The sequence below is a fragment of the Brenneria izadpanahii genome (assembly GCF_017569925.1).
Classification (GTDB): Bacteria; Pseudomonadota; Gammaproteobacteria; order Enterobacterales; family Enterobacteriaceae; genus Brenneria; species Brenneria izadpanahii.
In genome coordinates, this window is sequence record NZ_CP050854.1 from 1,840,056 (window position 1) to 1,897,726 (window position 57,671).

Below are 57,671 nucleotides of genomic sequence, written 5' to 3' on the forward strand. Positions count from 1 at the left end.
GCTTCTTCACTCAGGATCAGACGGACTTCCCACTGATATTCAATGCCGAGGTATTGACGCACCCAGTCGCGCAGTTCCCTCACCCATATGCCGCCAGGCATAAAACGCCGATAGGTTTCGAGATCCAGCGGCCCTAGCTCAATGCGAAATTTATGCTGCGCATCGCGTACCGAAACGCCCAGGAATGCGGATTTCCCCAATCGCGGCACACGCCGGCCTGTACCAAGGCGCGCCTGTTCACTGGTGGTGAGGGGCATCCACTGTGGGACATTTTCCACTAGCTTAACAGGCACCTGGAAATAGTAACGCAGGATTTTTTCCAGCCCTTCGGCATCACGTCCGTGACGTGAGAGATGCCCGGCAAGCATATAACGCGCATGGTGGCTGAGGCAGCTTTTCTCCATCTGGCCGGGTTGCCCCATCCCGATGAACGATGCGAGATACTGTTCGAAGCGTTTATCATCCTGCCTGTCGAGGGAAACCGTCGGTTGCGCGTCGGCCCAGGCGCGATAAAAAAGCAGCGTCAGACGATGGTGAAACAGATTTGCAAAAGCGCTCAGGCTATCGTCCTGATGATGATAGATGCGCTCGCGAACATATTCGGTCATATGCAGCGGCAGCGGACCATTGGGGCCGAAGAGGCCAAAACTAAAAATAGAAATATCGTGCAGCGGCGAGTTATCGCGTGAACTCACCTCGGCAATCGTTGATGGAGCGAATGCCATTGCCGGTTTCTGGCCGATGCGCAGCGGTTCAAAGCGGGGCAACGGGGCGCGCCCAAGCAGATAACGTTCGCCGCCTTGGGCATCGAGGCGGCGCAGAAGCTGGAACAGATCGTAGCGCCAAGGCGCGGCCATCACTGCATTCCAGAAGTTTTCCGGCAATAGCGTCATCCGGCGGATCGGCTCGCTGGCTTGCAGTGTCTCACTCATATCAACGCCCTTTTACCCATTCGGGGTTCCCAGTATCCAACTTCACCACGCTGCTGACTTATGAGGGTGAATTCGGTAAAACTGTTCATTGCCACCAGGCGGGCAAACATGCGTTCCAGTACGCTTCCCAGCAGCCAGGGGCTGGATCCGGAAAATGCCTGCTCATCCACGGTGAGCGTGATGCCCACGCCGCGAGCAAACACTATTGGACCCGGCTCCGGCACGCGACGGTGCACTGGCTCAAGCACACAGTGGCGAATTCCTTCGATCTGACGCGCTACCGGCGTTTCCGCAAGCTGGGCATAAAGACCGAGCAACTGACGCAACGCGGCTGCGCCTTCGCCGTCATCGCTATCCATCAGACTGAGATAGTTCATTTGCAACTGGCTGATAAGTCGCCAGGTGCTGAGCCCCTCCGCCAACGCTGGGCGAGGCGGCGTCGGGCCTTTACGCATCGTAAGCTCGCGTACCGGCAGGGAGTCCGGCATCACGAACTGACCGAGATCCTGTTGCAGCATCAGCGGTAAATCGCGGCTGGTGCACAAGACTTCGGCAGTGATATAGCGAAGTTCGTCATTCCACGGCGCATGATGTTCATCCACCAGCGAGACGAACGTTTCTGACCCGACATAGCCGGTGCGAGTACCGTAGCGTAGCGCATGTTCGGAAAGCGCACGCTGTTCGCGGCGCAGCGAAAAATAGGCGCCGTAGTTGTCGCCATCGCGGGCCCAGGTACTCCAGAACGGGCGAAAAACCTGCTCATCGTGCAGCCCATCTACGCTGGCGTACAGTTTTTGCACCGCGAAAACTTCGTAATCCAAAGGACGAATATTATCCACGACCAGATGATATTCATGATGGGCGTCGCTGATTTTCTGACGCTCGGCCACTTTGGGGAACAGGTTGATGACCGGGGTACAATGCATCGCCAGGTGGTCTTTATCCACGACTCGCTCAAGCTGCTCGTCGGCTTTATCCAGTAAGATGATGATATCAAATGCTTTAACCTCGCCGCTTTGCGCCAGTAACGGGCGCAGGCCGCGGATGCTGACAAACTGGAAACGGGCCGGAAACGCGAAGTATTCATGCAACAGCCGGTAGCCGTCGAAGTTCCGCAAGTCGTCCGGCAGCAGCGCCTGATCGGTGTCGAAACCCTCCTGGCGCAGCGCGTCTTCGCCAAGGATGATGCGCGCCGGATTCGGCTCCACGGTCTGGCAGATGATGCCTACCTGATGTTCCATCAGCAATTCCAGGAGTTTCAGCGCCTGAATATCGGGACCGCTCAGGAAAAAGTCGAGACGGTCAAAATCGAGATGCTGAATGTTGACCGCGCCGTCGCATGCCACGCGCACGCGTAGCGCGCTCACCGCGCCATGGTGGCCTAACCCAAGCTGGCCGAGCGGTATGTCGGCGGGTACGCCGCCAAGTTCCGCCAGATCGATGTGCAATGGCAGCAGCGTGACATCATGAGCCGTGGCGTAGCTACAGGTGACGCCGTTTTTCTTTAGCGTCTGGCTGTCCATCATGGTGCCGCGTGGCACGACGAAACCGTTGCTCAGATCGCCTTTGGCGCTGTCAGGGTGCAGCTCCGCAATTGCCATCGAGGGAGTAGGCGCCAGATAGTTGGGGGCGATCATTTCCAGTAAACGCTGGGAAAAACGTGGGAATTCCGCGTCCATTTTTAGCTGTACGCGTGAGGTAAGAAAGGCGAAACCCTCCATTAAGCGTTCGACATACGGGTCCGCCACATTGATACCGCGCATGCCGAGACGCCCCGCCACTTTTGGATAGCGTTCGGCAAACTCTGCTCCCATCTCGCGCAGATACGCCAGTTCACGGTTGTAATAGTCGAGCAGTTTACTTTCCATGTTCACCCCGCGTCTTTCAGTTCAAAGTAGCCGTTTTCAAGATCGACATCGGTACGAAACAGAAACTCCAGCGGATAGGGGACGCACCACAATCGGCCTTTGATTTCAATCGACAGTACGTTGTGCAGGTCAAGAGATTTCGGGTCGGAGATACAGCGTACCTGTAGCCCTTGCGGGAGGATGCGCGGTTCAAAGTGCAAAATCGCCTCAGTAAGTTTGCGTTGAATATCCTGCCATTCAATGTCAGACATTCGTTGACCGGCAAGCGGGGCGACACCAAAATTGAGCACTGAACGACGAATTTGATCCATACCGCTTAAATCGTGCTGCGCTTCATTGTTGATGGTGTTGAACAGCCATTGCAGATCGCGCAGCACATGGCGGCGCAGTGTGCTGTGAGAAACCAAGTTACTGTTGAGCGGCTCCTGACGTTTATCGGGCGCATCGTCCGTCAGGCGATCGAGCAGCGATGGCTGCATTTTATCGCGCGCGCCAATCGTCTCCTGCTCGCGGCGAAACCGCCAGCCGCCGCGCAGCAACGCATTTTCATCTTCGCGATACTGCTTAGTCATGCCTGTCTTCATCCACACTGAATATTAAGCTATCGAGCGAGAGCAATGGAAACTCATCGCTGTCGTTGAGCCATACCTTTTGACCGATCCCCAGGTACTGTTCTCCGCCGTTATTTATCGGTTCCCATTCAGTGGCGCGGGCCAGCAGAAAGCGGTCTTCGGTATCTTCCATCAGCGGATAACGCGCCGGAATCTGGCAAACCTGTTCGGTGCCGTCTACCAGTCTGACCGATGTATGTCGCCATACCAGATCGGTTACGCTCGAAGGGGCCTGAAAACGCATTTCTGCAATGGCGCTAAACGGCAGCCAGAAGTAGCGGCCGTTCACAATGACTTCACACACCGGTCCCAGGCGGGCGTCGCCGTCCATCAACCAGTCGAAACGATGAACACGTTCTTGTGACGTTAGTTCACCAGGGTTGATTTCGGCTTCTGCAAACGCGGCTTCGCGTTGGGTGCTGGCGGTATCAGCATTGCGGGCGCTTAGGGCGGCTAATAACGGGGTGAGCCATGGCCACTGGGTGTCTGGCATATTCGGACGGGCGCGCCCCTCCATGACTTCAATACGCCGTTGTTCGCCGGCAATCGCTTGTTCCAGCAGTGTGATGGTCGGTTTCGCCTGTGGTTTAAGCGCTAGCCAGCTTTTAAGTTGAATTAGCGCGCGTCCCCAATTTCCCGCCAGGCACAGCAACTGCACAAAGGCCGCGCGCAGGTCGGCGTTCGCGGGCTGGGTCTTGATGTCGTTTTCGAGTTGCGTCAGCGTATCGGCGAGCGACGTACTTGAAAGTTGTTGATAAAGAGTTTGCATCATGGCTCCTGAGGGAATTACTTCAGCGTGCGATACGCGCCGGCCGCCGGATCGCGAAGCTGCGGGTATAAGGCGTTGACCAACACAATGGTCAGGCTTGTGCCGGGCTCCAGCCAGGAAGACCAGACTTTACGCACTTCTTCCAGATGTAAACGCAGGTGCTCATCATTGATAGCCTGATCGAGCGGGACTTCCACCGCCACGGTGCCACTCGCCTGCCAACTGTTAAGGTCTGAGACGTAAGGCAGAATCATCCAGCTTTGCGCCAGACGCCCGTCGCTTATCACCATACGTTCATTGTTTGCACTGGTGACCGTCAGGTTTCTGACGTCGGCGTTTTTGTTAAGCCCGATCACCGGGAACCCGTGAACGAAAGTCATGGCGATTTTCTTTTCACCGTCGGTGCTTCGTTGAGTGACGTCGTAGCGGCCGTTCAGCCAGACGCCTGCATCACATTTACCCTCGCCAGCGGCCGGAATAAACAGCGCTGATGTATGGGAGCCTTCTTGCCAGAAGGTGCGCAGGTAGCAACCCTCTTTGAGGCTGAATTTCAGCCACGGAGTCTGATCGGCGATGGGAGATAGATCTTCGACGCGAATCTGCCGCGGCGCCTGTTGTTCCACCGGTTCCTTCGGAGGGATAACCGGAGTCCAGTCGTTGGCTTTGGCGGCATTTCCCTGGGCGATCGGCGTGCCGTCTGGTTTGTTAAACTGCCAATGAACTACGTTAAGCGTGGCGCACTGGCTTTCCAGCAACGAGCCCAGACGAGGCATAAAGGATTCCAATACGCTGATTTTTTTATCGCCGTTGGCCACAATGCGTAGCGATAGCTCTGCTGCGCACCAGCTTTTCGGCGTGTTGTCTTTGATGTTATCGATCCAGACATCCAGTTTCTGAGAGGCAGACTGAACGATCCGGTAATTTTCTGCCTGAGCGCCGGCGGATATCGCAAGCAGGGCTAAACCCGAAAGCCAAAGTTTCATAAAAATCCTTGTTAACCTTAATCAATCACGAAAGGGAAAATATTGTTCAGCGTCAGAAAGCGAATGTAACAGGGTGGTGTCCTGCGGTTCGCCAACCCAGACGGCCACTGCGCTGTAATTATCCTGTTTGCCTTGCGTCTGATGCTCATTTTTCAACAAAATCTGGTTCATCAGCGTCAGCCAATCCTGCGGAGTATTCACCATATGCAATGACTGCTTCATTTGCGCTTCGCTGACGCCGTGCCAGAAACCGTCGGTGCAGAGTAAAAAAGCATCGCCGTCTTCAATCGGCACAACGTCGCTATAGCTGGACTCGCGTCCCTCATCATCCATACCGAGGGCGAAATAGAGCAGGTTGTCGCTAACGCCATCGGTTTGGTGACCGGCGTCTTTCATTTGCTGGACCAGGCTATGATCGGTGGTGACATGGTAGAGCCAGCCGCGACGAAACAGATAAAGGCGGCTGTCGCCCGCGTGCACCCAGTAAGCGAGTTGGTAATCCCGGTCAATAAACAAACTCACCAACGTCGTACCCATACGGTGATAATCTTTCGTCGCTTGCTGCTCGGTACGGATAGTCCGATTCGCTTCGTTCACATATTCGCGAATGTACTGAGCATTCAGGTGATGATCGCCATCAAACTGTGAAAGGATGGTGTCGCGGGCAAGTTTCGCCGCCATATCACCTCCTGGTAGTCCTGCGATGCCATCGCAAACCACAAAGCAAGCTGAACGCTTACCGATGACCTCACCGACCTGATCCTGGTTACTGGCGCGAGCGCCCTGCCTGGAAAGTAAGGCCGTTTTGATATCCATTATTCCGACCCGCTTTGTGAGTCTTTGTACTGGTTCACTTCCATGTCATAGGCATGCAGGAAGGCTTCGCCAAACAAGGTATGGAAGTCGTCTTCAATTTCGCCCGCGGTGTCATTGTATTGACGAACAAAATAGTCCCACAGCGCCGCTTTGCGGCTAGCTGATAGCGACAGTCGCGAGGTGGCGCCATCACGTTTCGCCGCTTCCTCCAGCAAATCTGGATTAAACGATTGCAGCATGGCGGCAATAATGGCTCGAATTCCGGAAATCATTCCCAACTGGTGCGCCTGAAGGTCGATAAGCGCATCACGAACTGATTTTTTCGGCGGCATAAAACCCGGCATACGGGAGCCGAACATCTGCATCAGCACTGTCTTTCCTGAAGGCAACAGCTTGAAAGGGTTGTTGGCGTCATCCAGCACCATGGTCATATCGGCTTTTACGCCGCGTTTAAGAATAGAGCGCGAGGATAGGAGCGCCACGGTGCCCTGAGAAAACATGCTTAGCATTTGGCCGAGTTGATGCATGCTGTCCCGGTCAAACTGTGGAATCGGCTGCATATCGCCCAGTCCCATTCCTTCCAGTAATGCTTCCAGCAGTTCGCCTTGCAATACATCACCGCGCGCGGATGATGCCGCCGTGTGGCTCTGCGCATCGCTGGTGTTTACCGGGTCGATGCGCAGGCGGCCTGTGGGCGCCTGGCTGACTTTACGTTGTATGGTCTGTGGGGTAGGCAGGGTGATACGGGCGTAATCCTGCGGTTCCTGCTCTTGCTCCGGCATCTGCAGCGATCCCTTCTCCGGCTCATCGCTGAATAAAGATGAACTATCCGCCGGGGAATAGGTGAGTGGCGTACTTTCTTTCACCGAAGCGGGTATTTCATTATTCGCCGTTGTTGGTGCTTCAGGCTGCTGAACGCTTTGCGGTTCGGGTGAGATTTCCTCATCGCCAGGTTGCGCTAGCGGCAGCGCACCGCCCATCAGACCGAGTGGATCCTCGCTATTGGATTGAGATTTCCCGCTGCCCGCGCCGCCGAAGAATGCAAGTGGATCCAGCTCGTTTTCTTCATCGGTTGCCAGGGAAGACGGTGCATTGCCCGACGGCGTCAGCGTGGTTGGCGTGGAATCGTTGAAAATGCTGTCGGTCTTAAATAGTTCCTCGCTACTGAAAAGCTGGTCGGTTTCGACAGGTTTCTTGTCAAACAGCGGCTCTTGAGTATTGAAATGCGCCAGCGGATCTTCCGGGTTGCGCTCTGGTTCTTTCGGCGCGTTAAATGGATTAAGCAGCGGCTCTTGCGACGGCCTTGAACGTGTGTCGGAAATATTGTCGGAAATAGAAAACTCCTGCGTCAGGCTATCCCAGATCTCCGTTGGCACCGCGGTGGGGATGTTTTCTACCGGCGGCGTCTGTACTGGCCGTTGGACCGCAATATTATCGGGAGCCGGCTTAGCGTCCAGCGCCAGTTCGCTGACATGCAGACGATACTCATCGATGCCGAGGATATCGCCATCCTGCAGTTCAACCTGTCGGCCTCGTTCGAGGGGGAGGTCATTCAGCATCATTCGCGTCACATTGCCGCGATTGGTAATTCGGCACTCGCCATCGGCGGATATATGGACGATCGCTTGCAGCCGCGAAATGGCGCGGTCATTGTCCGGCAGAACGAGATTATTATCGGTGCCACGGCCAATAGTTCCCCCTGGCGGATTAAAATCGCAGCTACTCTGCGGTGGCTGATGGCCGGGTTTAGTGGTGATGATTGTGAATCGCATAGCGTATTCCTGCCTGGGTATGTTATTAGCGCTCAAACGGCGCGGGTCTCAACGAGGCCCGTGCTGATTGGGGGCTTTTAAGGGAATAAAGCGGTTATCGGGAAACACTCAGTTAAGCGGTTGGAGCTTATCAAGTTCAATATAACCTTGCGGATTACCGAGCAGGTCAGGTTTTTCCGCATCATATATTGCCGCCAGGATCCACTTATCGTTTATTGTTTTAATTTTTACTAATGGCGTATCAAGCGGGATTTCTGCACTTTTCTTCGCACTCTCTGACGGTGTTTCTTTAAAATAAAGAGAGCCAATACCTTCTTTGGCAGAATAAGTTACAATGTATGGGTAGGCTTCACAGCCAGCGCTCTCTTCAAGTTTTTGAATATTGAATTTGCGATCCTGCCCTGGCGTGAATGTCATTAGTTTGGCGTTATGATATATGTGATCGCATTCTTTTGTTTCAGAGAGATTCTCTACGACTATCCCACCCATACGTTCTATATGGCCTTCTTTATATGTAAGGAAATTATGTGGAATGTCTTTGAAGTAATCTTTCAATAAATTGTTTTTTTTCTTCTCTGTGTCCACATCGAGATTAATTATCTTATCGATGTGTGAGTTTTCGGTTAGTGAAAAATAGCGAAAATGCAAAACTGGGTTATTTTCGGTGGCCGAATCATTCCAGATTGGCAACCAGTATGCTTGTAATATACCATCACTTATTTTTTGAGTCGCAAGGCTTGATGGCGTAATGACAATAAAAAATAAGAGTAAAAGTGTTTTTCTGAACATGATACCTCTTTATTTATTGCAGTTTACGTAACATGATGTAATCATGATGGTAAAATTTTCGATACCTTCTTGAGAGATAAGTTCTTTTAACTCTTTTAGTTTAACAACACTTCCACCAATAAAATCATTTCCTTTTGTGCCTCCAATTAAAAGGCAACCATCTGTATTGCTTGGATAGTTTCCATTATGAATAAGAATATAACGAGATTGTGGTACGTTAGCATTATAAAGTAAAGGAACTGGGTTGTATGGTTTTACCGAAGGAATGTTGCTGTTATGCCATTTTATTTTATAGGATCCTTCAGGAATACGTTGTCTTAAGCCTGAAACGGTAGTGTCTGGCCCAGGTCGCTCAAGGATGTAGCCTTTTGTAGCGCTCCCTGAAATTTCATAAGTACTTATGGTTGAGTTATTTGTTTGCCAAAGTCTTCTTATTAAGATTACGCGATTTGCCATATCCTGTTCCCTATTTATTTGATATTCCCTAATTATCCGATTTACCCTTAAATTTACTCATAAGATCCCGCAATTTTTCACTATGATAAAAGTCAATACATTTCGCCGTTATCATAGGCTCGCCAGATTTACTGTCATATTGCTTAGCTAAAAACTCCCTGGCCAGATTTCTTGTCGCTGTATGGGCCTCAAGAGAATAATCTCCAAACTCCAGATAGCCACTAGCAACCGCCGCAGCATCATTCTTGACTTCTTCTGAATGATATCCCTGTGCCAGGCAAATACTTAATGCATAATTCTTAAGATACTCTTCCGGCGTGTAATCTACACGGCCAAAAGCAGGTGTTGATAATATAGCTAAAATGGCAAGAATATAATTTATTTTAGAAGCCATATTGATGTCTCCGTTGCTTGAGGAAAATTGATATTAAACTCACATTTCCACTAATTTTTTATCAACATAGGAAACAGGTATATTGATTTCTAAAAAACGCTATCATGCTTGTAGAAAATTGGGTCTTGTCACTTTTTGAGCTTTTATCAACAAGGAAGTGAGCCCATAGGGGCTCACCGTACCGATTAAGCTTCTTTATTTTCCTTGATATTCCAGCCAGCGCTGCTTTCCGCGCCTTTACCGCCAGAGATAGTCTGTTCCCAATACTGTTGTTTCACTTTCGCAGCCTGGAAGGCATAAGCAATACCAACCAGCTCGCCATCGTTAGAGCCTGTGTACTGAACGGAAGTGACTAATACGTCTTCCAGGGTAATACGTGCGTATTCCACCTGTTGTCCCCCGGCCTTGCAGACAGATACTTCAACTTTGGTCAGGTGTTTACCGCTGGAGCAGTGTTTCAGGATAGCGGTGGTGGATTTGTCAATCAACGCGTTGATATGCAAATCGTTAAAATTCACTTTACCGGCGCCGCCGCCGCCGCCCACGCTCATATTTCCCGGTTGGGAAGCACCCCAGGAGAAAGACGTGATGTCAGTCCAGCCGGTGTGATTGGAATCTTTTGATTCACCGGTTACACCGTCAACTTTCAGGAACATATCAATAGCCATAATAATATCTACTCTTCGTTAGTGACAATATATTGCTTTCGGGAAAGCACCTATATGGCAAACAGGAAAGCATGGGGCTGAATAAAACCGTCCATATTTTACCTCTGCCTCGTGACTGGATGGATAGAATATCCATCCAGTAATATCAGCCGCTTGCTTATGGGCAAGCAGCTAAAATTGATATAATTATTAAATTTATATCAATGGAATCTATAAATTTTTTATACGAAATTTTTTAATTCCCAGTACCAGACTTCTATGCAGTTAAAAACAAGCAAAGTGGCATTGATGCATATTGGCGCTCAGAGGCAAGGAGATTGATATGACTGTCTCCATAGCCAGTAATGACATTGAAAAAGATAATTCCTATTTTATTTCTCAATTCGCGGGGAGCCTGATTTGCATCTGTATATAATTCGGCTTTGCTAAAAATATTATCTTTATATAATTTGTCTGCTAATAATTTAGTACTGGATTCTATTTTTTCTCTTTATAGATCTTTTTAATCGGAATTTTCCCTTGGATGGAGATATTGCATTTCAATAATGCCAAACTCATCTTGGCTGTGCAAGTATTTTGATAACGCTGATTTTTTCTGATTAATTCATTGTAGTCATAACTTATTTTTGTGTATATATTTTTATACGCAACAAAATGGGCGTTATTATCCTTGGATAGATAGTGAATTTTTTATTTTTTCATATAATGATTTCATCACATTTCCCTCTCTTCTGCATTAGGGTTCCGTGTTTTATTAAGATTTAAATTATGATGTTTAATTATACCTATTCATACGTGATTTTTTAATTTATATCGATGTTGTTAATTTGACGTTTTTATTACGGATTATCCTGATACCAGGTATGGTCAGGATCGCCGTTAATAACCTCGCGAGATAATTTATCCAGCTCCGGGCTGTGATAAAGGCGAAGGCAGTTTAACGTGACGCCTTTGGTATCCGGGCCTACCTCGAGGTGTGCCGGATTATAGGTGGACTTGAATTTATCGATAAGCGCATTCACTTTCTGCTCGCCGTTTTCAGCATCAAAGGGCATCCATTCTTCCATCGCATTTGCTATTCTGGCCGCATCTAGAGAAAAGAGAGTGTCTTCTGTCGACACCTGTGAAATACACCGAGCTAAAGCCAGTTCTTTAACCACCTGTTGATAAGGCATTTTTTTTATAAAATCGACAGGATCAAAGGGTGTTTTACTAACGACCTGAAAAGATGCGCATAATAATCCAGATAACAGTAGTGAAAATGCGATTCGTCTTTTCATGGAAACTCCCCCAAAAATCGCCTTGTTTGTTGGATAATTAACATTGGTAACATTGAAGTAGCAATGATCGGAACAAAGGCTGTTATTCCATAACGTCGCATGCCATTGGCATCGCCCCAACCGGAAACTTCAAATAAGATCGTTCCATTCTGATTTTTAGCTGCTCAACAGGTAATTGCGAATTGCGTTTCACCATTCCGCTGATGGCGTTTTTCACTTTACCGATCGGAACGTTAGGATCATAGATCTGTTTTATTGCCGCCTACGCTGTAATAAAACCGGGTCTTATTCCCATCGTTTTTCGCGCCTACTTTATCTTGATCCAGGGGATAGGGTAGGAGCCGAATTAGTACAGCTCCGTAACCATTATTATATTACGCGTCTTTCGCCTTTAGTGATGGCAGCTTGGAAACCAGCCGCAAAGAAACGGTCAAGCCTTCCAACTGGTAATGCGGACGCAGGAAGAACTTGGCTGCATAGTAACCCGGACTGTCTTCAATTTCCTCCACCTGCACTTCGGCGGCGGCCAGCGGTTTACGGGATTTGGTTTCCTGAGAGGAGTTGGCTGGATCGCCGTCAACGTAGTTCATTACCCAGTCATTCAGCCAACGCTCCATTTCATCACGCTCACGGAAAGAACCAATCTTGTCGCGTACGATGCATTTGAGGTAGTGCGCAAAGCGACAGCAGGCGAACAAATAGGGTAGGCGTGCCGCCAGACGCGCGTTGGCTGTGGCGTCGGAGTCGAGGTATTCCGCCGGCTTCTGTAGTGACTGAGCGCCGATAAAGGCGGCAAAGTCCGAGTTTTTACGATGCACCAGCGGCATAAAGCCGTTCTTTGCCAGTTCCGCTTCACGACGATCGCTGATGGCGATTTCAGTCGGACATTTCATGTCTACGCCGCCGTCATCGCTTGGAAAAGTATGGCAGGGCAGGTTTTCCACCGAACCGCCTGATTCGACGCCGCGGATGGAAGTACACCAACCGAATTCTTTAAACGACCGGTTAATGTTGGCTGCCATCGCATAGGCGGCGTTAGTCCATGTGTAGTTGCTGTGGTTCGCGCTATCGGTTTCTTCTTCAAAATCGAAACTGTCAACAGGGTTGGTACGAACGCCATATGGCAGGCGCGCCAGAAAACGCGGCATCACCAGGCCAAGATATCGAGCGTCTTCGGACTCACGCAGGCTGCGCCAGGCTGCGTACTCGGTGTTTTGGAAAATTTTTGTCAGGTCACGCGGGTTCGCCAATTCCTGCCAGGATTCCATCTGCATGATGCTTGGGGCGGTACCGGCAATAAACGGGCAGTGACTCGCGGAACCAATACGCGCCATCTCGCCCAGTAATTCCACATCCTGCGGACTGTGGTCGAAATAGTAATCACCCACCAGGCAGCCAAATGGTTCGCCGCCGAACTGGCCGTATTCTTCTTCGTAGATTTTTTTGAAGATTGGGCTCTGATCCCAGCCTACGCCTTTGTGGCGTTTTAAGGTTCGGCCGAGTTCCTGCTTGGAGATGCTCATAAAGCGAATTTTTAACATCTCATCGGTTTCAGTATTACTGACCAGATAGTTCAGCCCCCGCCAGGCGCTTTCCAGTTTCTGGAACTCTTCGTGGTGGATAATCTGATTAACCTGTTGGGAAAGTTTCTCATCGATACCGGCAATCAGATTCTGAATAGTACGATAGACATCGGATGAAACGGTCACCGTATTTTCCAGCGCTTGTTGGGCCAGTGTTTTCACTGCGCTTTCTACTGCTGAACGTGCCTGATCTGTCTTCGGTCGAAACTCTTTATTAAGCAGTGTGCTGAACTCATCTTCACTGAATGTTTTCTGTGATGGCTGAGTCTGTGGTTGATAAGAATTGCTCATTGGTTACTCCTCATTACCTTTTTGCGTGTTATCACCGTTGGGCAACTGGCTCAGCGCTTTGAGCAGCGTCGGATCCTGAAGGACTTTGGTAATCAGTTCTTCCGCGCCGTTTTTGCCATCCATGTAGGTCAGTAGGTTGGAAAGCTGAGTACGAGCTTCGAGCAGTTTATTCAATGGCTCGACCTTGCGAGCTATGGCATCCGGCTGAAAATCCTCCATGCTTTCAAAGGTCAGTTCGACGTTAATCTTGCCATCTTCTGTCAACGTATTATCGACCTGGTAAGCGACGCGCGGTTTTAATGCCTTCATGCGTTCGTCAAAATTATCTATATCAATATCAAGGAACTTGCGTTCATCAATCGATGGCAGCGGGTCGACGGGCTTTCCTGCCAGATCGGCCATGACGCCCATGACAAACGGCAGTTGAATTTTGCGTTCCGCGCCGTAAATCTCTACGTCGTACTCAATTTGTACGCGTGGCGCGCGATTTCGGGCGATAAATTTTTGCCCACTGGATTTATTGATTGGCATGATGTTCTCCATTGGATATGCGCGTTGAAAGTCTGGCGGCAGGCGTCAACGCCTACCGCCATTACGGGCGGACGCAGCTATTCGCGGCGTCCAAAGATATTTTCCAGTTGATTGACACCGTCCGGCGCCAGGTCGCGAATAATGTCCATAAAGTTCATTTCAATTAGCCGCTGCACGCGCTCGATAATCTGCGGGGCAGGGTGGCTGGGTTCGTGCAGGACAAAGTACTGTTTCACTTTCTCCAGCATCAATTGCGCATCCTCTCGGGAGCGAACCTGCGCGGAACGCCAGTCTCCTTCTCCAAGCGGGACGGAAACGGTCGCGGCAGGTTGAGTTTCCTGTTTCATCTCCGGCCCCCTTGTAGGGATTAAGGTCGAGATATCGGTAGTCTGACAAGAAGCGGCGATAGTACTGACGAGTTTTCTCAATTGTTCCATCTCTGGGACTCCGGTCTCGCCCAAACGCTCGGTAAGTATCTCGCAAATGGTCTTAAGCCGTTCATCGATCAACTGGATGGCTTCGATGCCCGGCTGGTTGCTGCTGGCCAGCTCATCCAACAGGCGTGCCCGCCCACCAGGGTAGTCGGGGCATTCGGTTTTGCTACCGTCGAGCAATGACAGGGCGTCACGCAGGGTGATTTCATCCGCGGCGTTGCGCAGCAGCTTGGCCTGGCGCAGCGTGGCTGTTAATGCCGATTTGTCGCTAAGCGCGGCTAGCGCATTGATGCGGTAAAAAGGATCGCGTTCACCGTACTCTTCCAACTGCGGATAGAGCGTTTCCCAGTAGAGTAATAACGCCTTCTGGATAAGTAGTAATCCGTCGGCGTAACCGGGCAGACCGCGGCGTTTTGTCCAGGCATGGGTCAATGTGAGCATGACCCGTAAATCTTTAGTACGCGAGAGCAGAGAGATGGCGAGCTTCTCAACTTTAGTCCAGTCAGCGGGTTCTGCCGGGATAATAGTATCGCCGAATTGCTGCTCGGTTTTACCCTGACTAGCCTGTTCCATGGCTTGAAAGTCGGCATCGTATTCAAGATTTTCCCCACACGGTTTTTCCGCTGTCACCGGGGTGAGAAAAGTTTCAATATCCATTCGCACTCCTGCGGTTTATTCAAACATTGGTGGATAGAGTCCATGACGGCCGGGCCGGGCGCCGCCGGCGGGGTCGAATAATAGTGAAAAGAGTTGTCCGGTGAAGTTGCCGCTATGGACATGGGTATAGAGCGGATAGCCGTCGCTGCGGTTAGTCCACCAGAAACTGGTCTGGCGCTGCGGGTCAAAACAGTCGCTGGCCTGACACCAACTCAGATTGGCGGGGGGAGATTCATAGCCGATAACATCCAGAATCTCTGAACGAGACTCCTGTTTGGGGATGGTCGGTGCCGGGATGGCAAGCAGCGTTCGGTCAAGTTGTTCGGCTGAATAGACATTATGTACGGCATGGAGGAGGGTACGTCCCAGTTGCTGATACCAATCGCCAGCCATTGCCAGTATCTGAGGTGACCATTCCGCGGGATTAAAAGCACACAGCGCACACACTGGATATTGACGGCCTACGCTGTCGCGGCCGGGCAATAGGCAGCCTATCTGTACCTGCTGGCCGCCGAGCATTGGCGGCACCACGAAATTCCACACCGGCGCGTTGCCGAATTGGCGGCTGCCGGCGGCGCGTTCTTCGTCTTTTCGCCAGTTCATCAGTCCTATCTGAAACCAGTGAGACCACTGGCGCAATAGCGCATCGGGGAACCGGCGCTGTAAGAAGTCGCCGGCACTGGGTAATTTTCCGTACCAGCTAATCACAGGATAGTTACTCATAGTCCGTTCCTTTGCGGTTATGGGCATACGAAACCGGGAAGCTGGAAGGGGTTGCGGATGCTGTTTGGTACAAATTCCAGCGTTACCTGATGTCCGTCAACCGTGAAAGTGGCCTGACGGCTAAGATTGTTGCCAGGTGTGATACGTGCGCGGTCGAAGAAACGGTTCAGTGCCCAGGAGCCATTGGTTACCAGCGTTGAGGTCGTCCCATTGGTGAGCCCCAACTGCATCCGTACCTGGTTGGTTCCGCCCGGCCCGGGCCAGCTTACCAACTGAACCGCCTGCGGGCCATGGCTGTAGCGCAACTGTTGACCATCCACATCCAGCGTCAGATTAAGAATGGTATTATCCATACGAACTGTGCGCACGGTGACCCGATAGGATGGTGTGGCCGTACCGTTGGCGAAAAAAGCGTCGCGAATAGATTGCGCCTGCTGGAATGGGCGCAATAGGTTTTCACTGCCGGGCAGCGTTTTGCCATCAATACCTGGTGTAAAGCGCCAGCTCTGCTGGGTGGTATCGACCTTGTTGGTTAGGTTGTCGCGAAAAAAGGAGTCCATCAATCCGGTTCCCGGCGCAAACATGCGCGCCAAATCGTCCGGCGTTACGTCATTGTTGGCTGAGCGAACCAACGGGTAGCGCCCGGCAATAGCCTGACGACAGAAGCTGCCTACTTCAACGCTGATACGTTTACGGATATTTTCAAGATTCCGGCGCTGAGTATCGCTGCTTGCTCCGACCGCCATGCTGCTGAACATTCCCTGCAACTCGCTTGGCAGACGACCTGCGCTGGCCTGTAAATTGCTGATGGCGTCATTTCCTGGCGCATTCAGCCCGCTGTTCGCCGCGTCCTGGACGGCGGTAAGGTAGCGGTAAAGATCGTCGACCTGCTTGAGAAAATCGTCGAATACGATAGTTTTGCTGCCTTTCTCCAGTGGTTTTGCCAGTTCAATTATCGGGGCATAGTGATCGGTGACCAGCTGCTCCGGCGTTTGTGCGCCAGCAGCGGCTATCGGCGTATTGTCGTGATTGTTAAACAACGTTTCCAGAGTACGAGAGGGGGTATTGCTGTTTTGCAAGGATGGATCCTGTTCCGCCTCGTTTGTCGTTGTACGAGCAACCGTCAACACTTTGCCGAGGTTGATGACCAACCTGCGTAGCGGTGAGTTATTGCTGGAAATCAGCCGAATAGTATTGATACGCTGCGAGAGGTCGGAACTATTATTGAGCTGAATATCGGCTAGGAAACTGTCCCAGTTGACGATGAAGTCCCGCATATAAAGCTGGCGGACTGCGCTATCGGTTTGCTGCTTATCTTCCTGTAGCTCATTCATGCCCAGCACCCAGATGTCGTCCTTACGTAAAGCGGCGATTACGCTGTCGATCTGGCCGTTGAAGCTGTTCCAGTAGCCATCGGGCGTATATAGGCCCGGTACGCCGTCACTGATGGGTTTGCCGCTTTTTCGGGAAAATGCCAATTCACTTTGCGGACCGGCGAGCGTTGTCAAAGAAACTGGGCGTAGGCTTTCATCATGTACCAGTAAACGCTTCAGGCGACCGTATACGCGAGTCGACAACGGATTCTGCTTGATAAGCGCCTGGTGGCGACTGATTAATGCCTCTTCTTTAGCATAAGGCGATGACTGAATCTGCGGCTCCAGCAATTGCGCTAGGTGCTGCTCCAATTGGCTAAGCTGCGCTTGGGTCACATTTTGCGGCAGATTGCGCCGCAGATTGAGCATTACCCAAGAATGCAGAAATTTGCCGTCATAATGTTTAGGCTGGTAAAGCATTTGGTAGGCTTTGAGCGCTTCGTAACTGTATTCCACGTCGCTGCCGTTGTCGTTACGCAACCAGGCGGTGATGTGTTGAGTAACCGCCGGCAGCAGTAACTGCTGTAAAGATTTTTGGTAGAGAGACTGTGACGCATTGCTGATGTCATCGCCTCGATACAATCCCATACGTCGAGTTAGCGGAGGATCGTTAACGTTGAACGCCGTACTTGCTGGAAGATCGATGAGGCTGTTGAGAAGCGGTAGCAAATTGAACAGATCCTGTTGATTATGTTCCTGGAGCATCTTGCTCTGCTGCGCGACTTCCGGAATTTTTGCTTGAACTTCGTCAAGATAGTTATTGTTTTGCTTGTAACTGATTAGCCACAGGGCGCCGCTCACGACCAGCAGCGTCAGAAGCGCTGCATAACCGAACCAGATAATCGCGTGACTGCGTAATTCCCACCAGCGATTTTGCCCCGCGATACCAGCCTCTTGAAAAATGACGTTTTGTAGCAGGTTTTTAATAAAGAAGCTCTGCCCCTTGCCAGCAGGTATGGGCGCTTCTTTGTTGACGGAATCCCAATTGTCGCCATCCGTGTTGTTTGCCGGTAGTGAAAGGGCGCGGTTGAGTTCGCCCATCACACGGTCAAACGGTAGCCCTTCCTGAGTTCCGCTTGCCAAATAGATCCCGCGTGGTGAGAATTCGGTTTCAAAATTAGAACGCGCAAATACGGTGTTTAGGTAGTCTGTGAGCAATGGACGCAGAGCGGCGAACTCTTGCGGGAAGAGGAACATCTCTGCTCGTGTTTTGGTATCTCGTTCTTGGAGTAGATTATCCGGCAGGCCGGCATCCAGGCGCTGTTGCAGCAGCGAAAACTCCTGCATGAAAGCGCCCATGAAATCAAAATCGGCCTGCTTTGAGCGTTCCCACGGGAAAGTAAAGCCCCAGATTTGATCACGCTGTGTTTTATCAAAACTCGCGAAATAAGACCGGAAACCTTTCAGTAGGTCTGCTTTGGTGACCAATACGTAAACCGGGAAACGAATACCCAACTGTTCGTGTAATTCCTGTAAGCGTTGACGGAGGTTTAGCGCTTGTTGCTGAGATGCTTCCAGCGATTGGGTGAGTAGATCGGAAACGCTTATCGTGATAATGACGCCGTTAATCGGCTGGCGGCGTCGGTATTTGCGCAACAGTTCGATAAAGCGTAACCATTCACCGGCATCCTGAGTTTGTTCACTTTCCTGAGTGGTGTAACGCCCTGCGGTATCTAATAAAACCGCTTCGTTGGTGAACCACCAGTCACAGTTACGCGTACCGCCTATTCCGCGTAGTGCAGTTTTGCCAAAACGGTCTGCCAGCGGGAACTGCAAGCCGGAATTCATTAATGCGGTTGTTTTACCAGATCCTGGCGCGCCGATAATCACATACCAGGGTAATTGATAGAGATACTGATTGCTGAAGCGCTGAGTCCACTGAGCGCCACGCTGTGACGTGTTGTTGAAGTGCGCTTTTTTCAGGATCTCCGCCGCCTCATCAAATCGTTCGGCCAGGATCTGATCTGTATTATTAAGTGGCGCGCGCGCGCCTTTTGGCTGCTCAGGCTGTGCGTCGTTGAGGTTATCCATGAGGCGGCGGTTGAGCCATGCTCTGTAGATGCGCGGCACGACGTGAGCGTGAACCCAAATGAGATAGATCACCAAGATACCGATAATACGGTTCTGCACGGATTCCAGAGGACGGATATCGGCAATAGAAAGCAACGGGCCAATCATCCAGACTACCGCAGCTAGCGCCGTGGCGCCCATAAAGCCCCAGAGGATACGGTTAGTAATTATTGAAACGAGAATATTCAGCATCCTTAATTTCCTTGCACTAATCCGTTCAGCTCGGCCTGAGTGTTTTCAGCCGATACCAGCAGGGTGATTTCCACTCGGCGGTTACGTGCGCGGTTTTCAGCGGAATCGTTCGGGGCGACCGGGTTCATCTCGCCACGTCCCTCGGCCTTTACACGATCAGGGTGTGAAAGATGTTTTTGCAGCATTTTCAGCACTGACTCGGCGCGGGAAAGCGACAATTCGTAGTTTGAAGCGAAACGCGCACTGCGGATGGGCACGTTATCACTGTAACCAACCACCAGAATTTTGCCGCTGACGTTGTTCATCGCCTGGGCGATACGATAAATCACCGGTTCGTAGCGATCGCGCACCACGGTGGACGCCGAGGCAAAAAGTCCGTCGCCTTTCAGAATGACCACGCTGCGATCTGATTCATCGCGCACTGCCACCAGCCCCGCATCAATTTCCGGACGCAGGAAACCGCGCAGATCCAACACGGCGGGCAACGGTTCTACAGGGCGTTGAATGCTCACTTCCGGAAGCCTTGTCTGATAAATACTCGCCAACACAGGATTTGTTTTATCGCTCAGACGCCAGTTAAGACTGATGTAGAACAGACAACCCAAAAAACCGGCCAGCGTGACGCAGGTCCAGAGCGGTACTACCGGTCTCCATAGTTTACGTATTACAGGCTGATCTTCCGGATGCGGCGAAAGGTACGGGGAGTAACTACCGCGAACGCCACGAATCATCTGCCACAGACGCTGTTTAATGGTGTCCAATTGGGTGCGGCCGTTATCCATTACGCGGTAACGGCCTTCAAAACCAAGGAGCAGACAATAGTTGATAAGCTCCAGTAGCAAGATATGTTCACGCGGATTTTGTGAAAGACGAGCCAGCAACTGGAAGAATTTTTCCCCGCCCCAGGTTTCATTGTGGAAGGTCACCAGCAGGCCACTGCCGGACCAGACTCCGCGGCTGCCCCACGGCGTAAGCGCGGCTGCTTCATCTAGCGCGGTACACAGACAATAGCGTGCGCCGATGATGACTTCGTAAGGAAGCTTCGCTTGTTGGCAGCGTACCTCGAAGCGGCGGATTTCATCAATCAATCGCTGGCGTAAGCCGCTCAGGTCGTCATGTGAAACAGAGTGGCGAATCTGATGGATAGCATTAAGTAGCGGGTTGGCAGCCGCAACCAAGGGATTGCCGCCGCTCTCTCCGGAAAAAATAGTGTTTCCGCCGGTAGATTGTCGTTCCTGCATAGTGAGCTCTCGTCCTCATTATTCCGATAGGCCGCGTATGGCCCAGAACTCCATATCCAGTCCGGGAAATTCACCGGCGAGATGTAGCGCAAATGCGCCGGATTTTTCCATCTCTTTCCAGAGTTCACCGCCTTTTTCCAGTTCAAAATAGCTGTAACCAGCATGCCACGGGATTTGCGGGGGAGCTATCGGCATGGCGCGCAGCACCATGCCCGGTAATTGAAGCTGTACCAGATCGCGAATTTTGGTGACCGGTGCGACTTTCATTTGTGCCGGGAAGTGAGTTTGCAGCATTTCACCTGGCACGCTGGCTTTAACCGCTAGCACGAAACCAAATTCCCGTGCCATGCTGCTTTCTGGCATCGTCGCTATGTTGAGACCATGGGAGCGTTCAGTGAGCGTGAGTTGGATAGCACTCTCTTCCATTACCAGCGACAGACCTTGGCGCAGCACCAGCATTAGTTTGCTAAAGCAGACAGCCAGATTGTTATGATCGTAATTCGGCAGGGAGGCGCCAGGTATACGCTGAGGCAGCCAGGTAGTAAGTTCAGTGGCTAGGGGCAGCCAATCGCGCCACAGTGATTCAGGGTGAAGTAGGGGCAGTGTAAGCAGATGTGTGATATGACCTATGTGGTGATTGATTAAGGCCAGCAGCATGAACTCAACCATTTCGGAGGTATTAAAACGCCCCGGCTGACGTAGCCGCTGGCTCATCTGCTGGCTGCGCTGCTGTAGCAATCCCCGCATATCGTTGAGTAGGCCATAGAGCTGTTCGCTATTGATGGCGTTGAGCATTGGGGGAATGTAGTTGGCATCCAGACGTACCTGGTTGTCATTGCGTTTTTCAATCACTTCGGCCACGCCGATGGCGGTCCACTCGGCGGTTAGCTCGCTTTCCAGCATCAGCTTCAATCGCAGTCTGCCGAACTGGAGCGCCGCCGAGCCTATTGAGATGGCGTTATCGTCATCCACCTCTTCTTCAAAAGCAACATAGCGGGCAAGGGAATCAGCCGATTCACTGAAAATCACCTCTTCACGCCCGGCTCGCCGGGCGGGCAGCGCAAGCACGACTCGGGCATTGGTCAGGTTATCAGGAATTTCCATTGGCGCTGGCCCGTATCGCGCATCGCGAAAGGAAAAGGGGGTTCCATCCGGTAGTAAACCGCTGGCGTAACTTAGCGCAATACATCCCTGACGCAACATCGCCTCATCGAACTCCAGATCGAGAAATCCCCAGAGGTAAGGGCGCTGTAAATTTCCCCATTCCCGGATGTGGCTTTGCAGGAAGCTTTCTGTTCTCTGAAAATGATGAGGGCGCAGAAACATCCCTTCGCTCCAGACCACTTTTTCTGCTTTATTCATACTGATTTCCTGTTGGATCTTCCGTTACTCGTTGACGACGCGAATCCCATCAATATCGAGAAAAACACTGGCTTTGAGTTCGTTAGACGACCATTTCCAGAATTTATAGAAGCTGTCTTTATTTGTGGTGGGAAGAGGAAGAGATATTCGCCACTTTTTGCCATCGAGTACCTGGTATTCCGCCATGATGCCAATGTAGCGTGCATCCGCTGGGGTTTGACCGGTAGGCGTTCTATTGAGCTGTCCTGGCATCAGGAAAAATTCATCAGCGTTAAGCAGGTTGGCGCCGAGGACTGTCTGAGCGTTATTTTGCAGCGAGTAGAAATCTGCTGACATAAAGTCGGCATCGGATTTCAGTAACAAAACTCTGACCTTTAGCGGCGCAGCGTCGTTAATATTCGGATGCGCATAAAAGTTCAGAATGTAAGTGGAAGGTTCGCTGTGTGAAGACGAAGCACAACCGCTCAGCAGAGTGAGAGCGGCTATGAAAAACACCAGTAGGGACTGGTATAAAACCGGTTTTTTTTTCATGTTGTGTTGTTAGGTTGACGCGAAATTAGTCGATAATCCAGGTTCCGCTGTTGGTATTCTGGCAAGCTTTGCTACTGCCATCCACCGATACACAGGTTGGTTTCTGCGCTTTACGACGCGGTGTACGTCTCCTGTCTTTTTTCAACGTCTCTTCATACAGTTCGCTTTTTACCGCGGCCTGAGGTGGAACGTAACCAATCAGTTCCTCTTTTCCCGGTTCGGCAATTGCAAGCCAGGCGTTTTCTACCTGTCCAAGTACGTTGTAGGTATTGCTGTTTTCAAGATGACGAATCACCTTACCGCCAAAATCGGGCTGGCTCATGACCGACGCGGGGTAAAGGGCCCGGTATTCCTGGTTGATAGGTTGGAACTCTTGAGGGGGGGTGATGGCATGACGATGCACTAACGTAACGCCATTCACTTCATTGGTCACGATCGTGTCATCAGTTAATTCGGGTGGGGGGGAGCTTTGCAACTAGCAAGGCCGAGGGCAGAAAGAAGGACTAATACGATTCGCATATTCATCATGATGTTCCTTTGCAAATAGTTTGTACTTATTGAAACAAATTACTGGATGTTTACTGGACGATATTATTGAATTGCTCGTTTAATAACTGTATTCCTGGACAGTCATTTTAATTAAGACATAGCTACCGCACGAGCTTTACGTGGCGTAAAGCCGAGTTTGTTATTTGCGGTTGTCAAAACTTAATGGCGTGATTCTACATAGACTAGCTAACAATTCAATATTGTTCTTGTTACATAAAAAGACACTAATTATATGGAATGCTCAAAAAATGATGAGTTCCCCGGCGTTATTTATAACCTAAGTAAAACTCGGTATTGGTGGTTATTATGTGGATTGTGAGTTAATTATATGATTTTTTAATGAGTTTTACCTTCTTCCCACCTCATTTTCTAACGCTGAGAGGGGGCCAGAATGTTCTGGCATTTATGAGATCAAGATTAATCTTAAAATGCTAATGGCATAGCATGATGATACCGGGGTCATCCTTATCGTATATGGTTGTATATTCAACATGTTGTTTCCAACCAGCAATTGTATTCACATTCTATCCATGACTACATATAGCGGGGTAGGTTTCTTACTCTTCTTGTTATGGCATTAGTGCGCTTATGCAGAGTTTGCGCCATACCAAAGAATGTCTGCTTTTATTTATGGGAAATATCAACGCTACCGGTCAGGGCTAAAGCTCATTAGTTTATGAGCGAAATCATTATCATGATAATAATGTTCTTATTTAATTATTCCTATTTGAAATAAACGCGCATAGCTAGGTGTGTTTCTATGTCAATTTTCGATTAAAGTAGACGATCTCAATAAATCAGAATTTTTAACTGAATTAATCGATATTGCTCTATGATTATTCCTCCAATTTATATGAGATTATTTAAAATAAAATGATAATCATGATAAACATATTCTATATTAATGAGTCCGACTGTATCAGTTGGGGGCTATGTGGATAAACAACTCCATTGCTTATCCTCTGTTTGTTCAGGTTCTCCGCCGGAACGGCTTTTAAGGTTGTGGTTATCAGAGCGATCGTTATTGTGCCGATCGTACTCTGATCCGGCTGCGTCCCGTAGCGGATTGATATGACGAACGCATCCATCAACAGCATAACGATATTCAAAGGTTGGAATGGGCTTTCCGATAGCAAGAGGGAAAACCCTGTCCCGCCAGTTCCGCAGCCGAAGAGTACGCTACGGCCCAATCCTCCTGCATCACTCGGCTAATCAGTTGTTCAACCTCAACGCTATGCCCGGTCAAATTCCGGCGCGCCTTGGCGATAATTTCCGCGTCGGTAATCGGGCGTTCGGCGCTGCCCAGCGGTTTATAACGTTCGCGCACCGCGCTGTCGCCATTGCGATGCCTGACCACCACGCGTGCGCCGGGCTGGCGCGCCGGGCCGCACATGCGCTGTTCAAACTCAGGATTGAGGATGGCGGTCACTTTATCGGCCAGCGCCAGCATCTTCTCACTACACATGCTCTGTTCCGTATACCATTCCGCGCCGGGCGGCAGGCCCGATGCCACTGCCGCCAGCGTCCACGGCAGACTAAACTGCGCATCAATCACCGTGCTCGGGCGGTAATCCATCATATCGTTGACCAAGCGGGAAAAGGTATGTACCTCGATGGCGTGAAAATCTTCCGCCCGCCAGCCTGTCTCCTGCATGATGTCTTCCATGCTTTCCAGCGCGCAGGCCAGCCAGCGACAGGCGGGATAGCGTTTAAAGCTGCCGTAGCCGGCGTACCAATGGTTGCCGAGATTGGCCGTCAGGATATCAGGCGCGAATCGGTCGGAGCCGATCATCCGCCAGTAACCCTGTTCGCCGTCCAGTACGTTAAGACTGCCGCTCAGGCCCAGTTGCGCCATAATTACCGCTTGAATACCTGCCTGAGCCGCCGGGGCCACGGCATCCTTCAGCGCCAGCAACGGCCGTTGCCGCCAGTTGTACTGATGCAGGCTGGGCAGGGGGGTTAGCGCGGCGGCCAGGCCGACGGCATGATGCAACCGTTCTGGATTGAGTTCCAGTAGCCGACCGGCCACCAATGCCGCGCCGATCGCCTGATGCTGCGCAACGCCGTAAACCTGACCGAAACGCTGCTCCGAGGGTTGGATAGCGTGGATCAGGCGATTGTTCACCTCAAAGCCGGCGGTCAGCGCGGCGATCAGCGACTGCTGCGTCACGGCCTTAGGGCTGAGATCGAGAGCGGCCATCGCCGCGGCGACCAGCGTGGAGCCGGGATGACCAAGACCTTTACCGTCGATCTCTACGCCGTCATCGTGATCGAGACCGTTAATGATGGCAGCGTTGCTGAAAGCGGCGCCGAGCGGGCTGAAGCCGGGCCGACCGAAGACATAGCAGTCGCCTCTTCCGGCGAATAGTCGGGCGGCGCGGATAACCGGTTCGCTGACGCGATGGTTGCCGGCTGCCCAGCCGCAGGCGAGGGCGTCCAGTAAGTGCAACCTGACTTTGTGGCGGATGGCGTCGGGGATATTCTGTGCGCTCAGCGTGCCGGCAAAATTTACCAACTGGCGTGTGGCGGTCATGTTCATGGTTATCAACGTTTAAAATAGCGGGTGCGGATCCGGCGTTCGGCATAGCTGGCCAGCAGTGACAGCGGAAGGATGGTGACGACGAAAAACAGTGCGACAAAGGTCAGCGTCTCCAGCGGCCGAAAAGTGGCGGTACTCAAACGCTGCCCCTGATAGAGGATCTCGCCGGTGGCGATATAGCTCGCCAGCACCGAGTTTTTTATCGACATCACGCACTGGCCGACAAACGCCGGCAGGATACGCAGAAAGGCTACCGGACCGGTAATGCGCACCAGCACTTTGAACGGCGACATCCCCACCGACAGCCCGGCTTCGATCAGACCATGATCGACGGATTGCAGGCCGGAACGGAAGATCTCGGCAAAAAAAACGCTGCCATATAGCGAGATGGCCAGTACGCAGGTTAAGTAAGAGGATAAGGTCAGCCCGAACAAGATAGGCAGGCAATAGTAGGCCCAGACGATCAGCACCAGCGGCGGAATCGACCGCACCACCTCGATCAGCCCCTGGGCGGGCAGGCGAATCACTGTCCTGGCCGAGCCGCGTAACGGCGCAAGCAGGGCGCCGCCGAGAATGCTTAAGGTGACCGAAGCCAGAACGATTTGAAAGGTGGTGAATATGCCGTCCAGCAAAATGGCGCGATATTGCCAGAGTATTGAGAAATCCCAATGATAAACCGGCATCAGACCCGATCCCCCGCCGTCACGCCGGACAGCGTCATAAAGTGACGTATTTGCGCATTTTCAGGGCGTGACCAGATCTCCCGCGGAATGGCTTCATCCACCAGCCTGCCGTTATCCATCAGCAGCAGACGACTGCAGACCTGCAAGGCAAAGCGCATTTCATGGGTGACCACCAACATGGTGGTGCCACTGGCGGCCAGCTCGGAAATCACCGCCAGCACCTCACCAACCGATTCCGGATCCAGCGCCGAGGTGGGTTCATCAAGCAGGATCACCCGTGGCTCCATCGCCAGCGCTCGGGCGATCGACACGCGCTGCTGCTGACCGCCGGAAAGCTGGACGGGAAAATCACCGGCCTTCGCCGTCAGCCCCATGCGTTCCAGCAGCGCCATCGCCTTTTCTATCGCCGTTTTACGCGGAACGCCGAGCACTTGCACCGGCCCTTCAATAATATTCTGCAGCACGCTGCGGTGCGGCCACAGATTGAAGTGCTGGAACACCATCGTCATCGCCGCGCGTTGCCGGGCCAGCGTGTGCCGCTTTACCGGCTTTCGCTGCGCGCCATAAAAGCCGATCTCTTCATTATCCAGCCAGATATGCCCGCTGTCCGGCAGCTCCAGCATATTCAGGCAGCGCAGCAAAGTGGATTTACCGGCGCCGCTGCGGCCAATGATGCCTATCACCTCCGAAGGGTGAACCTCGAAGGAGATGTCATCAATGATTTTAGCGCCTGAGAATGATTTGCTGAGAGCGTCTATTTTCAGTAATGGTAGAGAAACCTGTGCGCTCATTACTGCTGGCTCACCGGATGAGTATATTTTTTCCAGATGCTTTTCAGCGTACCGTCTTTATCCAACTGCTCCAGCCGACCGTCGAGCCACGCCTGCAACTGCGGGCGATTTTTACGCAGGCCAATATTGGTCGGCTGTTCTTTGACCGGCTGCGGAATAACCATGGTGCCTTGATGGCGCTTCTGAATATATTGCGACATCTGGATATCGTTAGTGACGATGGCATCGGCACGGCCGCTTTCCATCTGTAGCTGCATATTGTCGCTGTCCGGCACAATAATCCACTGCGCCTTATCCAACTGCGGCTGCAGCAGCGTCACCGCCGCCGATCCGTCAATAGCCGCGAGTTTGGTCTGCGGGTTATTTATCGTCCCCCACTGGTCAAACTTTTTGGTCTCTTCCGACAGCGTCAGCACGCCCATCTGATGCGATCCCATCGGACGGGTAAAATCGGCGGCTTTGGCTCTTTCCGGGGTCTTATTAAAGCCACCGAGAATATCGAAGCGGTTAGACTGCAGGCCAGCCACGGCGGTGCCCCACTGGGTGTCGACGTATTCGATTTTAATATCGGTATCTTTGAATATTGCCTGTACCACGTCCGGCACCAGCCCGGTCCACTGATTGGTCAGCAGATCTTTCTGATACCACGGCGGCGCGTTAACCGCGCCGACGCGGATAACATGATCCGGCAGAATCGTATTAATATCATCTGCGGCATGCGCCGGAACCTGTGTAAAAAGCCCTGGTATCAGCAATAACGCCGACATCAAACGTGATGTGAAAAATTTCATTTTATGCCCCTTGGTGAATATAATCATTGATTCTATATGGTGTGCGTGCTGCCGGCGCAGCACCCGCTGACGCAGCAGGCCGTGGTGCGCTGGCAGGATATTGCGCCACGGGAGCTAATCTTTATTACCACCGACGTCCGGATGGTGGCGATGATCGCGGAGGTGGTGTCGGAATTCCGCCAACGTCAGGTCGCAGCGGTGGAAACCAACCGCTACAGTATGGCGATCAACCTGGTCAGGCATGGTAACGGCGTGACCATCGTCGACCGCTTTTCCCTACAGGGGATTGACACCGCTGGGTTGGCGGTGCGCCCGTTCCGCCCTGCATTACAGGTTTCGGTGGTGGCGGTGACCGATCGGCGTAGTGTAATGTTCCCGACGAGAGAAGCGTTTGCGGAAGCGATGAAAACGGTGATGGCGGAAAGCGCTGGGGTTGTTATATAGCCTGATGTGAATGATATGCCGCTAAATAGCTTGCCGTGCTCGCTTTTATACTTTTTCAAAAAAACACCGGCTCGCCGGCAGCCTGAGCCAACTATGCCATTGAATAATGGATTAACGTTGATCATTCATATCAAATGCCTGCCAAAGCAATGAAAGCGGGTCGATGGACTTTATGCATGAACAGCTATCAGATGGCTTCGGTATTATATGTCTACATTTTTCTATAATGGATCATAAATACAGATTGCGAATCATTAATCGAGCAGGAAGTCATGATGATAAAAACCATCCCGTGTACAGCTCCTGTAAATAAGTGCATATAAAACAAGAACGAAAAACCTACGCTATCGTTTCCAGGCATCTGACAATAACCATTTTGGCGGTGTTGTTCCGCGGACCTATTGCACAGGGTAGGCTGACGATATTTTGAAATTAAAGAAAGACCGGAAAGTAAATATCACTGGTGTTGGCAATAATATTGGAGACAGGACGCTCTACACCAATAATAATGAAAATATGGCATGGAAGATAATAAAGATGATCCGGATATAGGTTTTGTTCAGAATGATCATAATATGAGCGGGCCCCGTGTTTTAACCATAGGATAAATGGCGTCATAAGGCGGTAGTGACAGATTCCGGTAGGAGATAGGTCGACGGGGCTGGTGGGGCGTTTCGGGTTAGCCCTTTATGTAATGCATTCGATTGCACGCGAATTCTCGGCGGAAAAGCGTGTCTTCCACCGAGAATAATCCCTCAGACGGGGCCGGCCTTTGAGGAAGGGCTAACCGTACCCTCTCCCGAACCAGATGCATCGGTGGCCGTGGGGCTGACACGAGTGATCGAGGCGAGAATAGCGCCGATAAGGGCGATGACCACGACCGCCCACAGCCCCGACGAAGGGCTTCCAGTCTGCTGCTCGGCAAATCCCAGGATATACGGACCGAAGAATCCACCCAGTTGGCCGACCATATTGACCAGCGCCAAGCCGGCTGCCAGCGCCGCGCCGGAAAGGCGAAAACCGACGCTCGCGAGGATCATTGGTTGACAAGTCTGCGTTGCGGCATAGGCAATGCAGAACCCGATGATCGCCACCACCGGACCGAACCATCCTCCCAAACTCCTTTGGGCAAGCAGGGCGATGATTAGCCCAATGGAGATGAAGATAATCAGGGAAACGATCCAGGTTTTAGTCATCCCGGGTTTGACGAGTTTCGGTACGACCCACAGGGAAATGGCGCCGACCACATAAGGAACAGCGGTTATCAGGCCGACCTCGAAGGTAGTCAGCGCCGAAGAATAGGTTCTGATGATCGCCGGAAGGAAGTATCCAAGCGCGTATACTCCGATGACAACCGTAAAGAAAACCACTGCATTCAACAAAATTTGAGGATCACAGGCCGACTTCCAAAGCGAGTAATTGCCAGAATTACGCGCGCCAGTTTCATTCTGATATTTTATATAGGCTTCAAGCTGCTGTGCAGGCTCGGGCGCGAGCCATTTTGCCTCTGTCGGACGATCCGGCAGACGGAGGAGCAGGACAACGCCGAGAAGGACCGTCGGAATACCCTCTAAGATGAACAGCCACTGCCACCCCGGCAGGCCGGCCGTGCCGTGCAGGCCGACGATGAGGCCGGCGAGAGGATTGCCGATGATATTAGCCATTGCGGCGCCCATCAGAAAGATACTGTTGGCGCGAGTCCGTTGGGAATGGGGAAAGAAAATCGTAATATAATATAGAACCCCTGGATAGAATCCCGACTCTACCAGGCCAAGTAGCAACCGGAGCGTGTAGAACTGCGCTGTCGTATGGATAAAGGCTGTCCCCATCGACAGCAATCCCCATAGCGTCATTACCGTACCCAATGTCCACCGCGCGCCGATCTTGCTCATGATCAGATTGCTTGGAATCTGAAAAAATGCATAGGTTAAAAAAAAGAGACCGGAACCAAGACCATATGCCGCAGCATCAATGCCGATATCAGTCTGAAGTTCGGACTTCACCATACTGATATTCGTTCTATCAATAAAGTTTAGGATATAGCCCAATACTAGAATCGGTAGGATTCGTTTGAACAGGAGGGATATCGTCTCTTCACTTGGCGGTGTTGGAAGCTCCCTGGGAATACCTTGCTGCGAGGCCATGATAAACATCGTCTCCTTTTTTTAGTTATCGTAGATTGTGCTTTATGCCTTCCCAGCCCGATTCCGTTTCTTTATTAACTCAACGCTTAACCGCCTATGGAAAATCACTGAGTTCACAAAATTCATTAAAATAAAAAATAGAATATGCATTAGAAAAACAATCGGTTGGAATCTATTTACGATGTTCAAACATATGGTGTGGTGTGAGTCAGTATATTTCTCCCTGGTAATGAATACTTTAGCGATCTTGGGCTAAATAATGACTTAAGTACCGATCGCCATCACACGTTGCTTTTGGCTCATTCGCAATATTGCTTTGCTTACCTCTCTATTTCATGCGTAGCTGATAGACAGAAGAGAAACAGAGACTCATGAGGCCGATCGCGTCGCCCTGTATTGTCGTTGGCATCCGTTACCGGCTGTGGTTCGTCGGATAGCGGCGGCAGGCCGCCGTGCTGTACGCAGCCCGTGAGCGCGCATAGCATCAGCAGGAATAGGCTGAATTTCATATCGACTCCTCTGTTTGACGGATACAGGAATGCCGCACCGCTGGCTGTTGCCGGGACGTAATGCGGACAGGGAAATAACGTTCAGGAAGGATTAACGATATGTAAGATGATAAAAATAAATAATCGTTAACTTAATAACTAACCGTTTGTTAAATAAAGGGGAATTCTCGATGCTTTTGAATAAATTATTCAAGCAACTCGGTAATATGTGCTTTTGCATACCCTACAAAGCGTTCTACTGACGGCATAGACGCGACCCAATCCTTTGCGGCCAACCCCAGATACTCTAAGCGCGCCGCTTGCAGCGTGGCGGCATGCTCAGCGGGCAATTGCGGCGCTAGCCAGGCCGCAGCCTCATCCTTGGCGACAATACCGCCGGTAACGACGTATACCAGATTCGCGCCAGCGTCAGGATGATATTACGTTCATCGCCCAGCAAATCCGCCGGTTCATGCCACAGTTCAAGGGCATGTCGACATGTTTGCAACAAATCGCTTTTAGGGATGACGTTGAATAACGTCTCTGCGCTTTCGCCGATTAACGGTACGCTGGCGTTACGCACGTTGGTCAGTAGAATGGCGACATCAGGGTCCGGCTGCGCCGGTTCATAAACGCCAGCTCGGATATCGTCACGCAACCATTCGCCAAACTGCATTTCTCTTGAAGGCGGGAATCGCCACGGCACCAGCTGTGAATACAAGACTACGGTCACCTCCAGCGCTCGATAGCTATCAGAGGCGCCGGGCGGCGCTGAAATTGCCAGAAAGCCCCGCATCAAGGCTTGCCGTTGGATGATATAAAGCGGTTCCCGTACCGTGACCAACAAATCAATGTCGCTGCGGGGCGACAACCCGCCCACAACAGCAGAACCATACAAATGAATGGCTACCAGATTGCAATCGATAATCCGGATGATGAGCGTACAGGCGGTATTCACCTGGTGTCGAATTGCGTCCGGTATGTTCTTTATCATGTTGCCCGCCACCATGGTTCAAACAGCGAATTTTTATGAACGATTGGGTATTGAGTTTACAGCTATTTTTCACGTTTATGTCGTATGGCTCTTGACGTTTTTTAACATTGTCGCGTCAAAAACAGCCAAAATAGCCACGCCGATGGAACCCCCTCTTGCCCAGCGTTTACCTGTCCAGATATACGTCACGTCGCCGCACCACACCTGATTAGGTTCTGTCACTGCGAACTGACGCTCAAGGTGATTCGGGATAGTGATGTATTCATGGCCACCGCGTTTATACCGATGGATGGGCTGCTGACAACTGACCAGCCCCAGCTCTTTCATGAGTCTGCCGGCAAGCCAGCGCCCCATCCGGAAGCCTCTAAGCGCTGCCATTGCTGCGATATTCCTTGCCCCGGCTGAGCCATGACTAATGTTGTATAGTTCCTGAACCTGACTGCGTAACTCTGTATGCTTTCTGTCCGGCTTATCAGGACGGCATTTCCAGTATTTATAGCTGCTGCGGTGAACCCCAAATACGTGGCAGAGTGTAGCCACGGGATAACGCGCCCTGAGTTTTCCGATTAACGAGAACTGTTCAGGGAGTCTGACATCAAGAGCGCGGTAGCTTTTTTAATATTTCATTTTCCATTTCAGTACGTTGTAGCTTTTTCTTCAACTCACGTATTTCAATTTGTTCCGGGGTAATGGGGGAAGCTTTCGGTGTTTTTCCCTGTCGTTCGTCCCGTAATTGTCTGACCCATCGGGTCATTGTTGAAAGGCCAATATCCATGGCTTTTGCTGCTTCAGCAACAGTGTAGCTCTGCTCGACAACCAACTGAGCCGCTTCACATTTGAACTCTGCACTAAAATTTCTTTTTTTCATTGGAGCACCTGTTTTGCTCTGAGGTGAGCATATCACCTCTGTTCAGGTGGCCAAATTCAGTGTGCCACTTCACTCTAACAGATCAAGGCGGTCTGCCCAATCCTGCATCATGACTCGTCGTTGCTCAACATAAGCTGCATGATTGTAAGTGGCACGGACTTTATTAGGACCCGCATGAGAAAGTTGAGCGTCTATCCAGATTTTCGGATAGCCAATTTCATGCAAAGCGGTTGAAATTGTGCCGCGTATGCCGTGCTCGGTTAGCCGATCTTTGTAACCCATTCGTTTGAGAGCGGCATTGAGTGTATTTTCACTGATGCGCTTATTCAGGTCAGAGTTACCCGGCAATAAAAAACGTTGCGCAGGCCTGGCCTCGCGCAAAAGGTGGCGGATGATTTCGATAGCCTGAGTTGATAGAGGGCAGTATATGGTGGGATGTTCTTGGAGCGCTTGCCACTTTTGCGTAAAAGGCGTTGCAACTGCTTTACGTTGTCCGGCGGAATAAACCATAAACCCTGCTTCAGATCGAACTGTTCTGGTGTCGCCAGACGTAATTCGCCAGTTCGCACGCCAGTCAGTAGCAACAGGCGAATCCCCAACTGGGTATTCAGTTGTCCACGGTAATGACGTAGCTTTTGTAAAAGAGTTGGGATCTCATGCATCCACAGAAAAGGATTATGGATTTCGGGTGGTTTGGGTAGGGCAACTACCTTCAGGTCTGTAGCGGGATTGTTCTCCAGCCCTTCAACTTTGACCAACGCAAAGCGAAACACTTGATTCAGCCAGCCCCTGACTTTTTGGGCAACGGTGAATGCTCCCCGTTGTTCGATTCGACTTAGTATTTGCAAGAGATCAGTTCGACGTACATCGTTGTTGAAAACTCGTTTGCACTGCGAAAGGGATGATTTTCTTCCTTCCTTTAAAGTCAGTGCCCGGTATTCAGCCCATTGTTTGAATACAGAGGAAAAGCTATTTTCCGAAGCAAGCTGGATGGCATGACGTTGCTGCTCACGGGCAACTCGTGGATTAATACCTTGTGCCACCAAAGCTGAAGCCTGATCTCTTGCCTGTCTGGCTCCACGCAGTGTCACATCAGGGTATTGGCCCAGGGACATTCGCTTTTGTTTTCCGCACCAGTAATAGCGGAAGTGCCAGGATTTTCCACCCTTTGGCGCGACAGCAAGTGAAAGGCCAGCATCATCAGAGAGGGTATAGGATTTACCGGTTGCTTTGGCCCGGCGGACTGCGGTATCGGAAAGTGCCATAATCGTAGCTCCTGATTACAGGTCAGAGCTGGATTCTGGTTTCCGGTCGCAAAGACTCATAGCAAGAATGCGAACACAATCCACCCGCTTTCCCGATGGACTCAAAAGTGGACTTAAAAGTATCGGATTTAGGTGGATTTCAGTGGAACGTAGAAGAAGGGATTTCACCCTTCTTTCAATGACCTGTGGACTTCAGTAGACATCCACAGAACAAGAAATGGCTCTCTGACTGGGATCGCCTTTGCCAGTAACTGGCGAATAAACAAGCTAAATCTGAATTCCCTTTATGTCAAGACCACCAGAATGACCACCAATCGACACTGATGAGCGAATCAGGGGGCTGGGATGTAGTTACTTATTGTTGGAATTGGGGACATGCCGCTGCATCAATTCAATGATCCAATCAATAAAAACTCGCAGTTTGGCGTTGACATGGCGGTTCGGTGGAAAAGCTATGTGCAGGGGCATTGGACTGATACGCCATTGTGCAAATAACGGAATTAAAGAGCCAACAGCCTGATGTGCTGCCGCCATATAGATTGGCAGCGCAATCACTCCTAACCCGGCTAACCCAGCTTCGAGGTAAGCATTGCCATCATCCACGGCAAGTACATAGCTGCCCGTGATTTCAATATGTTCACTCTCACTGCGCAGTACCAGAGGATCAATTTTACTGGTGCGTGAGGACAAGAATCCCACTATGCGATGGTCGGTGTTTTCCAGCTCTCGCGGGTGCGCAGGAGCGCCAAGGCGTTTCACATAACTGGGGGCGACGTAGATGCCGAATTGCAAATCTCCGACATGGCGTGCGATCAGGGACTGGTCGTTGATTTCGCCACCGCGCAGGATGCAATCCACGTTGTCGCCGATCAGATCCACCACCCGGTCGCTTACGCCCATGTCGAACTGGATATCGGGGTAACGGGCGTGGAAAGCCGGTAGCGCCGGCACAATGACGAGGCGGGCCAGCGGACTGGGTACATCCACCCGTAGCCGTCCCCTGGGCGTTACCGCCGCACTGGACAGGCTGTTTTCAGCATCCTCCATGTCCGCCAGCAGGCGGATGACGCGTTCGTAGTAGACCGCGCCATCGGAAGTCACGCCGAGCTTGCGGGTGGTGCGATGGAGCAATTTGACGCGCAGGCGCGCTTCCAACTGCTGAATTAGTTGCGTCACCGTGGTTTTGCTCATATGAAGCGTTTGGGCAGCCTTCGTGAAGCTTCCTGCCTCCACCACGCGAGCAAAGGCGCGCATCGCATCGAAACGATCCATTCCTTATCCTCTCTTTTCACCGATTGTTTGGATTTTACAAACAATGATGGACAAAGTCGCTTGTTTATCCATCCGATCCAGCACCTGTAAAGTGTCTTTATGTTCACCGGGCAGATTTCGCCCCATTGCAAAGGTACAAACATGACAGCACGCGAAGCAGTTTTTCCCTTCGGTCGGCAGGCGCTCTATGAGCGCAATCGCTATTCACCGGCCATCAAATCCAACGGTTTCTTGTTCGTTTCTGGGCAGGTTGGTAGCCGCGAGGATGGTTCGCCTGAGCACGATCTAAAAGCGCAGGTCAGGCTGGCATTCAATAATCTTAATGCTGTTCTCGCGGCTGCGGGCTGCACGTTCGGTGACGTGGTTGACGTTACCCTCTTTGTCGTCGATCCCGAGTCAAACCTCGACGCTATCTGGAGTATCCTGCCAGAATATTGGGGGGAAGCGCCTTACCCTACGTTAACTGGGATCGGCGTGACGTGGCTTTACGGATTCAAGTTTGAGATTAAGGTGATTGCCAGGCTGCCCTAAATGTTATAGGTCTTTCGCCAGTCGAAAATTCAACAGAGCAGCCCGCGCGGCCAGGAAAGGTAACAGAGATATTCCTGACGTGCTAAGTGTTGGAATCGGCATGGTTTTCCAGACTGGTCTGGATTTACTGATAAGACAGAGGAAAATTTATGAAAGCAGCGGTTTATGATGTGGAAGGCGCTCCCTGCGTCCTGAAATATGTCGATATTCCCGATCCGGTTACAGGACCTGACGACATCCTGATTTCTGTCGAGGCTATCTCGATTGAAGGGGGAGATCTGATCAACCGCCGGTCAACACCGCCGCCTCGTCCTTCATGGATCGTCGGCTACGCGGCCGCGGGCACGGTTGTTGCAGTCGGATCGAACGTCCGTAGCCGTACGGTTGGGGACAGAGTCGCTGCTTTTAACATGCAGGGGTCACATGCGGAACGTTGGGTTGTGCCCGCGGAGCGAACCTGGCTTATACCCGATGGGGTGGATGCGGCAGAAGCGGCGGTGTTACCGATTTCTTTTGGAACCGCGCATCATTGCCTTTTCACACGAGGCATGCTTCGTCACGGAGAAACCGTCCTTATTCAGGCAGCAGCAGGCGGCGTGGGTCTCGCGGCTGTTCAGCTTGCCTCACAAGCAGGCGCAACGGTCATCGCAGTGGCAAGCGGAACGCAGCGAAGAAGCCGGTTGCTTGAACTTGGTGCCGATCATGTCGTGGATCGTACAGAGAATAACGTCGTGGACAGTGTCCGGCAGTACATCCATGGCACCGGTGTCGACCTTGTCATCGATCCGGTGGGGACGACGTTGCCTGCTTCGCTTTCTGTACTCGCTTCGGAAGGACGTCTCGTCTTCGTCGGTAATGCGGGCGGTGGCAGCCTGACTGTCGACTTGTGGCCGCCAATGCAGTCTAACCAGACACTCATGGGGGTATTCATGGGACCCCTTTTTGAAAGGCCCGGAGTTCGGGCAAGTGTGGACGACATGTTGCAGGCTGTAGCAGCAGGGCGCATCAGAGTTGTTATTGACCGCATCTTCCCACTGGCCAACGCTGCCGTAGCCCATGAATTCGCCGAGACAGCGAAACCGCTTGGCCGCATCGTTATGAAGCCATGAGGCGCGTTTGACCAGTATGAGTGCGCTGGGCTAATTACTTGGTTCTGGTGTCAAGGCTAAGTTCAGATGTCAGGGGTGGGGCAAAAGGAAATGTACTCTCTGAGCCAAAAGCGGTCATAATTTTCCATACCAACGGTAATCCTGTATCATTTGGTAACATGTTAGGATTCCCGGAAAAGCCGCCTAATGAAAGGATATTGATATGGATTAAGCCACGCGATATTTTATTCACGATCTAGATTAACAGAGAAAGTGCTCATTACTCACCGTCTTTATAAGGCTGAACCAATAGATCAGGGAGTGCATTGTCTGCATTAGCTTCTTTGCCGACAGATTTTTTTTGTTTAGCTGGGATTTTTCCGGCAATTTTCATAATGCCATCATCACGTAGCACAGACCGACGAATAAAGTCCTCTGTTATTGTTAACAAAGATTTGAACTCGCTTTTTGTCGGTGACCAAGCGCGATGTGTAGCAGCATTACCTGCATCTGTGACATATCCCATCATGGCCTTGCCGTCAAAATCGGCTATACATTTTTGCCCGACCGAACTCCACGGCCTCTTTAAGGATCTCGGCTTCCATCGTCTTTTTGCCCAGAAGGCGCTGGAGCTCGCGGATTTGCTTATTAGCCGCAGCAAGTTCAGAGGCGGGTACGACCTCTTCACCTGAAGCCACGGCAGTCAGAGAACCGTCTTCATATTGCTTGCGCCATTTGAATATCTGGTTTGCATTGATGCCATGCTGGCGCGCGACATGAGACACGGTCATACCGGCTTCCATAGTCTGCTGAATAATGGCAATTTTTTCCTGCGGAGTACGGCGACGATGCCGTTCAGGTCCTGATAACACTTCAACCATCTTATCGTTCTGACTGGTATTAAACATAGTTCTAAGACTACCTCTTATTTTAAGAGAGGCGAAGTGTCTGGTGATCTATGGGGCTAATCTATGATCAGCAGGTACAGCCCTGAACTATCTGCCAGTTTGAAGGATTTATTGGCGGGTTTGATCTTGCGGATAGCGGTATCGGTTAATGCCATAGCGGGGGCTCCATTTTCTCAACGAACCGTGAGGCCCCCGATTAAGCCCCCTAAAACTAGGGATGTCAAAAAACCCGGCAGTCCTTTTCAGGGTAACCGGGTAAAGATAACTTCTTGTTTTTTAAACGCTTCAGGACTTATAGGAACGTCATGAAACTAAAATCTGGCTCCTCTGACTGGACTCGAACCAGTGACATACGGATTAACAGTCCGCCGTTCTACCGACTGAACTACAGAGGAATCGGTTAGCTGCGGGGGATAATAGCGGGAGCCTTTCACCTTGTCAAAGGCTGTTATGCTTTATCGCGACTGATTGTTGAAGTAATAATCAACATGTTGAAATTACAGTGCAAGTTGCATGTAGTGGTTCGTGTTGTTCTTCTTTCCCGGTTGCGCGTCTGCACCTTGATATGGCAACAATTGCATTAGCGTGGTGCATGCTTAGGTAGAAGAAAATCGATATAACCCATCTTCCGTAAGGCTAATTTAGCCTGCGAACCATTTCTTTTCCTTATTTTACCCTTGGCTTATCAACTAGGTATCAGTTTTTCATTGTAGCACAAACACAATTTGGCGCGGTTCTTGCTACCTTAATCGGGGTAACTACTCAGGAGGCAGAAATGAATCTTAGACGGCTCAAGTACTTTGTGAAAATCGTTGATATCGGTAGCTTGACTCAGGCTGCTGAGTTGTTGCACATCGCACAACCGGCGCTGAGCCAGCAGGTCGCTACGCTGGAAGGTGAGCTGGAGAAACAGTTGCTGGTTCGTAGCAGACGTGGAGTTACTCCCACGGAAGCGGGAAAAATCCTTTATTCACATGCGCAAGCTATTTTGTATCAATGTGAGCAGGCGAAAAGCGCAGTGAATGGCGTTAGACAGTCAGTAAACGTATAGATTTTTGAGTAGCCAGCCATTCTCACTATAGCTGGCTATATAAAACAACCTTTCATAATATTGTCCCTCCCTCCTTTTCTCTGTAGTGTTCGTTCTCCTGGCGTTTAAGTTTTATTGTTATAGAATGTTATATTGACATAGCAAAGCAGTAGTATGCACTAGCGGTGAAGTTAGCTTAGGTGTTACATTAGCCGCGCATCGCTTTATCTAATCCTACTTGTAACGTACTGATGATCCATATCGGTACCTTGTGGTTATTATTTTTAAGGAGTTCAAAATGAATAACCTTCTCTCGCAGCTTTTGATGAAACTGGCTGAAAAAGAAGTCGGAGAAAAAGAACTTCACGCTAAAGTCGAATTGTTGGAAATATTGGTGTTTTCTATTATATCTGTGTTAGATGATAATAAAATTAATGAGTTAACGAAAAAGGTGGAGAGCGTATTAGCAGAAGTGTCGCAGCATAAAGATGAAGATACCTGCTTAACACTCGAATTGTTGACTCGCGGTATTAATCGCTTTACTACTACCTCGATCAGAAACTAACATCGGCTAATGCTATTAGCAATTGGCATCAAATGATAAGGATGCCGGTATCCTGACCATTCTTTTTATAATTATGCAACCGTTCGATAACTAAGATTAGTATTACAGTTCGAGGATTAAGCATTAAGACGCTAACTTATGGTCAGCGCCTTTTTAATGATTGTTGTTTATATTAACCTAACCGTTTCTTCTTGCGAAAAAACTGATAAGCAATTGTCAGAATAATAAACCACAATGGCGTTATCACCAACGCTTGCAAGGTATCGTGCTGAAGTGTCAGTAGAATAATCACAAACGCAAAGAAGGCCAGGCAAACCCAACACATAAAAACGCCCCAGGGCATTTTATATTGTGAGTTGGCGTGTGACTGCGGCCTTTTTTTACGATACGCCAGATAAGAGCAGAGAATAATGCTCCAGATAAACATAAACAGAATGGCGGAAACGGTTGTTACCAGGGTAAATACCGTCATCACGTTCGGGATTAGGTAAATCAACACTACGCCGGATAACAGGCAGAGACAGGAAAATAGTAATCCCGCAGAGGGAACGGCGCGTTTGGATAATACACTAAAACGCTTCGGCGCATCTCCCTGTTTGGCTAATCCAAACAACATCCGGCTGGTGGAGAAGACGCCGCTGTTGGCTGAGGAGGCAGCGGAAGTTAATACCACAAAGTTGATTACGCTGGCCGCGGCGGGCAATCCTACCAGTACAAACATTTCAACGAAGGGACTGCGATCGGCGGCAATTGCGCTCCACGGCGTCACCGACATAATCATGATTAATGAAAAAACGTAGAACATGATGATGCGGATCGGTATGGCGTTTATCGCCCGGGGAAGCACGACTTTGGGATTTTTCGTTTCTGCCGCCGTGGTGCCGACCAACTCGATGCCGACGAAGGCGAATACCGCTATTTGGAATCCGGCAAAAAATCCGCCGATCCCTTTAGGAAACATACCGCCGTCATTCCATAAATTACTAAACGAAGCGATAGAGCCTGATGGTGAAGGATATTTCATTATGATCAGGGCGATGCCGATGACGATTAAAGCAACAATGGCCACAATTTTTATCATCGCAAACCAGAATTCCATTTCGCCGAACATTTTTACCGTCGCCAGATTAAGCGAGAGTAATAACAGAACGCAGAGGAGCGAGGATATCCACTGTGACAGATCGGGAAACCAGAATTGAGCATAAGCGCTGATGGCCACCACATCGGCAATACCGGTAACGACCCAGCAGAACCAATAAGTCCAGCCGGTAAAAAAACCAGCCCAGGGACCAAGCAGGTCGGCGGCAAAATCGCTGAATGATTTATAGCTCAGGTTCGAAAGCAGCAATTCGCCCATCGCGCGCATGACGAAGAACAGAATGAAACCGATAATCATATAAACGAAGATGATTGATGGTCCTGCCAGACTGATGGTTTTTCCTGAACCCATAAATAGCCCGGTACCGATGGCTCCGCCAATGGCAATGAGCTGAATATGGCGGTTAGTCAGATTTCGCCGTAATCCGTTACCGCCGGACTCCGCGAGGTCTGCCGCCTCTTTTGATTGATCTACCATGTAATATAATTTCCTATTTTTATGTGATGTTGTTTTGAGCTCTTAAGCGGCTCTCTCATTCATTAATACAGATACGTGTAAGATAGCGTAATTGTTGTACTGATTATAGGAGTGGTTGATATAACGGCGGTGAATAATTGCACAACGTGATTCTGTACGCTTTTTGCTCTGATAAAGTGGTTTATCGTAATATGAAAGGGGTAGGCTTATCGGCGCTAAGGTTAACAAAACTATGAATTGTGCTCAATATAATTTTAGCATGTGAAAAAATAAGAAAAAATCAATGTGAACTATTTGACAGTTGCCGCCAAGTGGAGAATAATCCACGCCGTTGGGTCGTTAGCTCAGTTGGTAGAGCAGTTGACTCTTAATCAATTGGTCCGGGGTTCGAGCCCCCGACGACCCACCAACACTTCAATAAGCTGTAGCCTGGTTGTAAATCATCTCCAGCGTGTCGCCTGCTTAGTCGTTTACTCCCGATCGTTTGTTTTTCCTTATTTGCGTTTTTGGCGCATGAGCCTGACAAAACACGCTATTTGCATCGCAATTTCTTCATGAAATATCCACAATAATTAATAGGTTTATTATTTATAATATTTTATTTAAACGGTATGGCGCTATTTTTATCGTATTTAATTAAATTTTAATAGCTGACTGATTATTTAAATTTCCGGTAACGGTAAAATAACAAAATATAAGGCATCTGCGACATGAAGGGGGCGCCAGGAGAAAATGCGCCGCAAGTCGCGTATGGCTGAAGGTACGTAAGTATATCGTGGCGGAGTGGGGCGGTGCCATCTTGCCGAGGGGCGGCAGCCGCATTGTCCGTATCGCAAAGGGATAACGCTGGTTGGCGGAAAATCGCCGCCGGCATCAAAAGGCGTACAGCCGACGGGAGCGTGATTCGCGGTTATTGACGATAGGCGTGTTTGATTTGTTTGATGGTGGCGCTTAACGCTTCAGCCTGTTTTGGATCTTCCAATTGGGCAATATACTTTTCCATTTTTACGATCACTTTGCCCGCATCAGCCTGCCCGATGGCTTTTAACAATAATGTAACAGTGGCTTTCAGGCAGGTTACTTCGTGGGCCAATGACTCTACAGAAGCGTGCGTGGAAAAATCTACATTGCTCATTTTTTCTCCTTAACAAGAAACGGTAAAAAAGTGTTTTAGTCTGCCTACCGCAGGTTTAAACGCACACGCTGCTGGCGACAATCAGATTGCCGGGAGTATAGCATAGAGTGTATTGTCGGCGGTCATTATTAATCAAGGATGACTATGTAGTGAGTATTTTTTATGCACTTAACTTGTTTTTAATTGTATTTAATTGTCTGGATTTATATAGTGAATCTGTGGCTAAATGTGTTGATAGAATACATGACGCTGTCCGTATAGACTCGTTCTTATCGGATATGGATTATATATGTAGTCCCGACTGTAAAAAATACTGATATAACAGGTGATTGCAGTGTTTTTTATTGATATGCAAGGAATGATGCCAATCTATATCATTGATTGGTGTTCTCTTGTAGGGGGTGCCTATGATGGGCGTTCAGAGCTTGGATCGCCGAGAATCATAATCTGAAATGTTAACGATATGATCAATACACACTTTGAAGGCAATGACATATTGTTATCATCATGATGTAGTCTCTATTGTTTATTGCTTCATGGCATATTTTAAAATACATAATTTATATAAATCTGTATTCATTATTTTTCTAAACCAACGTAGTATCACCTGCAAGCAACTCGTTATGTAAGTGTTACTCCCTTTTTTGGAGAATTATTCTTTGATTAGCGTTTTTCTTGTTGATGACCATGAATTGGTGCGGGCAGGGATACGACGCATTCTTGAGGATATCAAAGGTCTCAAAGTCGTTGGCGAAGTGTCATGTGGTGAAGATGCCGTCAGGTGGTGCCGCAACAATAATGTCGATGTCGTCCTGATGGACATGAATATGCCGGGGATCGGCGGTCTTGAGGCAACGCGAAAAATACTGCGATTCTCTCCCGATATAAAAGTTATCATGCTAACTATTTATACAGAGAACCCATTACCTGCTAAAGTAATGCAGGCGGGCGCAGCTGGATATGTCAGTAAAGCAGCGGCTCCGCAGGAAGTCATCTGTGCCATTCGGGCCGTGCATGCGGGGAAACGGTACATCGCTCCTGATATTGCGCAGCAAATGGCATTAAGCCAGCTAGAGCCGCAGATGGAGACTCCTTTGGAGTGTTTGTCTGAGCGTGAATTGCAGATTATGCTGATGATCACCAAAGGGCAGAAAGTGACTGAAATTTCAGATCAGTTGAATCTGAGCCCGAAAACGGTGAACAGCTACCGTTACCGGATGTTCAACAAGCTGAACATCAGCGGTGACGTTGAGCTAACGCACTTAGCCATTCGCCACGGTCTTTTTAATGCGGAGACGTTGTTAAGTAGTGAGTGAAAGTTTCAATGCCTCGGCATTTCTCAAGACGGTAACCAGCCAGCCTGGGGTTTACCGTATGTATGATGCCGCGAATACGGTGATCTATGTCGGAAAAGCAAAAGATTTAAAAAAACGACTTTCCAGCTATTTCCGCCGCAATGTGGCCAGCCGTAAGACCGAGGCTTTGGTAAAAAGTATCAGGCAGATCGATGTGACGATCACGCATACCGAAACCGAAGCGCTATTGCTGGAACATAACTATATTAAGCTTTATCAGCCGCGCTATAACGTTTTGTTGCGTGATGATAAATCTTATCCCATGATTTTTCTCAGCGCCGAGCAACATCCCCGTCTGGCCGTTCATCGCGGCGCTAAACATGCCAAAGGCGAGTATTTCGGACCATTCCCCAACGGCAATGCCGTACGGGAAACCCTGATGTTATTGCAAAAACTGTTTCCGATTCGGCAATGCGAAAACAGCGTGTATCGAAATCGCTCTCGCCCTTGTCTGCAATATCAAATAGGACGCTGCCTTGGTCCGTGCGTTAGCGGATTGGTTAGCGAAGAAGATTACCAGCAACAGGTCGACTACGTGCGTTTGTTTTTGTCCGGTAAGGATCAGCAGGTGCTTAATCAGCTTGTCGCACGAATGGAAGCCGCCAGCCGTGAACTGAACTTTGAAGAAGCCGCACGTATTCGCGATCAAATCCAGGCGGTGCGGAGGGTGACGGAGAAGCAATTCGTCTCCGGCGATGGCGAGGATCTGGATGTCATTGGCGTGGCTTTTGAAGCCGGGATGGCGTGTATTCATGTGCTGTTCATCCGTCAGGGAAAGGTGCTGGGCAGCCGGAGCTACTTTCCGAAGGTTCCGGGCGGAACGGTACTGGGGGAGGTTGTACAAACCTTTGTGGGCCAGTTTTACTTGCAGGGGAGTTCGGCCCGGACGCTGCCGTCAGAGATTCTGCTTGATTTTGCATTGCCGGATAAAGAACTGCTTACTGAATCCTTAACCGAGGTTGCCGGGCGTAAAGTACAGATTCAGACTAAACCGCGTGGCGATCGCGCCCGTTATCTGAAACTGGCTCGAACCAATGCCGCAACGGCGCTGGTGACGAAATTGTCACAACAATCAACTATTCGTCAGCGACTATCTGAATTGGCTAAAGTTTTACAGTTGCCGGAAATTAATCGTATGGAGTGTTTTGACATCAGTCATACTATGGGAGAGCAGACTGTGGCATCCTGTGTCGTATTCGATGAGAACGGGCCGCTACGTTCAGAATATCGCCGCTATAATATTAGCGGGATCACTCCCGGCGATGATTATGCCGCGATGACGCAGGTTCTAAAGCGTCGTTACGGCAAAGCGCTGGATGACGGTAAAATCCCTGACGTTATTGTCATTGACGGCGGTAAAGGGCAGCTCGGCCAGGCCAAAGCGGTATTCGATTCACTACAGGTGCCCTGGGATAAAAGCAAGCCGCTGTTGCTTGGCGTTGCTAAAGGTAGCGATCGTAAGGCAGGGCTGGAGACGCTATTCTTTGAAGCGACGGGAGAAGGCATTGCATTACCTCCTGATTCTCCGGCTTTGCACGTTATTCAGCACATTCGTGACGATTCTCACGATCATGCGATTGGCGGGCATCGTAAGAAAAGAGCAAAAGTTAAAAATACCAGTACATTAGAGCTCATTGAAGGCGTCGGGCCTAAACGTCGACAAACCCTATTGAAATACATGGGGGATTACAGCCTTTAATGAATGCCAGCATTGAGGAAATTGCAAATGTGCCGGGTATTTCACACGCGTTGGCAGAAAAAATCTTCCATGCGTTGAAACACTAGGGACAATGTAGCAACATACTCGTAATATCCACTCCAGCCAGATAGTTATCTAAGCGCTATGCAATTTAATATACCGACGTTGCTGACTTTGTTTCGTGTTGCTTTAATCCCGTTTTTTGTGCTGGCGTTTTATCTTCCATTCGTCTGGGCACCCCTGGTATGCGCAATCATTTTCGTTTTTGCCGCCGTTACCGACTGGTTTGATGGCTTTTTAGCCCGGCGCTGGAAGCAAACCACGCGATTTGGCGCGTTTCTGGACCCTGTCGCCGATAAAGTGATGGTCGCGGTCGCGTTGGTTTTGGTGGCTGAGCATTATCACTCCTGGTGGATTACGTTACCTGCCGCCACGATGATTGCGCGTGAGATCATCATTTCCGCATTGCGGGAATGGATGGCTGAGATAGGTAAACGAAGCAGCGTGGCGGTTTCCTGGATCGGCAAGGTAAAAACAACGGCGCAAATGTTGGCGCTGGTGGCTTTATTATGGCGGCCCGAACGCTTTGTGGAAGGAGCCGGGGTGATCGCTTTATATGTCGCAGCAGTGTTGACTTTCTGGTCAATGTTTCAATATTTGAACGCTGCAAGACATGATTTGCTTGAACCTTGATCGAAGCGTCTTAAAAACCAGCAAACGAACGTACTGAATTGATAATTCTATTGACTCATTGCGTCAGGTCAGTAGAATGCACCGCATCAACAGCAACGCTGGTTTGCTGAAAGTTAGTGAAAATCAGCATGTTCGTGCGATGCGGGAATAGCTCAGTTGGTAGAGCACGACCTTGCCAAGGTCGGGGTCGCGAGTTCGAGTCTCGTTTCCCGCTCCAATATCTTCAGCATCGAACGCTGAGAACGATTTAAAGGTAAGGCGCGTTGGCAGAGTGGCCATGCAGCGGATTGCAAATCCGTCTACCTCGGTTCGACTCCGGGACGCGCCTCCAATCTCTCTAAGCCCGGGTGGTGGAATCGGTAGACACAAGGGATTTAAAATCCCTCGGCGTACGCGCTGTGCGGGTTCAAGTCCCGCCCCGGGCACCATCCTGAAATCAATAGACGTCAACCGGCGTCTATTTTTTTGTTTGAAATCTACGGTTTTACTGGCTTTCCCTGCATTCCATACTCTCCCTACGTCAACACAATTCAGCCGACTTATGAATTGAGCCTACCAGACAACTCCACGAATTGTTAAAGAATAAAAAAACGCTAGACGATCCTGGCAGTATGCTTTTTAGCCTTAGCCTTAGCCTTAGCCTTAGCCTTAGCCTTAACCGATGAGATTAGCGCAATTAATGGTTGATAAAAATTTTTCAGGCAGGTTTACCCGACTCACCTTCTGCGCAAAAGTCGGGTAATTATGGTTAAGTTACGAGATAAAAATATCGGGGTGGGGCGTCACTTGCCGCAGCAAGCGGCAAAACTTGTATCCGATTAATTATTATGTCTATTTTATTTTCCGGCACAAGAATTTGTCTTTTATTACGCCATCAAAAAAACGGCCTTTAGACACAACCGATTCGGAAATGAATTTCCCATGAATACGCTTGGGAACACCAATGTACTGATAGATAGTCTTGTTATGAAACTCTATTTCAAGGATGCGATTTTCAGGATCGTATCCAATCGAACGGATCCTTGACGATGACACCGATTGCCGCTGCAATGACTCCCCCTCCTCTTTGTGGAACGTTAGGTGGAACTATAAAGGATTTTAAGCGCGTCGTATTGTCAATGATCATGCTTATTTATTGAATCCACGCCAGAGTTTCATTTTATCTATGCGAGTGAAATGCGGGCGATGACGCCCGCGTTGCTATTGATTAAAACGTTTCCCAATTCGTGTTATCGGTACTTGTTTTCTTTGGCGAGGTTGATGGCAGCGTCGGTATTGGCTTTATCGTCTTGCTATTCGCAGTTTTTTCTACTGTAGCGGAAAGTTTGAAAATGGAGACAATTTCAGTCAAGCGACGCGCTTGTTCTTCTAGTGACGCAGATGCGGCGGTTGATTCCTCAACCAGTGCGGCGTTCTGTTGCGTCACGCTATCCATCTCGACAACGGCTTGACCAACCTGGCTGATCCCTTTGCTTTGCTCATTTGACGCCGATGCAATTTCACCCATGATATCGGTTACGTTGGTTACGGCTTTCACGATGTTTTCCATGGCATCGCCGGCAAGCGTTACCTGATCGGAACCGGTTTTGACATTGGTGACGGATTCATCGATCAACCCTTCAATTTCTTTGGCCGCTTGGGCGCTTCGCTGCGCCAGATTGCGTACTTCACTGGCAACCACGGCAAATCCGCGACCTTGTTCTCCGGCGCGTGCGGCTTCAACCGCCGCATTCAGCGCGAGGATATTGGTCTGAAAAGCAATACTGTTGATCACGCCGATGATATCGGCGATTTTTTGCGAGCTGTTGGTGATTTCCCCCATTGTCTTGATCACGTCATTGACAATATCGCCCCCATTGTTCGCAAGTTTAGACGCATTCTGCGCCAGGACGCTGGCTTGACTGGCGTTGTCCGCGTTCTGTTTTACCACGGCGCTCAGTTGTTCCATACTGGCCGCGGTCTGTTCCAACGCTGATGCCTGTTCTTCAGTACGTGAAGATAAGTCCGTGTTGCCGGAGGCGATTTCGCCTGAACCACGATAGATGGCGCCTGCGCTGTCGCGGATTTCAGATACCGTCGTCACCCAATTGTTCTGCATTTGCTGGAGAAAAGGGATCAATTGCCCGACGCAGTTTCTGCCCATGTCAATCATATGGGTGTGCAAATGACCCTCCGAAAGAACTTGAAGGTGCTTTTTAATTAGCTCAAGCGGTTTAACCACGAAAATGGATAAATAGCGATCGGTGAGCAGCACAATAATCAGGCCGATAACCAGCGCCACAATCAGGATCTTTTGACACCAGTCGACCCAGGTATCGATTCGCGTTTGCGCCTCGGTTTTCAAGCTACCGATAACCACATTGTATTTTTCGATAGCATCGGTGAAATTTTGGCGTAGAGGCCGATAGGTCTGGCTTGCATATTGCACGAAGTCATCAATACGATCGGCTTTGACGGCTTCATAAAGCGGCAGTACGCCATTAGTGTAAAGCTGGTAGGAACTGTTATAAATATTGTCAATGGTGGCGGAGTCAATATTGGCGTGATCGGTCGTTTTAAACTCATTCAGACCATTTTTGATATTTTCCAGCTCACTGCTAACTAATCGAAGTTCCATATCGACTTCCGCAGCGTTGTTGTTCTGTTTTGCGCGGGCGGCACGTTCAAGGGCGCTGATGATACGATAATACTGCCCATTAGCGCTATTGATGATATCGCCATTATTTTGCTGCACGTTGGTTAATTTTAACTCAGAGGTTAATTGACTCAGCGAATACAATGCAAACGCTGATACTCCCCCCCACAGTACGGAAAATAGTATAAGGATCAGAATCATCATGGTTCTGATTTTTATATCGCGTACAAAGCCCATAGTGTAAATCCTGGTGGTTAAATGATGAGATGATTAATCCTAAGAAGACAGGATCGCTATTCGCGTTTCCCTGCAGATGTCAACCTGTCTGTGAATATCAGCAGGTCGATCAATGGTCCATGACGGTATATCTCTTGCGTTTTTGTTATCGGCATACAAAAGGCTAATTTCATGGTATTTACAATTATTTATTCTAATTAGTGTTAACTTTTGTTACAGGCGGGGGATGAGAATGAAACGTAAACAGCAATACAGAAAAAGCCGCCATCGTCAATTAGCATGCTAATAATGAATTGCTGGAAAATTGCTATATCATCGATAGAAAATTATTTGAGAAAGATAATTATGATAAATAGCTACTCCGGTGCGAACTCAATGCGATTTCTGCCATTAGCTTTGGCCTGATAAAGCGCGGCATCGGCTGCGTTTATTAAATATTGATAATCGGGATGTCCGCTATACATAGCAATACCCGCACTAATGGTGATGTTTATCGTTTCATTGCTTTGCAATCGGATCTTATGGTTCTGGATCTTTTCCCTAAGCCGTTCAATAAATGTATAGGCCGTATCTTTCGTGGTTTCGATCAGAACAAACATGAATTCTTCGCCGCCATAGCGAAATATATAATCGCTGCTTCTGGTATTTTCATAAAAAATTTCAGCGGTATTTTTCAACACCGCATCGCCTACTGCGTGTCCGTAGGTATCGTTAATTACCTTGAAGTGATCAATATCGATCATTGCGATGGTAAGCGGCGTATTTTTGCGCATGGCCAAGGAAGTTTCATGCCGTAAAATAGTGGGCAGGAAACGGCGATTCAGCAGGAGTGTTAATGTATCCTTGCCATTTTCCAGCTTTTGAATTTCGTCGAATAGCGAGTCCATGAATACATGGATTTTATGGATCCGGTTTCTCACTGACTTGAGCAATGGCGCATAAGCATTCTGCTTCAGCGGAATGTTGTTATTGAAATGCCCGATATCTTCATCAACTGCCTTTATCATCTCGCTGATGGCTTGCGCGTCTTGAGTATTGCCGAAGGAAGGTTTCCCTTTATGGTTAAACCAGAGTCCAAATTCTGAATCCTCCAGCGTATGAGTGGTTATCAGCGGAGCCCCGGTGGCGACATTGAAAATAAAAGTGTTTTCCCAGTTCAGCAGCGCCGCATTTTGACGCTCCCGTTCTATGTCTGCGTTATTCAACAGCGATAACAGACGATATGATTCTTCGCTTTTTGCCGCGCTATCGTGAGAGTGAGAATAGCTTTTACTCATTATTTCCGTTGCGATATCCATGGATATCGATGCGAAGCGCATCGCTTCGAAACCGACGGATTTGTCGCTGGCCTGCTGTGACATATATTCATACAGCTTCCATTTCAAGCGCCGGGAGCCGCGTGCGACTAATTCAATTGGAATACCTATGCGCGCATGAATCTGGCCGATTTTTTTCTGATGAGCGATCAATTCATCCAAATTTTCGCCGCTGTTGGACAAAATAACCTCAATCCATTTCCGCATTGAGGCGAAAAGTCTGTCATGCACCTGCTGACTTGACAGAAAAAGCGATGCTTCCGGATCCTTTAGCATGTACGAGTAGAACTCACCCGCTAGAGTAGAAGATTTTTGCTTGGATAAGGTATGCAACAGATTGAATGCATCAGGAGATGTTATCGATATCAATTTTTTCCATTCGGATAGGATGAATTGATTATCACTTGTTTCTTCATTTGCTATTTGTTGATTAGAATTCAATAGTTCGTCCAACTTTCAATCCCGTTTTCGACTATGAGTAGTGTACTAGGTTGAAGGCGATTAGTTTAGCCTGAGCGACGGGCTTATGAAGAGGAATTTCTGAAAAGCATAAGGGGAGCGTTAAAATAAGTTAACGGTATGTTATGTTCTACATCTCTTGGTTTCCGGAAATGAATATAGTGTCTTTTCCGCCGTGTATTTTGAGAAAACACCATGAAAGTTAATGATTTAGTAACAGTTAAAACTGACGGGATGGCCCGCAGGGAAGGGGTTATCCTGGAGGTTGAAGAGTTCCAGGAAGGAACGATGTATTTAGTATCACTTGATGATTATCCAGCCGGCGTGTGGTTTTTCAACGAAGCCGAGAGCAAGGATGGGACGTTCGTAGAACCTAAACATTCCTCGGACGAGTAACCCGCCGCAGGCAGCGGCCGATTATTGATGGTCACTGCCTGCCGTGGACGTCACCCGGTCTGATTAAAAAGTTTCCCAGTTATCATTGCCTGGCTTTGTTTTTTGCCGGGGCAACGCCAGGGAAGAGGGGGGCGGAGTAGGCGTCGCCGTCGTTGTTTGGGATTTCGAACCGGACAAGTTAAATGCCGCTACGGCTCGGGTTAACAATGCCGCTTGCTCTTCCAGCGAAGCGGCCGCCGCGCTGGCCTCTTGCACCAGGGCGGCATTCTGCTGCGTTACGTTGTCCATTTCCGAAATGGCCTGGCCTACCTGCGTAATCCCCCGGCTTTGCTCGTCGGATGCCGATGCGATTTCCCCCATTATGTCGGTTACGTTGGTGACGGCATCGACGATTTCTTTCATAGTTTGTCCCGCCTGATCCACCAGCACCGAGCCGTTATTGACCAAATCCACCGATTCCGAGATCAGGGTTTCAATCTCTTTTGCCGCCTGAGCGCTACGCTGCGCCAGATTGCGTACTTCGCCGGCCACAACCGCAAAGCCGCGGCCTTGTTCCCCGGCGCGCGCCGCTTCAACCGCCGCGTTCAGCGCCAGAATATTGGTCTGGAAAGCAATGCTGTTAATAACGCTAGTGATTTCCGATATTTTTCTTGAACTGCCAGAGATATTGTTCATGGTATTAACCACGTTAGAGACGATCTCTCCGCCTTTTTGGGCTTTGCCTGATGCATTGGCGGCAAGCTGGCTGGCGTGATGCGCATTCTCAGAGTTCTGTTTCACGGTCGCCGTTAGCTGTTCCATGCTGGCGGCCGTTTGCTCCAACGCGGACGCCTGTTGTTCGGTGCGCGAAGACAGATCGGTATTGCCGGATGAAATCTCCGTCGTGCCTTGATAGATTGAGTCAGCGCTTTCACGAACGGTTGTAACCGTGGTTATCAGCGATAGCTGCATTTGTTGAACATTTTCACCTAACGTCCCAATTTCATTTTCGCCGTAGCTATCCATCGCTTGTGTGAGATCGCCTCGCGCGATCCGCTGGATGCGGCTGACTAACTGGTTCATCGGTTTAATGAGCGCCCGTTGAAGCAGCAAGAATGTCAGTAATGTCAAAACGATGGAGATGACAAAGCTGGCGCCCATCAACGAATAGCCGAGTATGGCGTTGTTATGCGCAGTTTCATTGAGCGATCGCGCATGTTGCATCCGATAGCCTATCGCCTTATCCAGCGGAATGTTATAGGCCAAATCAAGCTTGCTCGTTTCTTCCGTCTCATGCGATAGCACCTCCTCAAATAGCCCCTCTTTGGCTGAATTGATCAGTGGCAGGATGCCCTGGTTGACATAGGCGTCATAGGCTTTCCGCAGTTCTGCATCCAAGACGATTTCCTGTTCGCTCTTTACAGCGCGCTGTTCATAAAATAGAAAGGCTTGTTTGGCGCGTTCAACCCGCTCCAAAGCCAGTTTCAAGTTTTCATTGAAGACGTCGGTATCGCCGATACGGGCCGCTGCGGAAGCTTGTATCAATAGTAAGCGGGCGGTACGCAGGTGGTTAGTGCTGTCGGCAATCTCCATGCGAACGTCGCTCTCCTCGGTGATGTTTGCCAGTGAACGGTTGCTGTTCTGTAAAAAGTAGCTGGACGTTCCGATCGACAAGGCAAACAGCAGCATGATGCCGCCTAGAATAATGATGAATAAAGGGACCAGTCGTAAATTATTTAACAAACCATTTTTACCCTGCTGCTCAGATCTTGGTGTTATTTTCATATCTATCCGCTCATTTTCAGGAGATGTCATTATATTTCCCGTGCTACGCGTTGGGTCGCGCGGTGTTTTTTATACCTTGATATCTGTTATTTTTAATGCTTAGTCTGCAATGTAATCGGCATATAGCGATAAATCTTAATAAAATTCCATGGGATCTCTGTCACGTTTTGAATCTTTAATAAGAAAGCAAAGGTAAATTGCCGCGGCGAGAAGGGGAGGGTAACTGTTTGATGGTAAAATAGAAAAAATGCAGAGGATGCTATGCGTTATGTTGAGTTTATTGAAATTTTTAGTCAATTCGCGTGATAGCGTATTTAAGCTCCGTCTTTTTACCGCTCTTCTGAATGTGGGGCAGTTAATTATCGGCGTTTTTTATTAATAGGATAAGAAGAATAGAACGATTGATTATTATCTATATTTCAAGTGATAAATGGATTTCTATTATATTTTATATTTAATAGTCGGGAGGGCATTACAACAGTTTTATGCCGCCATAGTTTATTCCACATAAATGATGAATGTTTATAAAATTTTAATATTACCGTGCCGTTCGTATTTATTAATCAAGAGACGATGCAGTGCCGCCATTAAGAATGAACTGGCTTGCCGGATTCGCTGATTGCATGGTTGGGGGCGAATACCGCAATCACAGGGGGCGTGTAACAAATGTAAGTTTTTAGTAGTGAAGTAACCGATTTATTTACATTTCTTGATAAAAAAATGATTGTGGCCGATTCGAATCATTAATTATTGTCAGTTTTATGTAAATAATATAAATCTTCGCCCTGATATAAAATTCTTATAAAAGAGGTGATTGTTGTTTTTGTTTATTTATCAGTTGGATACATTGGTTTTGGTTGTTTTTTTAATCAATCACTGTAGGTATTTGTAATATTTAATATTATTTTAATGTGTCAAAAATGGATGAATAAAAGCGATAGCTAGCTGAAAAATCGCTCATTACTCTTCCAATTTTGTGATCTATGTCACATAATCATCAAAACCACTCGTTAGCCGCGTTGTATGTGCTACAGATTAGGCGGTACAGTTGCAGTGGTTTAGGATTAATCCTATGCTGTGGTATCGAGAAGTAACCTTGAAGGATTTTAGCGTACGAGATGATGAATCGAACGGAATCGATGCATAATGGTGAAGTCGGCAGAAGCGTATTCTGTCTAAATAAATATAAGAATAGATAACCAGTATTGGCAGCTATGTTTTATGCCGCTCACGGAGAGTGATTTTTGAACTGGGCGATATGCTCTATCACCTAACTTATGTTTTAAACGTAGCCTGTTGGGATGGGAAATATGGGTACCTCTGAATTACTCAAACACATTTATGACATCAATCTGTCTTATTTGTTACTGGCTCAGCGTTTAATTAATGACGAAAAGGCTTCGGCCATGTTTCGTTTAGGCATTGATGAAGAGATGGCCGATATGTTGATGAATCTCACTTTGCCTCAGATGGTTAAATTAGCTGAAACTAATCAACTGATATGTCATTTCCGTTTTAATGATCACAATACAATCAAACTCTTGACTCAGGAATCGCGTGTGGATGATCTGCAACAGATACACACCGGTATTCTGTTGTCGAGTCATTTATTACAACAGTTGGCTTCGAAAGAAGAAAACCTGCCTAAGAAAAGGGCATTGTAATGGCGGAAAAAAGTATTGTTCAGGAAGCGAAAGACATCCAGTTAGCGATGGAACTCATTTCTCTGGGTGCTCGTTTGCAGATGTTGGAAAGTGAAACACAGCTAAGCCGTGGTCGCTTAATTAAATTATATAAAGAACTAAGAGGGAGCCCGCCGCCTAAAGGAATGCTGCCATTTTCAACGGATTGGTTCATGACCTGGGAACAGAATATTCATTCTTCAATGTTCTACAACGCCTATAGTTTTTTGCTGAAAAACGGGCAATGCAGTGGCGTTGAGGCCGTAATTAAAGCTTATCGCCTATATTTGGAACAGTGTCCGCCGCAAAATGATACGCCATTGCTGGCGCTGACCCGCGCATGGACGTTGGTTCGTTTTGTCGATAGCGGTATGTTGCAACTCTCGGTGTGTAACTGCTGTAACGGTATGTTTATTACTCACGCTCACCAGCCGAAAAACAGTTTCGTCTGTAGCCTGTGTCAACCCCCCTCCCGAGCCGTAAAAAGACGTAAACTTTCACAAAATCTTGCCGATATTATACCTCAACTGCTGGATGAACAGGTAAAACACGCAGTCTGAGCTTGGTAGCGATTTGTGAATCTATCACTGTTTGTTATTGAGGGCAGTGATAGATTTCTCCTCAAGTAATTCCTAGCTTTATACCGCTGCGTTTTCATCTGATTTTCCACCTACATTTTTCTTATTTAAGGAATTCTTGTGCTGGTTATATTGGGTTATCTCGTAACAGTGGGGTCGATACTTGGCGGTTATCTCATAGTCGGTGGACACCTGGGGGCGCTTTATCAGCCCTCTGAAGTGTTGATTATCGCCGGGGCCGCTCTGGGCGCTTTTATTGTCGGCAACAATGGCAAAGCGATAAAGGCAACCGGGCGGGCTTTACCTCTGCTGGTGAAGGGATCGAAATACAACAAAAGCCTGTATATGGATCTTATGGCGTTGCTTTTTCGCTTGATGGCCAAGTCCCGTCAGCAAGGCATGCTCTCATTGGAAGCGGATATCGATAGTCCCCAGGAAAGTGAAATTTTTTCCAGCTATCCCAATATTCTGGCTGACAAAAATATCATTGAATTTATTACCGATTATCTGCGTCTGATGGTAAGCGGCAACATGAATGCGTTTGAAATTGAAACGCTGATGGATGAAGAGATAGAAACCGTTGAGCATGAAAGCGAAGTACCGGCAAACAGCCTCGCCAGCGTGGGCGATGCCTTGCCGGCGTTCGGTATCGTGGCGGCGGTGATGGGCGTGGTTCACTCGTTGGCATATGTCGACCGTCCCGCGGCAGAGTTGGGAATGATGATCGCTCACGCAATGGTGGGAACCTTCCTGGGGATTTTGCTGGCTTATGGGTTCGTCTCGCCGTTGTCAACGTTGTTGCGCCAGAAAAATTCAGAAAAAATAAAGGTTTTGCAGTGTGTGAAGGTCACGCTGCTATCGAGTCTTAACGGTTATGCTCCGCAAATTGCCGTAGAGTTTGGACGTAAGACGTTATATTCCACAGAACGACCGACTTTCATTGAGCTGGAAGAGCATATACGCCGCGTGAAAGCGCCCGCTCAGCAGAAAACGTCGGAAAATGACGCATGAAACATCAGCATCCCATTATTCGTAAAAAACGCAAATCCGGGCATGCCGGTCATCACGGCGGCTCCTGGAAAATTGCCTATGCTGACTTTATGACGGCGATGATGGCTCTGTTTCTGGTGATGTGGTTGATCGCTATTTCCACGCCAATGCAGCTTGCCCAGATAGCCGAATATTTCCGTACACCGCTGAAAACGGCCTTAGCGGGCGGTAGCCAATCCAGTGAAAGCGAGAGCCCGATTCCGGGCGGCGGTGATGATCCGACCCAGCAGCAGGGTGAAGTTAGAAAAAGCATCAAATCGGATTCGCCGGATAGACGGCTGGATGAAATCCGCTTAAATCGTCTGCGCGAAAGGTTGGATCAGCTTATCGAATCCGACCCCAGGCTGCGGGCTCTGCGCCCCCATTTGCTGATCGAAATGGTCGATGAGGGGCTGCGTATACAGATTATTGATAGCCAAAACCGCCCGATGTTTAAAACGGGCAGTTCGCAGGTTGAGCCTTATATGCGGGATATCCTGCGCGCTATTGCGCCTATTTTGAATGATATCCCGAATAAATTGAGTATTTCCGGACATACCGACGATGTTCCTTATGCCATGGGCGAGCGTGGCTACAGTAACTGGGAGCTATCGGCCGATCGCGCCAATGCCTCGCGCCGGGAGTTGCTGATCGGCGGCTTAACCGAGGGTAAAGTCCTGCGGGTTGTTGGTATGGCGTCGACTATGGGGCTGAAACAAGCCGCCGACGGCAGCGCCGATATTAACCGCCGAATAAGTTTGCTGGTGTTGACTCAGGAAGCGCAGAAGAATATCGAACACGAAAATGCCGAAAAAACGGCGACGGATGTGGAGTCGACGGAAGATTTACGAAATATGCAGTTGGAAAATCCTAAACCTGCCACGCCATCTGCCGACAATAGTAATAATAATATGGATGATAAAGGCGAAACTTCGCCTCAACCCGTAAATGGAGTTCCTGCTCCAGAGCGCCAGCGGCCGACTACCGAGTTGCCTGCGGCGCCGGACAGTCAGGCGACGCCTTCTCAATAAGCCGCGATTCACAGCAGAGGTGACCACGTGAGCATGGACATGAGTGCTTTCTATCAAACATTCTTTGATGAAGCAGATGAATTACTGGCGGATATGGAACAGCATTTATTGCTGCTCGATCCCCAAGCACCCGATACCGAACAAATGAATGCCATTTTCCGGGCAGCGCACTCGATAAAAGGGGGCGCAGGGACATTTGGCTTTACTGTCTTACAGGAAACAACGCATCTTTTAGAAAATCTACTAGATGGTGCAAGACGTGGTGAAATGCGCCTTAGCACTGACATCATCAACCTGTTTTTGGAAACTAAAGACATTATGCAGGATCAGTTGGACGCCTATAAAACTGCGCAGGAGCCCAATGCCGAGAGTTTTGAATATATCTGTCAGGCTCTGCGCCAACTGGCGCTGGAGTCTCAGGCGGAAAGTGCGGCACCCCAAACGGCTACTGCAACAACAGCTGAGAATAAACCGGCTGTGACTGAAGCGCCTGCGGCGGGATTAGGGCAAGGGGAGATGCGTATCGCACTGACCGGCCTTAAACCGCAGGAAATTCCTCAAATGCTGGAAGAGCTCGGCAACCTGGGGACGGTGAAAGATCCTCATCAGACGGATAAGAGTCTGGAAGTGACTTTAGAAACCTCCGCCAGCGAAGACGATATCAGCGCGGTTTTGTGTTTCGTGTTGGAGCCGGAGCAAATCAATTTTCATCCGGCGGCAACGTCCGGCCAGGCTGAAAAGACGGAAGCTGAAGCGAAACCTACCGAGCAGGCCGCGCCGGCCGTACAAGCCGCGCCTGCAACACCGGCC

48 protein-coding genes, 5 tRNA genes and 7 pseudogenes (2 of these 60 cut by a window edge) are annotated in these 57,671 nt (G+C 49.5%); 18 read left to right on the forward strand and 42 right to left on the reverse strand.

Features of this window, described 5'->3' with window-relative positions:
* From tssG to HC231_RS08285, 25 genes and pseudogenes are all read right to left on the reverse strand, one after another.
* Nucleotides 1-932, reverse strand: the 5' portion of a protein-coding gene (gene tssG, locus HC231_RS08165) for a type VI secretion system baseplate subunit TssG (protein ID WP_208230534.1). 133 nt of this gene lie to the left of the window's left edge; the window shows 932 of its 1,065 coding nt (coding positions 1-932); its start codon is at nucleotides 930-932; the stop codon falls past the left edge of the window.
* Nucleotides 929-2,800 (reverse strand): type VI secretion system baseplate subunit TssF, encoded by a 1,872-nt coding sequence (gene tssF, locus HC231_RS08170; protein WP_208230535.1) that lies wholly within the window; start codon nucleotides 2,798-2,800, stop codon nucleotides 929-931. Before tssF ends, tssG begins: the two co-directional genes overlap by 4 nt.
* Nucleotides 2,801-2,802: 2 nt before the next feature.
* Entirely contained in the window at nucleotides 2,803-3,372 is a 570-nt protein-coding gene (gene tssE / locus HC231_RS08175; protein WP_208230536.1) for a type VI secretion system baseplate subunit TssE, read from the reverse strand.
* On the reverse strand, nucleotides 3,365-4,180 hold the full coding sequence (locus HC231_RS08180) for a type VI secretion system accessory protein TagJ (RefSeq protein WP_208231261.1): 816 nt from the start codon (nucleotides 4,178-4,180) through the stop codon (nucleotides 3,365-3,367). The genes tssE and HC231_RS08180 overlap by 8 nt, the downstream gene beginning before the upstream one ends.
* A 17-nt stretch (nucleotides 4,181-4,197) precedes the next feature.
* On the reverse strand, nucleotides 4,198-5,163 hold the full coding sequence (locus HC231_RS08185) for a hypothetical protein (protein WP_208230537.1): 966 nt from the start codon (nucleotides 5,161-5,163) through the stop codon (nucleotides 4,198-4,200).
* Between the two features lie 21 nt (nucleotides 5,164-5,184).
* Nucleotides 5,185-5,979 (reverse strand): PP2C family protein-serine/threonine phosphatase, encoded by a 795-nt coding sequence (locus HC231_RS08190; protein ID WP_208230538.1) that lies wholly within the window; start codon nucleotides 5,977-5,979, stop codon nucleotides 5,185-5,187.
* Nucleotides 5,979-7,751 carry a type VI secretion system-associated FHA domain protein TagH gene (tagH, locus tag HC231_RS08195; protein ID WP_208230539.1) on the reverse strand — a complete coding sequence of 591 codons (1,773 nt, stop codon included), beginning with the start codon at nucleotides 7,749-7,751 and terminating at the stop codon, nucleotides 5,979-5,981. Before tagH ends, HC231_RS08190 begins: the two co-directional genes overlap by 1 nt.
* 108 nt (nucleotides 7,752-7,859) lie before the next feature.
* Complete coding sequence (locus tag HC231_RS08200) at nucleotides 7,860-8,540, reverse strand: hypothetical protein (protein ID WP_208230540.1); 681 nt, start codon at nucleotides 8,538-8,540, stop codon at nucleotides 7,860-7,862.
* 9 nt (nucleotides 8,541-8,549) lie between these two features.
* On the reverse strand, nucleotides 8,550-8,996 hold the full coding sequence (locus HC231_RS08205) for a DUF5675 family protein (protein WP_208230541.1): 447 nt from the start codon (nucleotides 8,994-8,996) through the stop codon (nucleotides 8,550-8,552).
* Between the two features lie 28 nt (nucleotides 8,997-9,024).
* Nucleotides 9,025-9,390, reverse strand: coding sequence for a T6SS amidase immunity protein Tai4 family protein (locus tag HC231_RS08210; protein WP_208230542.1), 366 nt, complete (start codon nucleotides 9,388-9,390; stop codon nucleotides 9,025-9,027).
* 185 nt (nucleotides 9,391-9,575) lie between these two features.
* Nucleotides 9,576-10,058, reverse strand: coding sequence for an Hcp family type VI secretion system effector (locus HC231_RS08215; RefSeq protein WP_208230543.1), 483 nt, complete (start codon nucleotides 10,056-10,058; stop codon nucleotides 9,576-9,578).
* Between the two features lie 839 nt (nucleotides 10,059-10,897).
* Nucleotides 10,898-11,338 (reverse strand): T6SS amidase immunity protein Tai4 family protein, encoded by a 441-nt coding sequence (locus HC231_RS08220; protein WP_208230544.1) that lies wholly within the window; start codon nucleotides 11,336-11,338, stop codon nucleotides 10,898-10,900.
* A gap of 374 nt (nucleotides 11,339-11,712) precedes the next feature.
* Entirely contained in the window at nucleotides 11,713-13,212 is a 1,500-nt protein-coding gene (tssC, locus tag HC231_RS08225) for a type VI secretion system contractile sheath large subunit (RefSeq protein ID WP_208230545.1), read from the reverse strand.
* A 3-nt stretch (nucleotides 13,213-13,215) separates the two neighbouring features.
* Nucleotides 13,216-13,743 (reverse strand): type VI secretion system contractile sheath small subunit, encoded by a 528-nt coding sequence (gene tssB / locus HC231_RS08230; RefSeq protein WP_208230546.1) that lies wholly within the window; start codon nucleotides 13,741-13,743, stop codon nucleotides 13,216-13,218.
* A gap of 77 nt (nucleotides 13,744-13,820) precedes the next feature.
* On the reverse strand, nucleotides 13,821-14,834 hold the full coding sequence (gene tssA, locus HC231_RS08235) for a type VI secretion system protein TssA (protein ID WP_208230547.1): 1,014 nt from the start codon (nucleotides 14,832-14,834) through the stop codon (nucleotides 13,821-13,823).
* A gap of 15 nt (nucleotides 14,835-14,849) precedes the next feature.
* Entirely contained in the window at nucleotides 14,850-15,557 is a 708-nt protein-coding gene (gene tagF / locus HC231_RS08240) for a type VI secretion system-associated protein TagF (protein ID WP_208230548.1), read from the reverse strand.
* A gap of 17 nt (nucleotides 15,558-15,574) precedes the next feature.
* Nucleotides 15,575-19,192 carry a type VI secretion system membrane subunit TssM gene (gene tssM, locus HC231_RS08245; RefSeq protein WP_208230549.1) on the reverse strand — a complete coding sequence of 1,206 codons (3,618 nt, stop codon included), beginning with the start codon at nucleotides 19,190-19,192 and terminating at the stop codon, nucleotides 15,575-15,577.
* A 2-nt stretch (nucleotides 19,193-19,194) separates the two neighbouring features.
* Entirely contained in the window at nucleotides 19,195-20,433 is a 1,239-nt protein-coding gene (locus HC231_RS08250; RefSeq protein WP_208230550.1) for a DotU family type VI secretion system protein, read from the reverse strand.
* A gap of 18 nt (nucleotides 20,434-20,451) precedes the next feature.
* On the reverse strand, nucleotides 20,452-21,795 hold the full coding sequence (gene tssK, locus HC231_RS08255; RefSeq protein WP_208230551.1) for a type VI secretion system baseplate subunit TssK: 1,344 nt from the start codon (nucleotides 21,793-21,795) through the stop codon (nucleotides 20,452-20,454).
* Between the two features lie 24 nt (nucleotides 21,796-21,819).
* Entirely contained in the window at nucleotides 21,820-22,326 is a 507-nt protein-coding gene (tssJ, locus tag HC231_RS08260) for a type VI secretion system lipoprotein TssJ (protein ID WP_208230552.1), read from the reverse strand.
* A gap of 25 nt (nucleotides 22,327-22,351) precedes the next feature.
* A pseudogene (locus HC231_RS08265) lies at nucleotides 22,352-22,851 on the reverse strand (SH3 domain-containing protein).
* A gap of 1,129 nt (nucleotides 22,852-23,980) precedes the next feature.
* Nucleotides 23,981-25,408, reverse strand: a complete 1,428-nt coding sequence (locus HC231_RS08270) for an MmgE/PrpD family protein (protein WP_246494741.1) — start codon at nucleotides 25,406-25,408, stop codon at nucleotides 23,981-23,983.
* 11 nt (nucleotides 25,409-25,419) lie between these two features.
* Complete coding sequence (locus HC231_RS08275; RefSeq protein ID WP_208230554.1) at nucleotides 25,420-26,097, reverse strand: amino acid ABC transporter permease; 678 nt, start codon at nucleotides 26,095-26,097, stop codon at nucleotides 25,420-25,422.
* The gene (locus tag HC231_RS08280; RefSeq protein WP_208230555.1) at nucleotides 26,097-26,888 is read right to left on the reverse strand and encodes an amino acid ABC transporter ATP-binding protein; all 792 of its coding nucleotides are present in this window, start codon (nucleotides 26,886-26,888) and stop codon (nucleotides 26,097-26,099) included. The genes HC231_RS08275 and HC231_RS08280 overlap by 1 nt, the downstream gene beginning before the upstream one ends.
* The gene (locus HC231_RS08285; protein ID WP_208230556.1) at nucleotides 26,888-27,679 is read right to left on the reverse strand and encodes a substrate-binding periplasmic protein; all 792 of its coding nucleotides are present in this window, start codon (nucleotides 27,677-27,679) and stop codon (nucleotides 26,888-26,890) included. The genes HC231_RS08280 and HC231_RS08285 overlap by 1 nt, the downstream gene beginning before the upstream one ends.
* A 36-nt stretch (nucleotides 27,680-27,715) precedes the next feature.
* On the opposite strand from HC231_RS08285, the gene HC231_RS08290 reads away from it, so the two are divergent.
* Entirely contained in the window at nucleotides 27,716-28,123 is a 408-nt protein-coding gene (locus tag HC231_RS08290; protein ID WP_208230557.1) for a LysR substrate-binding domain-containing protein, read from the forward strand.
* A 755-nt stretch (nucleotides 28,124-28,878) separates the two neighbouring features.
* On the opposite strand, the gene HC231_RS08295 is transcribed toward HC231_RS08290, so the two are convergent.
* The 7 genes and pseudogenes from HC231_RS08295 to HC231_RS08320 all read right to left on the reverse strand — a co-directional run bounded on the left by HC231_RS08295 (nucleotide 28,879) and on the right by HC231_RS08320 (nucleotide 35,154).
* Complete coding sequence (locus HC231_RS08295; protein ID WP_208230558.1) at nucleotides 28,879-30,267, reverse strand: MFS transporter; 1,389 nt, start codon at nucleotides 30,265-30,267, stop codon at nucleotides 28,879-28,881.
* A 320-nt stretch (nucleotides 30,268-30,587) separates the two neighbouring features.
* Nucleotides 30,588-30,776, reverse strand: a complete 189-nt coding sequence (locus HC231_RS08300; RefSeq protein WP_208231513.1) for a hypothetical protein — start codon at nucleotides 30,774-30,776, stop codon at nucleotides 30,588-30,590.
* A gap of 185 nt (nucleotides 30,777-30,961) precedes the next feature.
* Nucleotides 30,962-31,749 (reverse strand): annotated as a pseudogene (locus HC231_RS08305) (aminoglycoside adenylyltransferase family protein).
* A gap of 156 nt (nucleotides 31,750-31,905) precedes the next feature.
* Nucleotides 31,906-32,617, reverse strand: a pseudogene (locus HC231_RS08310) (IS3 family transposase); the annotation flags it as partial.
* 69 nt (nucleotides 32,618-32,686) lie between these two features.
* Nucleotides 32,687-32,998 carry a tyrosine-type recombinase/integrase gene (locus tag HC231_RS24360; protein WP_425490518.1) on the reverse strand — a complete coding sequence of 104 codons (312 nt, stop codon included), beginning with the start codon at nucleotides 32,996-32,998 and terminating at the stop codon, nucleotides 32,687-32,689.
* On the reverse strand, nucleotides 32,944-33,882 hold the full coding sequence (locus tag HC231_RS08315) for a tyrosine-type recombinase/integrase (RefSeq protein WP_425490519.1): 939 nt from the start codon (nucleotides 33,880-33,882) through the stop codon (nucleotides 32,944-32,946). Before HC231_RS08315 ends, HC231_RS24360 begins: the two co-directional genes overlap by 55 nt.
* Nucleotides 33,883-34,233: 351 nt before the next feature.
* Nucleotides 34,234-35,154 (reverse strand): LysR family transcriptional regulator, encoded by a 921-nt coding sequence (locus tag HC231_RS08320; RefSeq protein ID WP_208230559.1) that lies wholly within the window; start codon nucleotides 35,152-35,154, stop codon nucleotides 34,234-34,236.
* A 141-nt stretch (nucleotides 35,155-35,295) separates the two neighbouring features.
* Here HC231_RS08320 and HC231_RS08325 point away from each other — a divergent pair, with 141 nt between their 5' ends.
* Both HC231_RS08325 and HC231_RS08330 read left to right on the forward strand, forming a co-directional pair.
* Complete coding sequence (locus HC231_RS08325) at nucleotides 35,296-35,685, forward strand: RidA family protein (protein ID WP_152403857.1); 390 nt, start codon at nucleotides 35,296-35,298, stop codon at nucleotides 35,683-35,685.
* A 149-nt stretch (nucleotides 35,686-35,834) separates the two neighbouring features.
* Nucleotides 35,835-36,794 (forward strand): quinone oxidoreductase family protein, encoded by a 960-nt coding sequence (locus HC231_RS08330; RefSeq protein ID WP_208230560.1) that lies wholly within the window; start codon nucleotides 35,835-35,837, stop codon nucleotides 36,792-36,794.
* A gap of 259 nt (nucleotides 36,795-37,053) precedes the next feature.
* Here HC231_RS08330 and HC231_RS08335 read toward each other — a convergent pair whose 3' ends face one another.
* From HC231_RS08335 to HC231_RS08350, 4 genes and pseudogenes are all read right to left on the reverse strand, one after another.
* Entirely contained in the window at nucleotides 37,054-37,302 is a 249-nt protein-coding gene (locus HC231_RS08335; RefSeq protein ID WP_208230561.1) for a hypothetical protein, read from the reverse strand.
* Between the two features lie 28 nt (nucleotides 37,303-37,330).
* Nucleotides 37,331-37,654 (reverse strand): annotated as a pseudogene (locus HC231_RS08340) (transposase); the annotation flags it as partial.
* 92 nt (nucleotides 37,655-37,746) lie between these two features.
* Nucleotides 37,747-37,836, reverse strand: a pseudogene (locus HC231_RS08345) (Arm DNA-binding domain-containing protein); the annotation flags it as partial.
* 164 nt (nucleotides 37,837-38,000) lie between these two features.
* A tRNA-Asn gene (locus tag HC231_RS08350) sits at nucleotides 38,001-38,076 on the reverse strand.
* Nucleotides 38,077-38,456: 380 nt separating this feature from the next.
* On the opposite strand from HC231_RS08350, the pseudogene HC231_RS08355 reads away from it, so the two are divergent.
* A pseudogene (locus HC231_RS08355) lies at nucleotides 38,457-38,723 on the forward strand (LysR family transcriptional regulator); the annotation flags it as partial.
* A gap of 286 nt (nucleotides 38,724-39,009) precedes the next feature.
* A complete protein-coding gene (locus tag HC231_RS08360) occupies nucleotides 39,010-39,276 on the forward strand; it encodes a sigma-S stabilization anti-adapter protein IraP (protein ID WP_208230562.1) in 267 nt (88 codons plus the stop codon).
* Between the two features lie 172 nt (nucleotides 39,277-39,448).
* Here HC231_RS08360 and cycA read toward each other — a convergent pair whose 3' ends face one another.
* Nucleotides 39,449-40,852 carry a D-serine/D-alanine/glycine transporter gene (cycA, locus tag HC231_RS08365; protein WP_208230563.1) on the reverse strand — a complete coding sequence of 468 codons (1,404 nt, stop codon included), beginning with the start codon at nucleotides 40,850-40,852 and terminating at the stop codon, nucleotides 39,449-39,451.
* A gap of 333 nt (nucleotides 40,853-41,185) precedes the next feature.
* On the opposite strand from cycA, the gene HC231_RS08370 reads away from it, so the two are divergent.
* Nucleotides 41,186-41,261, forward strand: a tRNA-Lys gene (locus tag HC231_RS08370).
* Between the two features lie 501 nt (nucleotides 41,262-41,762).
* Here the strand turns inward: HC231_RS08370 and HC231_RS08375 are convergent.
* Nucleotides 41,763-41,987, reverse strand: a complete 225-nt coding sequence (locus HC231_RS08375) for a DUF2594 family protein (RefSeq protein WP_208230564.1) — start codon at nucleotides 41,985-41,987, stop codon at nucleotides 41,763-41,765.
* A 659-nt stretch (nucleotides 41,988-42,646) separates the two neighbouring features.
* Here HC231_RS08375 and uvrY point away from each other — a divergent pair.
* The 6 genes and pseudogenes from uvrY (at nucleotide 42,647) to HC231_RS08405 (ending at nucleotide 46,162) form a co-directional block, all read left to right on the forward strand.
* A complete protein-coding gene (uvrY, locus tag HC231_RS08380; RefSeq protein WP_208230565.1) occupies nucleotides 42,647-43,303 on the forward strand; it encodes a UvrY/SirA/GacA family response regulator transcription factor in 657 nt (218 codons plus the stop codon).
* Nucleotides 43,296-45,127 (forward strand): annotated as a pseudogene (uvrC, locus tag HC231_RS08385) (excinuclease ABC subunit UvrC). The gene uvrY and the pseudogene uvrC overlap by 8 nt, the downstream one beginning before the upstream one ends.
* Nucleotides 45,128-45,185: 58 nt before the next feature.
* Nucleotides 45,186-45,734 (forward strand): CDP-diacylglycerol--glycerol-3-phosphate 3-phosphatidyltransferase, encoded by a 549-nt coding sequence (pgsA, locus tag HC231_RS08390; protein ID WP_208230566.1) that lies wholly within the window; start codon nucleotides 45,186-45,188, stop codon nucleotides 45,732-45,734.
* 141 nt (nucleotides 45,735-45,875) lie between these two features.
* Nucleotides 45,876-45,951: transfer RNA gene (locus HC231_RS08395), tRNA-Gly, on the forward strand.
* Nucleotides 45,952-45,991: 40 nt separating this feature from the next.
* Nucleotides 45,992-46,065 (forward strand) — tRNA-Cys (locus HC231_RS08400).
* Nucleotides 46,066-46,075: 10 nt separating this feature from the next.
* Nucleotides 46,076-46,162, forward strand: a tRNA-Leu gene (locus HC231_RS08405).
* A 403-nt stretch (nucleotides 46,163-46,565) separates the two neighbouring features.
* Here HC231_RS08405 and HC231_RS08410 read toward each other — a convergent pair.
* From HC231_RS08410 to HC231_RS08420, 3 genes are all read right to left on the reverse strand, one after another.
* Nucleotides 46,566-46,784, reverse strand: a complete 219-nt coding sequence (locus HC231_RS08410) for a KTSC domain-containing protein (RefSeq protein WP_208230567.1) — start codon at nucleotides 46,782-46,784, stop codon at nucleotides 46,566-46,568.
* Nucleotides 46,785-46,941: 157 nt separating this feature from the next.
* Complete coding sequence (locus HC231_RS08415; RefSeq protein WP_208230568.1) at nucleotides 46,942-48,606, reverse strand: methyl-accepting chemotaxis protein; 1,665 nt, start codon at nucleotides 48,604-48,606, stop codon at nucleotides 46,942-46,944.
* 356 nt (nucleotides 48,607-48,962) lie between these two features.
* Nucleotides 48,963-50,375, reverse strand: coding sequence for a diguanylate cyclase (locus HC231_RS08420; RefSeq protein ID WP_208230569.1), 1,413 nt, complete (start codon nucleotides 50,373-50,375; stop codon nucleotides 48,963-48,965).
* A gap of 201 nt (nucleotides 50,376-50,576) precedes the next feature.
* On the opposite strand from HC231_RS08420, the gene dsrB reads away from it, so the two are divergent.
* Nucleotides 50,577-50,777, forward strand: coding sequence for a protein DsrB (gene dsrB / locus HC231_RS08425; RefSeq protein WP_208230570.1), 201 nt, complete (start codon nucleotides 50,577-50,579; stop codon nucleotides 50,775-50,777).
* A gap of 63 nt (nucleotides 50,778-50,840) precedes the next feature.
* Here dsrB and HC231_RS08430 read toward each other — a convergent pair whose 3' ends face one another.
* Nucleotides 50,841-52,541, reverse strand: coding sequence for a methyl-accepting chemotaxis protein (locus tag HC231_RS08430; RefSeq protein ID WP_208230571.1), 1,701 nt, complete (start codon nucleotides 52,539-52,541; stop codon nucleotides 50,841-50,843).
* A 1,310-nt stretch (nucleotides 52,542-53,851) separates the two neighbouring features.
* Between HC231_RS08430 and flhD the strand changes: the two genes are divergently transcribed.
* From flhD to cheA, 5 genes are all read left to right on the forward strand, one after another.
* Nucleotides 53,852-54,205 (forward strand): flagellar transcriptional regulator FlhD, encoded by a 354-nt coding sequence (gene flhD / locus HC231_RS08435; RefSeq protein ID WP_048639344.1) that lies wholly within the window; start codon nucleotides 53,852-53,854, stop codon nucleotides 54,203-54,205.
* Complete coding sequence (gene flhC / locus HC231_RS08440) at nucleotides 54,205-54,783, forward strand: flagellar transcriptional regulator FlhC (RefSeq protein WP_208230572.1); 579 nt, start codon at nucleotides 54,205-54,207, stop codon at nucleotides 54,781-54,783. The genes flhD and flhC overlap by 1 nt, the downstream gene beginning before the upstream one ends.
* A 138-nt stretch (nucleotides 54,784-54,921) precedes the next feature.
* Nucleotides 54,922-55,812, forward strand: coding sequence for a flagellar motor stator protein MotA (motA, locus tag HC231_RS08445; RefSeq protein ID WP_208230573.1), 891 nt, complete (start codon nucleotides 54,922-54,924; stop codon nucleotides 55,810-55,812).
* A complete protein-coding gene (motB, locus tag HC231_RS08450; protein WP_208230574.1) occupies nucleotides 55,809-56,861 on the forward strand; it encodes a flagellar motor protein MotB in 1,053 nt (350 codons plus the stop codon). Before motA ends, motB begins: the two co-directional genes overlap by 4 nt.
* A 39-nt stretch (nucleotides 56,862-56,900) precedes the next feature.
* Nucleotides 56,901-57,671: the 5' portion of a chemotaxis protein CheA gene (gene cheA, locus HC231_RS08455; protein ID WP_208230575.1), read on the forward strand. Its footprint extends 1,245 nt past the window's final position; only the first 771 of its 2,016 coding nucleotides appear in the window; the start codon lies at nucleotides 56,901-56,903; its stop codon lies beyond the right edge, outside the window.

What these genes read in the sequence shown, in the direction of transcription:
- HC231_RS08215 (WP_208230543.1), bottom strand. Translation starts at nt 10,058, where the DNA reads ATGGCTATTGATATGTTCCTGAAAGTTGACGGTGTAACCGGTGAATCA.
- dsrB (WP_208230570.1), top strand. Translation starts at nt 50,577, where the DNA reads ATGAAAGTTAATGATTTAGTAACAGTTAAAACTGACGGGATGGCCCGC.
- cycA (WP_208230563.1), bottom strand. Translation starts at nt 40,852, where the DNA reads ATGGTAGATCAATCAAAAGAGGCGGCAGACCTCGCGGAGTCCGGCGGT.
- HC231_RS08180 (WP_208231261.1), bottom strand. Translation starts at nt 4,180, where the DNA reads ATGCAAACTCTTTATCAACAACTTTCAAGTACGTCGCTCGCCGATACG.
- HC231_RS08335 (WP_208230561.1), bottom strand. Translation starts at nt 37,302, where the DNA reads ATGATGGGATATGTCACAGATGCAGGTAATGCTGCTACACATCGCGCT.
- HC231_RS08375 (WP_208230564.1), bottom strand. Translation starts at nt 41,987, where the DNA reads ATGAGCAATGTAGATTTTTCCACGCACGCTTCTGTAGAGTCATTGGCC.
- HC231_RS08275 (WP_208230554.1), bottom strand. Translation starts at nt 26,097, where the DNA reads ATGCCGGTTTATCATTGGGATTTCTCAATACTCTGGCAATATCGCGCC.
- HC231_RS08315 (WP_425490519.1), bottom strand. Translation starts at nt 33,882, where the DNA reads ATGGCACTTTCCGATACCGCAGTCCGCCGGGCCAAAGCAACCGGTAAA.
- HC231_RS08360 (WP_208230562.1), top strand. Translation starts at nt 39,010, where the DNA reads ATGAATAACCTTCTCTCGCAGCTTTTGATGAAACTGGCTGAAAAAGAA.
- tssC (WP_208230545.1), bottom strand. Translation starts at nt 13,212, where the DNA reads ATGAGCAATTCTTATCAACCACAGACTCAGCCATCACAGAAAACATTC.
- tssE (WP_208230536.1), bottom strand. Translation starts at nt 3,372, where the DNA reads ATGACTAAGCAGTATCGCGAAGATGAAAATGCGTTGCTGCGCGGCGGC.
- tagH (WP_208230539.1), bottom strand. Translation starts at nt 7,751, where the DNA reads ATGCGATTCACAATCATCACCACTAAACCCGGCCATCAGCCACCGCAG.
- flhD (WP_048639344.1), top strand. Translation starts at nt 53,852, where the DNA reads ATGGGTACCTCTGAATTACTCAAACACATTTATGACATCAATCTGTCT.
- HC231_RS08250 (WP_208230550.1), bottom strand. Translation starts at nt 20,433, where the DNA reads ATGCAGGAACGACAATCTACCGGCGGAAACACTATTTTTTCCGGAGAG.
- tssM (WP_208230549.1), bottom strand. Translation starts at nt 19,192, where the DNA reads ATGCTGAATATTCTCGTTTCAATAATTACTAACCGTATCCTCTGGGGC.
- HC231_RS08285 (WP_208230556.1), bottom strand. Translation starts at nt 27,679, where the DNA reads ATGAAATTTTTCACATCACGTTTGATGTCGGCGTTATTGCTGATACCA.
- pgsA (WP_208230566.1), top strand. Translation starts at nt 45,186, where the DNA reads ATGCAATTTAATATACCGACGTTGCTGACTTTGTTTCGTGTTGCTTTA.
- HC231_RS08325 (WP_152403857.1), top strand. Translation starts at nt 35,296, where the DNA reads ATGACAGCACGCGAAGCAGTTTTTCCCTTCGGTCGGCAGGCGCTCTAT.
- HC231_RS08220 (WP_208230544.1), bottom strand. Translation starts at nt 11,338, where the DNA reads ATGAAAAGACGAATCGCATTTTCACTACTGTTATCTGGATTATTATGC.
- HC231_RS08200 (WP_208230540.1), bottom strand. Translation starts at nt 8,540, where the DNA reads ATGTTCAGAAAAACACTTTTACTCTTATTTTTTATTGTCATTACGCCA.
- HC231_RS08210 (WP_208230542.1), bottom strand. Translation starts at nt 9,390, where the DNA reads ATGGCTTCTAAAATAAATTATATTCTTGCCATTTTAGCTATATTATCA.
- tssA (WP_208230547.1), bottom strand. Translation starts at nt 14,834, where the DNA reads ATGGATATTGAAACTTTTCTCACCCCGGTGACAGCGGAAAAACCGTGT.
- HC231_RS08415 (WP_208230568.1), bottom strand. Translation starts at nt 48,606, where the DNA reads ATGGGCTTTGTACGCGATATAAAAATCAGAACCATGATGATTCTGATC.
- HC231_RS08430 (WP_208230571.1), bottom strand. Translation starts at nt 52,541, where the DNA reads ATGAAAATAACACCAAGATCTGAGCAGCAGGGTAAAAATGGTTTGTTA.
- tssK (WP_208230551.1), bottom strand. Translation starts at nt 21,795, where the DNA reads ATGAATAAAGCAGAAAAAGTGGTCTGGAGCGAAGGGATGTTTCTGCGC.
- HC231_RS08290 (WP_208230557.1), top strand. Translation starts at nt 27,716, where the DNA reads ATGGTGTGCGTGCTGCCGGCGCAGCACCCGCTGACGCAGCAGGCCGTG.
- tagF (WP_208230548.1), bottom strand. Translation starts at nt 15,557, where the DNA reads ATGAGTAACTATCCTGTGATTAGCTGGTACGGAAAATTACCCAGTGCC.
- HC231_RS08205 (WP_208230541.1), bottom strand. Translation starts at nt 8,996, where the DNA reads ATGGCAAATCGCGTAATCTTAATAAGAAGACTTTGGCAAACAAATAAC.
- HC231_RS08295 (WP_208230558.1), bottom strand. Translation starts at nt 30,267, where the DNA reads ATGGCCTCGCAGCAAGGTATTCCCAGGGAGCTTCCAACACCGCCAAGT.
- tssB (WP_208230546.1), bottom strand. Translation starts at nt 13,743, where the DNA reads ATGCCAATCAATAAATCCAGTGGGCAAAAATTTATCGCCCGAAATCGC.
- tssF (WP_208230535.1), bottom strand. Translation starts at nt 2,800, where the DNA reads ATGGAAAGTAAACTGCTCGACTATTACAACCGTGAACTGGCGTATCTG.
- HC231_RS08300 (WP_208231513.1), bottom strand. Translation starts at nt 30,776, where the DNA reads ATGAAATTCAGCCTATTCCTGCTGATGCTATGCGCGCTCACGGGCTGC.
- HC231_RS08280 (WP_208230555.1), bottom strand. Translation starts at nt 26,888, where the DNA reads ATGAGCGCACAGGTTTCTCTACCATTACTGAAAATAGACGCTCTCAGC.
- HC231_RS08185 (WP_208230537.1), bottom strand. Translation starts at nt 5,163, where the DNA reads ATGAAACTTTGGCTTTCGGGTTTAGCCCTGCTTGCGATATCCGCCGGC.
- HC231_RS08190 (WP_208230538.1), bottom strand. Translation starts at nt 5,979, where the DNA reads ATGGATATCAAAACGGCCTTACTTTCCAGGCAGGGCGCTCGCGCCAGT.
- HC231_RS08320 (WP_208230559.1), bottom strand. Translation starts at nt 35,154, where the DNA reads ATGGATCGTTTCGATGCGATGCGCGCCTTTGCTCGCGTGGTGGAGGCA.
- motB (WP_208230574.1), top strand. Translation starts at nt 55,809, where the DNA reads ATGAAACATCAGCATCCCATTATTCGTAAAAAACGCAAATCCGGGCAT.
- flhC (WP_208230572.1), top strand. Translation starts at nt 54,205, where the DNA reads ATGGCGGAAAAAAGTATTGTTCAGGAAGCGAAAGACATCCAGTTAGCG.
- HC231_RS08270 (WP_246494741.1), bottom strand. Translation starts at nt 25,408, where the DNA reads ATGACCGCCACACGCCAGTTGGTAAATTTTGCCGGCACGCTGAGCGCA.
- HC231_RS08330 (WP_208230560.1), top strand. Translation starts at nt 35,835, where the DNA reads ATGAAAGCAGCGGTTTATGATGTGGAAGGCGCTCCCTGCGTCCTGAAA.
- tssJ (WP_208230552.1), bottom strand. Translation starts at nt 22,326, where the DNA reads ATGAAAAAAAAACCGGTTTTATACCAGTCCCTACTGGTGTTTTTCATA.